The organism is Ruegeria sp. YTSA108, from assembly GCF_059610185.1.
In genome coordinates this window covers 1-56,177 of the sequence record NZ_JBXWND010000011.1, presented here as the reverse complement: position 1 = coordinate 56,177, position 56,177 = coordinate 1, and the positions used below count along the sequence as shown (strand labels likewise).

Below are 56,177 nucleotides of genomic sequence, written 5' to 3'. Positions count from 1 at the left end.
CACCTTCGATGAAGAAAAGAAATCCGGAATGGCCAGACTATATCCCGCCGGGTCCGGATAACCCTCTGGGAACACATGCTTTATATCTAAGCTGGAAATATTACCGAATTCACGGAACCCATGATACGCGCAAAATTGGGCGCCGATCTTCGAATGGGTGCATCGGTCTTTTCAACAACGATATTGCCGAACTGTTCTCAATGGCCAGGGTTGGCACGCAAGTGTTGCTAATTTGACGACATTTCCGCGCAGGTACCCGCTTGTGGCGCAACTTCCATTTGCATTCCAGTTGGATAGCTGATTAGAAAAAAACACGAGGTAAGTCTTGAGTGCATGGTTTCACTATACGGAACCGTGCGTATCCTGGAGGTTAATATGAAGAAACTCGTTCTCGCCGCTGCACTGACTGCTGCTGCTTCGACCGCTTATGCAGGCAACCTGGAAGAGCCGGTTGTTGAAGCACCTGTTGTTGTTGAAGAAACTCAGGGTTCGTCAAACGGCATCATCCTGCCGCTGATCCTGTTGGTTGTTGTTGCCGCAGCTGTTGCAGCAAGCTAATTCGACAAGCGATATCTAAAGAAAAGGCGGTGGAGCTTTCCACCGCCTTTTTTTGTGCCTAGTCGACTGGGTGGCTTAGTCCAGCCAACCCTTCAAATTATCCTCGATCACCTTGCCCAGGGCCGCTATGTGCGATTCGTCATCGTTCAGGCATGGGATATAGGTAAAGCTTTCGCCGCCCGCGTCCTCAAAACTCTCTTTGATCTCTTCGTTGATCTCTTCCAGCGTTTCGATGCAATCGGAGGAAAACGCTGGTGCGATAACGGCGATCTTCTTCTTACCCTGTTTTGCCAACTCGGCCACATGGTCGACCGTATATGGCTTGAGCCATTCTTCCGGGCCGAATCGTGACTGGAAGGTCGATACAAGCTGGTCGTCAGACCAGCCCAACCTTTCTTTCAGCAACCGAGTCGTTTTTGCGCATTGGCAGTGATAGGGGTCGCCTTGTTGCAGGTAGCGTTCCGGCATGCCGTGGTAGGAACAGACCAGTATGTCCGGTTTGTCCACCATCGCGGCATAGGCCTTTTCAACCGAGCCCGCCAATGCGTCGATATAGGCGGGTTCGTCAAAATAGGCGGGCACGGTACGGCTGGCGGGTTGCCACGTCTCATCCATCAGAGCGCGGAAAAACTGGTCATTGGCCGTGGCGGTCGTGGCGCCTGCGTATTGTGGGTACAGTGGAAAGAACAGAACCCGGTCGCAGCCTGCCGCGACCATTTCCCGGACCTTTGATTTTGTCGATGGGTTGCCGTAGCGCATGCAGAATTCCACCATGACCTTGTCGCCATAGCGTGCCTGCATCGCGTCACGCAATTTGGCGGTCTGGTCCTTGGTAATCGTCATCAGCGGGCTTTCGCCCTTGTCGTGGTTCCAGATCGACTTGTACGCCTCACCCGAGCTGAAGGGCCGTTTGGTCAGGATGATCCCCTGCAGGATTGGCTGCCATTTCCACTTGGGATAGTCGATCACGCGCTGGTCCGACAGAAACTCGTTCAAATAACGGCGCATGGGCCAATAGCTGTAATCGTCGGGGGTGCCGAGATTGGCCAGCAGGATGCCGACGCGGCCCGTTTTGACTTTGGGGTGATCCGCCGGGGCATGATCGGGGCGTGTGGCGTCAAACATGTTTCACTTCCTGAGATGTCTTTGCTTCGGGCTGAGATAACCGGAATTCCGCATTCGTCAATCGGACAGTTTGCCTTCGCTTGCGCCCAGAGCATCCGCAAGCCGCATCTGGGCCGAGCCCGGACGCAGCGGTTTTGGCTGGCTTTCATCGGGAGACCAGCCGGTTAGGCAGACCAGTTCGAATGTCGCCTTGAGGCGTTTTTGATCAGTGCTGAAATGGTTGGCATAGATGTGTTGCGCCCGGGCAAAGACCTGCCGGTTTGTGGGGTGTTTCATGCGGTTTTGCAGGCTGTTGGTTTCACCCATTGCCCGAAGGTCATGCATCAGGTGGGTCAGATCGCGATATTCCGCCGTCAATCGCGCGGTATCAGCAACCGGCAGGGCCAGTCCGGCGCGTTGCAGTAACCCGCCCAGATCGCGCAGCTCGGCCATCGGCGCGATGCGGGGGCTGAGGCCGCCCGTGACCTCAACCTCGGCCTGCCCAAGTGCGGCGCGCAGTTCCCGCAGGGTTTCACCGCCCAGACAGATCACCAGCAACAGCCCATCAGGTTGCAGCGCGCGGTGACACTGGATCAACTGCCCAACCGGATCATTGGCCCAGTGCAAAGCCATGGCATGGATCACCAGATCATGGGCACCGGGAGTCAGGTCCAGCACCTCGTTATCCGGGATGATCCGCGCCATTGGCAACACATCCTGCCAGACTTGCGCAAAAGGGGTCACGATCGCCGGGTCCGTAAAGCTTTTATTAACCAAGGCGAGCCGATCCTGAACCTCGTCAACTGCGGCGCGGTGCAAGAACAAGGCATCTTCCCGTGCGCGGGACCGACGCCGTGCAAGGATTGCGCGGTCGAACAGTGAGGGTGCGTTGGAATCAGGCAGTTTCATAGGGCGCAACTATCGCATGTGGCAGCGGATTCAAACCGCTGTCCAGATGATCTATCCCCCGCGCTGTCTGGGATGCGGTGATTTGACCGAGTCGGATTTCGGCCTCTGTGGCTCCTGTTGGCGTGAAACGCCCTTTATCGGTGGCGCTGTATGTGAAAGCTGCGGCGTGCCCTTGCCGGGTGAGGCCGATGGCCACCGAATCGAATGTGATGACTGTATGAAAACGCCGCGCCCCTGGCGCGATGGGCGGTCTGCGCTTTTGTATGATGGCAAGGCGCGATCCCTGATTCTGGCTCTGAAACATGGGGACCGGCCCGAGCTTGCACGCCCTGCGGCGCGCTGGATGGCCCTGGCGGGTCGGGATTTGTTTCGCGAGGACATGCTGATCGCGCCGGTACCGCTGCATTGGTCCCGGTTGCTGAAACGCAGGTACAACCAATCCGCCCTGTTGGCGCAGCATCTGGGGCGGCAAACCGGGTTGGAGGCCTGTCCGGACCTTTTGGTCCGACGGACAAGAACGCCGGTTTTGGATGGAAAAACAGCCGCACAGCGCATGGAAACGCTGGAGAATGCGATTGCAGCGCATCCCAGGCGGCTTCGGCAGATGCAGGGGCGCGATATTCTGCTGGTCGATGATGTCATGACATCAGGCGCAACATTGACCTCATGTGCACGTGTCTGTCGTGCATCCGGGGCAAATCATATTTTTGTGTTGACCCTAGCGCGCGTTGCCAAGGATACCTAACTCGCCCAGGATTGTGCGAAACCCAAAGGTACGGAATATGAAATCGGTAGAAATATATACCTCGCCGCTCTGTGGCTTCTGTCACGCTGCAAAACGGCTGTTGAATCAGAAGGGCGTCGAGTTTCAGGAAGTCGATGTGCTGAGGAACCCAAAACGCAAACCTGAAATGATCCAGCGCGCCGGTGGCAAGCGCACCGTACCCCAGATCTTTATCGGATCGCAGCATGTGGGTGGATGCGACGACCTGTATGAGCTGGAACGTCAGGGCAAGCTGGACGGTTTGCTGGCGGCCTGATGAAAAGCGTCCTGCTTCAGATCACCTCGTCGGATGATCCGGCTGAAAACCTGAAAATGGTGCGCGCCCTGATGTCCGAAGCGGCAGGGCAGGGTGCGCGGTTCGTTCTGACGCCCGAGGTGACGAATTGCGTGTCCACCTCGTCCACACGGCAGCGGGAAATCCTGCAATACGAAGAAGATGACCTGACACTAGCGGGGCTGCGCGAGCAGGCCGCGAGCCTGGGGATCTGGTTATTGATCGGCTCGTTGGCGATCAAAACACATGATGCGGGTGGTCGGTTTGCCAATCGGTCTTTCATGATTGATCCTCAGGGGCAGATCGTGGCGCGGTATGACAAGATCCACATGTTCGACGTGCAGGTGTCCGAGGCCGAGACGTTTCGCGAGTCCAAAAACTACCGTCCCGGCACACGAGCGGTCATAGCCGAGACAGATTTCGGCAAGGTGGGTCTGAGTATATGTTATGATATCCGCTTCCCCCAACTGTACGCATCTCTGGCGCAGGCTGGAGCGCGCATTCTGACGGTTCCAGCCGCTTTTTCACCGGTCACGGGTGAGGCCCATTGGAAGTCGCTGTTGCGGGCGCGGGCGATTGAAAACGGATGCTGGGTGTTGGCCCCGGCGCAGACCGGTGAACACCCTAAAACCAGGGGAAAGACCCGCAAAACCTACGGTCACAGCATGGTCGTTGCCCCATGGGGAGAGGTCGTCATCGACGCAGGGACCGATCAGGGCATTCACTTTTTCAATTTGGATGATAGTTCTGTTACAGAAGCACGAAGCCGCGTGCCTTCGCTGACACATGTCCGTCCCTTTGACGGCCCCTGATCCAGAATCTGGACTATGACAAACGATACCAATGCCCTCGCGGTCACGCTGTTCAGCGAGATCCTGACCGCAGACCAGTTATTGCGTAACCGGCTCAGCCGGGTGCTGCCCAGGGGCATGGAAATTTCGCATTTCTCGGTTTTGAACCATCTTGTCTTTGTCGGCAACGAACGCAGCCCGGCACAGCTAGCCGATACGTTTCACGTGACCCGAGGTGCCATGACCAATACCTTGGCCAAGCTGGAATGGGCCGGATATATCCACATCCGCCCCGACTGGGACGACGCCCGCCGCAAGATGGTCGCCATCAGCCCCGCTGGGCGGAGTGCTCGGGATCAGGCGATCTCCTCCATTGCGCCGCTGATCAACCGCGTGGTCGGAGAGCTGGGGCTGGAGCGGGTCCGCAGCACGCTGCCCGTGCTGCGGGATTTGCGATTGCAGTTGGAGGGGGAGTAGGTTCACCCCGGCTTCACGCTCGCCGTCACATAATTCACGCTTAAATCCCGGTCCGAGATCGACCAGCTCCACAGGATCGGGTTGAATACGAAACCCTTGCGGTCCACCGGGTCCAACCCGGCTTGACGCAACAGGTCGAACAACTCGTCAGGGGTGATGAACTTGTTCCACTCATGCGTGCCGCGCGGCAGCCAACGCATGATCACCTCGGCACCAAAGATGGCCATCGCATAGGATTTCGGGTTGCGGTTGATGGTCGAACAAATCTCAAGCCCACCTGGTTTCAGCAAATCCCGCGTGGCTGTCAGAAAGCTGAGCGGGTCGGCCACATGTTCGACCACCTCCATGTTCAGAATCACATCAAACTGCTCACCTGCGGCGGCCATCGCCTCGGCAGTGGTGTGGCGATAGTCGATCCCAAGCCCTGATTGCTCGGCATGGATGCGGGCGACGGGCAGGTTGCCCTCGGCGGCATCGGCGCCCACGACCTCGGCGCCAAGGCGAGCCATGGGTTCGCTCAGCAAGCCTCCTCCACATCCGATATCCAGCAGGCGCAGGCCCTCGAACGGGCGCGGGGCTTTCAGATCACGGTCAAATTCGCCTGCGATTTGCTGTGTGATATAATCCAGACGACAGGGGTTCAGCATATGCAGGGGCTTGAATTTCCCATGCGGGTCCCACCATTCGGCGGCCATCGCCTCGAATTTTGCGATCTCGGACGGGTCTACCGTGTTCGGATGCGCTTGCATTCCTGTCTCCGTATGCTCTTTTACGTTTAAGGACTATATAGGGCCATAATGGACAAGTACCCGGACCAAAAGCGCGCAGTGCAATATCTTTACCCGCCGATCGACCCGTTCGATCAGCGCATGGTCGATGTGGGCGATGGTCACCTTATCTATATGGAACAATGCGGCAATCCGGATGGCCTGCCGGTGGTCGTGTTGCACGGAGGCCCAGGTGGCGGATGCAGCCCCGCAATGCGGCGCTATTTCGATCCGGACGTCTTTCGGGTGATTCTGTTTGATCAGAGAGGCTGTGGACGCTCGCGCCCGCACGCGTCGGTCACAGACAACACAACCTGGCATCTGGTGGCCGATATCGAACGGCTGCGCACCCTGTTGAACATCAGTGACTGGGCCGTTTTCGGTGGAAGCTGGGGCGCAACCCTGGCGTTGATCTATGCGCAGGCGCATCCCGACCGGGTGAATAGGCTGATATTGCGCGGCGTGTTTCTGGCAACGCAGGCCGAGCTGGACTGGTTCTATGGTGGTGGCGCGGGCAAGTTCTGGCCCGAGCAATGGTCCAAGTTCACCGCTCTGCTCTCCGAGACTGAGCTTTCCGACACGATTGGGGCCTATAACAAACGTCTGTTCTCAGGGGATCGGGCGACTGAGGTTCTGTACGGACGGGCCTGGTCCGCCTGGGAAAATGCGCTGGCGTCAATCCATTCGAACGGATCCACCGGAGAAAGCCCGGGTGAGTATGCGCGCGCCTTTGCCCGGCTTGAGAATCACTATTTCATCAATCGGGCTTTCCTTGATCAGGACGGGCAGATTCTGGAGCAGATGGATCGGATCGCTCATATTCCCGGCCATATCGTTCAGGGCCGCTATGACATGATCTGCCCACCGCATTCTGCCTGGAACCTGGCCGAGCGCTGGCCGAATGTCGAATTGAAGATGGTCCGTCAGGCAGGCCATGCCCTGTCTGAACCCGGCATCAGTGCCGAACTGGTCCGCATTATGAACCGCGTGGCCGAGGGGGTAGCATGACCCGCATTGACCGCCGCGCGTTGTTTGCATCAGGTGCCGCTGCGGCGCTGTTGGCGGCAACAGGCGCCTCACTGGCGAATACGCCCAAGCCGGGCGGAACCCTGCGGCTTGCGGTGCCGCGTGACGACAGTCTTGAACAGGTTGCACGGGGGGCGGTGTTTGACACGCTGACCGAAATCGCACCGGACGGTACCTTGCGAGGTGAGCTGGCAACAGCATGGCAGACCGATACGGATGCCCGGATCTGGACGTTTGATCTGCGCGATGATGCGGTGTTCCACGACGGCGTAGCATTGGATATCGCTGATGTGATGGCGGTTTTGGCCGAAGTCGGGCGCGCCGAAGCGCTGGCCCCTAACCGGCTGCACCTTGAACTGGCCAAACCTAATCCCGGTCTGCCTTTCCTGCTGGCCGAAAGTCAATTTGTCATCCCGCGGGCTGGTCAGAGCGTCAAACCGCTGCAGATCGCCAATGGCACCGGATGCTACCGTGTCGAACGGGCTGAGGATGATCGCCACTTTCTGGGCCGCAAAGTTGTTGACCATTATAAGAGCACTCAGGCCGGCTGGGCGGATGCTTTTGAGATTATCGTCATTCCTGATGCCTGCGTCCGGGCCGAAGCATTGCGGGATGGCTATGTGGATATTGCTGCCCTGCCATCATCCGAAGGCTTGAATGGACTGCGCGGTCTGCGCCTTCACCCCAGCGAATCGGATATTGCGCTGGCTGCTGCTGCTCATGTTGGTATGCCCCAGCAGATCGGCGGCGCGCGCGCGCTGGACGACGGACGCATCGCTGAACGGTGGTGGTTGGCGTAAATTCCGGTCAGGGTTCCTGCCGGGGGTTGCAGACTCGGGAAACCCTGCGTATATGCAGTTGCAACAGCGGCGTGTCAGACTTCTGGTCTGGGGCTCCACCGGGAATTTCGACGGGCCGCGCGCCCGTTTTTTTGTGCCCGACTGACAGGGTAGAGTAGCTGATGACAAACGAACTGATAGCCAAAGCTGCCATTGATCGGAGACTGGCCGAGATCATCACCCCAGTGATCGAAGATCTGGGGTATGAGCTGGTCCGTATCCGCCTGATGAGCGGCAAGCAGACCACCTTGCAGATCATGGCCGACAAGCCCGATGGTGGCATCGAAGTGGATGATTGCGCCGAGATATCGAACGCAGTCAGTGCCACACTGGATGTCGAAGATCCGATCCTTGACGCCTATGCGCTGGAAGTGTCCAGCCCCGGCATCGACCGGCCTCTGACACGTCTCAAGGATTTTGAGATGTTCGAGGGCTATGAGGCAAAGATTGAAACCGCCGAACTGATCGACGGCCGTCGCCGCTTCAAAGGTGAGCTGGCCGGGATCGAAGGCGATGAGGTTTTGATCAATATCTCCGAGGGAGATGAGACAATCACCATCGGCTTGCAGTTTGACTGGCTAAGCGATGCCAAGCTGGTCCTGACCGATGATCTGATCAAAGAGATGCTGCGCCAGCGCAAGGACGCCGGTGCCCTGAACGAAAACGCTTTCGACGAGATTGAGACCGAAGGGTCCGAAGAGGAGACGAACTGATGGCAATCACCTCAGCCAACCAGCTGGAGCTGCTGCAGACCGCCGAGGCCGTGGCCCGCGAAAAGATGATCGACCCCGGTCTGGTTGTCGAAGCGATGGAAGAATCGCTCGCCCGTGCCGCCAAAAGCCGCTACGGCGCCGAGATGGATATCCGCGTCAGCATCGACCGCAAGACCGGCAAGGCGACTTTTACCCGCGTCCGCACTGTGGTTGAAGATGAGGAGCTTGAGAACTATCAGGCCGAGATGACCGTCGAGCAGGCCAAGCAATACATGGAAGCGCCGGAAGTCGGTAGCGTCTATGTCGAAGAAGTGCCTCCGGTCGAAATGGGCCGGATCGCGGCGCAATCCGCCAAGCAAGTGATTCTGCAAAAGGTTCGCGAAGCCGAGCGCGATCGCCAGTACGAAGACTTCAAGGATCGCGCAGGTACCATCATCAACGGTGCGGTCAAGCGCGAAGAGTTTGGCAATGTCATCGTCGATCTGGGCGGTGCCGAGGCTGTTCTGCGCCGCAACGACAAGATTGGCCGCGAAAGCTATCGCCCCAATGACCGTGTGCGCGCCTATATCAAGGAAGTTCGCCGCGAGGTTCGTGGCCACCAGATCTTCCTGTCGCGCACCGCGCCTGAATTCATGGCTGAACTGTTCAAGATGGAAGTGCCGGAAATCTATGACGGCATCATCGAGGTCAAAGCTGTTGCTCGTGATCCCGGATCGCGCGCCAAGATCGCTGTCATTTCCTATGACGGCTCGATCGACCCTGTCGGTGCCTGCGTTGGTATGCGCGGCAGCCGTGTGCAGGCCGTCGTGAATGAGCTGCAGGGCGAAAAGATCGACATCATTCCATGGAATGAAGATCAGCCCACCTTCCTGGTGAACGCGCTGCAGCCCGCCGAGGTGTCCAAGGTGGTTCTGGACGAAGAAGCCGGCAAGATCGAAGTTGTGGTTCCCGAGGAACAGCTGAGCCTCGCCATCGGTCGCCGTGGTCAGAACGTACGTCTGGCCAGCCAGCTGACCAACCTGGACATCGACATCATGACCGAGGCCGAAGAATCGGCGCGTCGTCAGAAAGAGTTCGAAGCCCGCACCGGCCTGTTTATGGAAAGCCTGGATCTAGACGAATTCTTTGCTCAGTTGCTGGTATCGGAAGGCTTCACCAACCTGGAAGAAGTCGCCTATGTCGAGCTTGACGAGCTGTTGGTCATTGACGGCGTCGACGAAGGCACCGCGCAGGAACTGCAGACTCGTGCGCGTGAGCACCTGGAAGCACAGGCCAAAGCGGCGCTGGATGCAGCGCGTGAGCTGGGTGTCGAGGACAGCCTTATTGAATTCGAAGGTCTGACACCCCAGATGGTAGAAGCGCTGGCCAAGGACGACGTGAAAACGTTGGAAGACTTTGCCACCTGCGCTGACTGGGAACTGGCTGGTGGTTGGACCACAGTTGATGGTGAGCGTATCAAGGATGACGGTGTTCTGGAGCCTTTTGGCATAACGCTGGAAGAGGCGCAGGATCTGGTCATGACCGCACGCATCATGCTGGGCTGGGTTGATCCTGCCGAATTGGAGCAAGCTGAAGAAGACGGCGTAGCGGCCGACGAGGAAGCCGAGGCCTGATCGCAGGCTTCGGGTGGCGCACATGGGTCGCGGTGGCGTCCATAAGGATCGGTCTGACGGACCCGAACGCAAGTGCATTGCCACTGGCGAGGTTCAGCCTAGATATGGGCTGATCCGCTTTGTGGTCGGGCCAGACGGTCAGGTCTTTCCTGATGTCGCGGCAAAACTGCCGGGGCGCGGTGTTTATGTCTCGGCCGACCGTAGCGCGTTGGATAAAGCCATCGGCAAGAAATTGTTCGCGCGGGGGTTCAAGGCGCAGGTCACTGTGTCAAAGGATCTGGCCGATGAGGTTGAAAAGCAGATTGCGCGGCGCGTGATCGAGCTTTTGAGCCTCGCGCGCAAGTCCGGTGATGCGGTTGCTGGCTATGAAAAGGTCAAGGCAATGCTGGACCGGGAAGAGGCCCAGATATTGCTTCAGGCGTCCGATGGATCGGGGCGCGGCAAGTCGAAACTCAGCACGCCGCACTTTGGGAAATACATCGGCTGGTTGACCGCAGACGAACTTGGGGCGGCATTTGGGCGCCAAACCGTGATTCATGCGGCCTTGGCCTCTGGCGGACTCGCCAAACGTGTTGTAGAGGAAGCGCAGCGCCTGCATGGCTTGCGCGAAACGGATGACGGCGGCAAGGGCCGCGCGGAAGGGTAAGAAGCTTTATGAGCGATAGTGACGGCAAAAAGACATTGGGTCTTCGTGGCGGGGCGCGCCCCGGAAATGTGAAACAAAGTTTCAGCCACGGACGTACCAAGAATGTCGTGGTGGAAACCAAACGCAAGCGCGTGGTGGTCCCCAAGCCGGGTGCGGCCAAAACCGGTGGTGGAGCTACGCCATCAGGTGATCCGTCGCGTCGTCCAGCCGGGATTTCCGACGTGGAAATGGCGCGCCGGATGAAGGCGCTGCAGGCTGCCAAGGCGCGTGAGGTCGAAGAGGCCGCCGAGCGTCAGGCCGCTGAAAAAGCGCGCGAGGAAGAGCGTGCCCGTCGCCGTGCGGAACTAGAGGCCAAAGAGCGCGAACAGCGCGAGGCCGAAGAACGCGCGCGCGCCAAGGCCGAAGAGGAAGAACGCAAGCGCAAAGAGGCTGAAGATGCCGCTAAGCGTGTCGTGGCGACCCCGACTCCAGAAGAGCCAAAAGCCGCCCGCAGCCCGGCCAGCAAGCCTGCGCCTGCAGCAACGCCACGCAAGCAGGATCGCGAGCGTGAACAGCGCGGCGCGCGCACCAAGGGCCGTGACGATAACCGCCGTTCAGGCAAGCTGACTCTGGGTCAGGCGACGGGTGGCGAAGGCAACCGTCAGCGTTCGATGGCAGCCATGAAGCGTAAGCAAGAGCGCGCGCGTCAGAAAGCCATGGGCGGCGCGGTCGAGCGGGAAAAGGTTATCCGTGACGTACAGCTGCCCGAGGCGATTGTCGTGTCCGAGCTGGCCAACCGTATGGCCGAGCGTGTCGCGGACGTTGTCAAATCGCTGATGAACATGGGCATGATGGTCACGCAGAACCAGACCATTGACGCTGATACTGCGGAACTGATCATCGAAGAATTTGGCCACAAGGTCACGCGCGTCTCGGCCTCTGACGTCGAGGACGTCATCAAAGAGATCGAAGACAGCGAAGGCGATCTGCAGTCGCGTCCGCCGGTCATTACCATCATGGGTCACGTTGACCACGGTAAGACCTCGTTGCTGGACGCGATCCGCGACGCTCGCGTTGTGGCGGGTGAGGCCGGGGGTATTACCCAGCATATTGGCGCTTATCAGGTGAAAACCGATGGCGGCACAACGCTGTCTTTCCTGGATACACCGGGCCACGCGGCCTTTACCTCGATGCGTTCGCGCGGGGCACAGGTCACGGATATCGTGGTTCTGGTTGTTGCTGCGGATGACGCGGTGATGCCGCAGACGATCGAGGCGATCAACCACGCCAAAGCGGCGGGTGTCCCGATGATCGTTGCGATCAACAAGGTCGACAAGCCGGACGCAAACCCGGACAAGGTGCGCACCGATCTGCTGCAGCACGAAGTCATCGTTGAGAAAATGTCGGGTGAGGTTCAGGACGTCGAAGTGTCCGCCATCACCGGTCAGGGTCTGGACGAGCTTCTGGAAGCCATCGCGTTGCAATCCGAAATTCTTGAGCTGAAAGCCAACCCGAATCGCGCCGCCCAGGGTGCCGTGATCGAGGCGCAGCTGGATGTGGGCCGTGGACCTGTTGCTACCGTTCTGGTTCAAACCGGTACATTGCGTCAGGGCGATATCTTTGTTGTGGGTGAGCAATACGGTAAAGTCCGTGCGCTGATCAACGACAAGGGCGAACGCGTCAAAGAGGCAGGACCCTCGGTTCCGGTTGAGGTTCTGGGTCTGAATGGCACGCCCGAGGCCGGGGACGTTCTGAACGTGACCGAGACTGAAGCGCAGGCGCGTGAAATCGCCGCCTACCGTGAACAGGCCGCCAAGGACAAACGCGCCGCCGCCGGTGCCGCAACCACCCTTGAACAGCTGATGCAGAAGGCCAAGGAAGACGAAAACGTCACCGAACTGCCAATTCTGATGAAAGCGGACGTGCAGGGTTCTGCCGAAGCCATCGTTCAGGCGATGGAGAAGATCGGCAACGACGAAGTACGTGTACGCGTGCTGCACTCGGGCGTTGGTGCAATCACCGAAACCGATGTCGGCCTGGCCGAAGCATCCGGCGCCCCGATCCTGGGCTTCAACGTGCGTGCCAATGCTTCAGCCCGGAACACCGCGAACCAAAAGGGCGTGGAAATCCGCTACTACTCGGTGATCTACGATCTGGTCGACGACGTGAAAGCCGCCGCATCAGGCCTGTTGAGCGCCGAGATCCGCGAAAAGTTCATCGGTTATGCCGAGATCCGCGAAGTCTTCAAGGTTACGGGCGTTGGCAAGGTTGCTGGCTGTCTGGTTACAGAAGGCGTGGCGCGTCGTTCCGCAGGTGTCCGCCTGCTGCGCGACAACGTCGTGATCCACGAAGGCACGCTGAAAACGCTGAAGCGCTTCAAGGACGAAGTGGCCGAGGTTCAGTCGGGTCAGGAATGCGGTATGGCATTCGAGAACTACGACGATATCCGCGCCGGCGACGTCATCGAAATCTTCGAGCGCGAAGAGGTCACCCGGACACTGGATTGATCCGGACAGAACTGAAATTCGGAAAACAGCGGCTCCAACGGGCCGCTGTTTTTCTTTTGGAGAGCTGACGTGAGCCTTTGACTTTTCGCGCGAGTTTTTCTGAGGTTAATCATCAAGTCGCACCGGGTAGCCTTGGTTCAAGAGGCAAAGTAAATCTAGGTTGCTGTCGGCTATGCGGACTTAGCGGCCAATAGGGTTCACCGACGCAGTGCCCGTAGCCAGGCTCAGGCTCGCGACCACGTGCTGTGTATATCTCTCTGCAAGTGAAGTACTTGTACGCCAAAAATAGGAAAGTGGAGGTTCCGATTTGAACTATTGGAAAAGCAAATAGTGTCCGCGACCGCTTATGCATGTTTCGCGAGATTGGTTTAACGTCAAAATCTGAGCTGGATGCTGCACAGATCGTTGACCAAGAGTCGCCCTCCCAGATCACGGTCAGTCATGAGACAAGAGTTGGCAAAGTGCGAGTTGCGATCAGACATAATCAACAGAACAGCTTGAGCTTGCGCGACTGGCACACCGATCCATCGGTTGCGGGTGTTTTGGGCATTCTGCATCGCACACAGGCAAGATGGAGGGCCTGTCAGGCATCCGCGATTATCAAATCGCTCGCCTTTTCCCCGATCATGATTGCCGGTGCGTTGGTGTTGCCACTGACGATCTCGGGCATGATCGAACAATCGGCCACGCGCAGATTTTCTAGTCCGTGAACCCTTAGTTTAGGATCGACAACAGATGCCTCAGAGCTTCCCATCGCACAGGTGCCGGTTGGGTGGTAGATCGAGGTCGAATTCGACCTGGCCCAATCCAGCGTAGCGTCATAGTCGTTGCAATTCAGATCTTCTGTTGGTCGAAACTCTTCCGAAATCTTCGAGGCCAAAGGGTTTTTCTTGGCAATTCGCCGCGCGATATTCACGCCATCGACTATGGTCCTGCAATCTGTTTCTGTGGACAAGTAGTTCGGTATGATCTTGACATGTTTGGACGGATCGGGGCCGTTCAGGCGCAACTCCCCCCTGCTTTCCGGGCGCAGCTGGCAGACCGACATTGTAAAGGCCGAGAACGGGTGTACGCCCTCGCCCGGGCTGTCAGCGGACCAGGGTTGGACATGAAACTGTATATCGGGTGTCTCTACATCCGGGCGCGTTTTCATAAAGCCGGTGGCAAGGCTGGCCGCCATTGTCATAGGCCCGGCACGGAACAGTGCATATTTCAGAGCGATGCGCGCCTGATTGAAGAGGCTGCGGACTTCATCATTCAGTGTTGGTTCATTGCACTTGAACACCAGGCGCGCCTGTAAATGATCCTGCAAGCCCTTACCAACGCCAGACAGGGCGTGAAGCGGTTCGATTCCGTTTTCTTTGAGGTGGTCCGGGTCTCCAATCCCCGACAACATCAGGATCTGGGGCGAATTGATCGCGCCACCAGACAGGATAATCTCGCGTCGAACCTTCAGAGTTTGCTCGACCCCTGACCTGTCACGGTAAACCAGCCCGGTCGCCTTTTTCCCGTCCAAAACCACGCGCGTCACAAATGCGTTGGTGATGATGTTAAGATTCTGACGACTTCGAATGGGTTTGAGATAAGCCACAGCCGCGCTGCAGCGACGACCGTTGCGTGTGGTCAATTGGAAATAACCTACGCCTTCTTGTTCGGCGCCATTGTAGTCGGGATTGAACGCGTAGCCTGCAACCTGTGCTGCGGCAACCCAGGCGTCGCAGATGGGGCGTTGAATGCGCATGTTCGAAACAGACAAAGGCCCGCCAATGCCGTGAAACTCATCTTCACCGCGTTCTTGATCTTCGCAACGTTTAAACAGGGGCAAGACATCGTCCCACCCCCATCCCTCATTGCCCATTTGCCGCCAGCGATCGTAGTCTTCTTTCTGGCCGCGGACATAAAGCAGCCCGTTCAGCGAGGATGAGCCGCCCAGCACCTTGCCTCGTGGCCAGTCTATGGATCGTCCATTAAGCCCCGGATCGGGTTCAGTGCGATAGCACCAGTCAACCGACGGGTTGTGCATTGTTTTGAAATAACCGACCGGAATGTGAATCCACGGGTTGGTGTCGCGACCGCCAGCCTCCAGCAATGCGACGGTCGTATTGGGATCAGCACTCAAACGGTTGGCAATGACACAGCCCGAAGATCCTGCTCCGACTACCGCATAATCGACTTCCATAACTGTCTCCTCCCGACGCGACTGAAAAAAACTCTATGCAAGATGCGAGAAATATACTAGCCTTTTTTGATACAAAACGTCTCATTAATTGCGATCAGGGAGGTAGGCAATGGAGATCGGTAAGAAACTAAGTGGCATTTCCCGGCGAGATTTTTTTCGTGTGGCCGGGCGGTATGGCATGAGTTCGACACTGCTGGCGGCAGGTGGGTTCGGTGGCGCGATGAGCCTGGCGAATCTGGCGCAGGCAGCCGAATCAACCTATGAAAAGCGCTTCTCGAAAGAGCCAAAGCACACGCTTAAATTTGGCGCATCGGGCTTTAACACCCGCAATCTGCTGATCGAACGCGCCGGCGCGATCGAGTTTGCACGCGATCTGGAAGAGCGCACGGACGGTGAAATTCGGATCGAGTTCATTGGCGATAACCAGATCTGCGGCCAGCTGAGCTGTGTTGAAAAAACCCAGCAGGGCATTGTTGATATTTACGCGGCCTCGACCCAGAACTCGGCTGGAGGCGCGCCGTATCTCAACGTGCTGGACTATGCTTACATGTTCCCCAGCCGGGCAGCGCAGTATCACTTCTTCTACAGCCCGGCGAGCCAGCGCATTCTGCGTGATCCGCTTGAGAAACGGCACGGCCTGAAGTTCCTGTTTACCCACTGTGAATTGCGCGGCCTGCAAATGGGTTCGACCTTTGCCGACAAGCCGACCGTCACCAAACTGGAAGAGCTGTTCGGTACAAAGAACCGTGTGACGGGTACGCAGCTGGGACGCATTGCGATGCAGCTGTTGAACCTGAATCCGGTACCGGTTGCATGGGAAGAAACTCTGGATGCGTTGAAGACTGGTCTAATCGACGGGGCTGAAACGTGGGCATCGGCCGTCGCATATGCCAACATGGCTCCAGTGGTGTCGCAGTCAGTCAACCTGAAATTCTTCTGCGGCACTGAACATACCTCAATGTCGGCCAAAGTGTTCGACAGTCTGGGCGGGGAGCTGCAGGATGCTGTGATGGAGTCTTCCTACTTTACGCAGGCTTTGATTCAAGGTGCCAATGAAGCGGCTTTGCTGAACACTGTCGGTTTCTCGGAACCGCAGCTGCCTGATACTATCTTCGCCGAAAATGGAGTACGTCCGGCATTCCTGCCAGATGATCAGATCAAACTGGCCGAAGAGATGTGCGCCCCGAACTACAACCCCGAACCTTGGGCGCAGTGGCGTGAGCGTTTGAACAAATGGGCCGGTGGCATCGATACCTATCAGGAAATCTACGACATCGCGCGTGAGATTCCGGCAGACACCCTGCCGGAAAACGTAGAACCGCGCCGTTGGTGGAAAGGCGAAGCCTGATACAAAAGACGAACCGGCCCCAAGCGGGCCGGTTCTAATACACACCGACTGGGAGGACGGGGTACATGTCGTTTTGGGCAGACACAGGCGCGATCTTCAGTGCCTTTCTCAGCCAGGATTCGTTCGAGATTCAATCAGCGCTGGAATCGGACGCCGCATGGGTGTTGGGCGCGGTTGTTTCAGCCATGGGCGGATTCGTGATCATGCTGATCTATCGGACAGTGCCGTTTATCGAGCGCCATCTGGAGCGGTCGGTGATGGTATATTCTTACCTCGCCATTGCGTTGATCATTTTCTGGGGCGTGATCGACCGATTCGTGTTCAACGATCAAGAACCGTGGTCCACCACTATCCCTCCCTTGTTGTTTATGGTGATGGCGTGGTTCGGGGCCACGTACAATGTTCGCCTGCGGACGCATCTGAGTTTCAATGAGTTCCGCACCGCAATGCCCCGAGGCGGGCAGTTGGCCTGTTTGATCCTTGATGCGGTGTTGTGGTTCATCTTTGCCGTGATCGTCATCGTGACGACCACGCGACTGGTTGCGTTATCGGCGTCAAATTTTCAGATCGTTCTCGGCACGGACAATATCATGCAGTGGTGGTTTTTGCTGGCCGCGCCTCTTTCGTTCTTTTTGATGATCGGGCGTGTGTTTCAGAACCTCGCCGACGATCTGCAAAACTGGAAAACAGGTGAGCCGCTGATCAAGCAGGCCGTGATCGGAGCAGACTGATGACAGACGGAACTTTGGTTACACTGATCTCACTTGGGGTTACCTTTCTGTTCATGCTGGGCGTGCCGGTGTTTTTGGTCATCGGCTATTGGGTGATCGGCTGCTCATTCGTCCTTGGCTTGACGCTGGACAATATGGGGGCCGAACTGTTGAACGTGTTCAACAAAGGCTTTGCCCTGCTCGCGATGCCGCTCTTTATCCTGACCGGAGACCTGATCAACAAGTCTGGTATTGCCCGAAGGCTCAGCGATTTCGCCTATGCCTGTCTGGGCTGGATACGTGGTGGGTTGGCGATGGCATCGCTTGGTGCCTGCGGGTTATTCGCGGCGATTTCGGGATCAAACTCGGCGACGACAGCCACAATTGGTTCGATGCTGCACCCCGAGATGGTCAAAGGTGGCTATGACGAACGGTTCAGCGCGGCGACCGCTGCGGCAGGGGGTACTGTAGGGATCATTATCCCGCCTTCCATTATCTTCATCGTCTATGGCTTCTTGATGAACCTTCCTATTTCCGAGTTGTTCGTGGCGGGCATTCTTCCGGGCGCGCTCATGGTCTTTGGTATGCAATTCGCGTGCTGGATCATTTGCCGCATGAACGGGTGGGGCCATCTGATCCCTTTGCAGCTCAACCGGATACTGAAAACGGCATTTGGCGCCTGGCTTGGATTTTTTGCCATTGGGCTGGTGCTGTGGGGCATCTACACAGGCAAGTTTTCCCCGACAGAAGCCGCGGGCGTGACGGTTGGCTTCTGTGTGATCGCTGGTTTGGTCAGCTATCCGATCAACCGGATTATGGGGGCCAGAAACGACATATCGCCAACCGAGAAGAGTTACGCCGAAATGTTCGTGGTCGAAGGCTTTACGATCCCCGAGATCCCCTCGATCGTCATCCGCTCGGCCCAGATCACCGGCATCCTCGCGCCTCTGATCGCGATATCAGTGGTGATGCAACAGATCTTGTCATTGCTCGGCGCGCAGCAGACAATCGGGGATTTCGTGACTTCAATGGGTGGATACTATGCGGTTCTGTTCACGTCGATGGTGATTGTTTTCTTCTCGGGTATGGTTCTGGAAAGCCTACCTGTAACCATAATTCTCGCCCCAATTCTTGCGCCAATCGCGGCCTCGGTTGGGATTGATCCAATCCATTTCTCGGTGATCTTCCTTGTGGGGGCGTCCATTGGATTCATCACACCACCTTATGGGCTGAACCTCTATGTGGCTTCAGGAGTAACAGGAGTACCTTATTTCCGGTTGCTTCGGTATACGGTACCCTATCTGGTGGCGCTTCTTTCTGTTTGGATTTTAGTGTCGCTTGTGCCCGATCTGGCCTTGATACTGCTGCCAAATAGCTAGACTGTTGCAGGATGGCCGAGACGGAAACACAAGAAAAAGAAACTCAAATACCAACCAACCTCCGCCTCTTGCTGATCCTCGAGGAGGTGGCGCGGCGTGGCGTTTCCGTAAAACCATCGGATCTGATTGAGGCATTAGGTCTGGCCAAGCCAACAATTCACCGTCTGCTGCAAACCGCAGAAGCCGAAGGGTTTCTGCAGCGGGATCTCGATGGCAGATCATATGGCCCGGGACACCGGCTGCGACTGCTATCGGTCAACACCATGTCGTCCGAGCATTTGCGCACTGCGCGACTGGCGATCTTGCGCAGTGTGGCTGAAACTGTTGGCGAGACATGTAATCTCGCCATTCCAGACCGCGAGGGCATGATCTATCTCGACCGGGTGGAAACGAAGTGGCCCCTGCGAATTCAACTGCCGGTCGGGACACAGGTGCCCTTCCATTGCACGGCCAGCGGCAAGATGTACCTGTCCACACTACGGCAAAGAAAGCTGGATGGGTTTCTTTCGGCAGGACATCTACAACCACAAACCGAACGCTCGCTGACCGATCCCAAGGCATTGCGATCTGAGATCCGACGTATCTCTGAGAATAGTTATTCCACCGATGACGAGGAATTCATGACCGGAATGACTGCCCTAGCAGTACCCGTTCAGGATGGACAAGGCCGATTGGTAGGCACGCTTTCGGTTCACGCGCCGACACAACGTCATGACGTCAACAGTCTGATGTCGTTTCTGGGCATACTTCAGAAGGGAGCGAAGCAGCTTTCGGCTCTTTTGAGCCAGTGACTAATGCTTCAGATGACAGTCAAAGCGTGATTTTTTTCACCATCTGCGAATTCGATCATCGACCGGTTTGGAGAATTCTGCACCAGAACGGATGAGAGCGCGATAAAAGTTCCGTGTACTCCGTTCGTTCAACTTTGCAGAGTCGACATTAGCGCACCGCTGCCATTCCTAGCTAGCGCAGCATCTGTCACTCTGGGCTCAAACCGGACACTTGCGGTACCGCCACAAATGCAGGGATATGGCGACTGGCTCAGTGCATGACGCAAAGGTCAGAATATTCTTTCGCCCAACGCCTATGACTACCGAGGAGCCGGCAGGAACCTGCTTGCGTGCATGATGATGTCGAAATGCTGCATCCCTTTCTGCAGATCAAAACTGACAGAATGCCCGCCTTTACGCAGCAATTCCGCATAGTCCCGGCTTTGACGAATGAATTCGGGTGTGTCGCGCTCGGCGACGGTTACATGGTAACGCGGACCGGGGGCGGGCAGGTGCAGGATGGGTGAGAGATCGTGTATCTCGACCGGGGTAAGTTGCAGCGGGTCATTCACCGGCGTCAGGCTGATCGGTTCAAGATCATAGACGCCGCTAATCAGAATCACCTCTCGTACCCGCAAGCCGGCGCGGGCTAGCGCATCGGCTGAAGTCGCCATCACCATGGCCGCCAGATGTGCCCCGGCGCTGTGCCCCGACAAGGTGATCTGCGCCGGATCGAACCCAAGGGCCGTCGCCTGTGATCCCAGCCAAAGCAGGGCATCGCGGCACTCTTTGATCATCTGATCCAGTCGGGCCTCAGGTGCGAGCGTATAGTTCAGCGTTGCAAAGGCTTGCCCGTTTTCCACCAGTGTAGGGGCCATCATCGCCGACTCACGCTGACTGAGCGCCTGCCAGTAACCTCCGTGGATAAAGACATGCAGCGGAGCGTTGGCCGTCGACGCAGGAAAGAAGTCGAGCACCTGTTCAGATGTTTCGCCGAAGGGCAGGTTTTCCCGGCATTCCATCCGGGCGCGGTTCTGCGCACTCAGCGCGGCGTAGCTTTCAAGATAGGGTGTCAGATCGCCGCCAACCATCGAACTGGGAGAATACTCCTGCTCCAGCTCAGTCTGAGTGAAACCACGATACAGCATCGCCTACTCCTGCCCGCTATACATCAATTCGGTGCGCACATCGTAGAGATCGTGAAAGAACCGCAAGTCCAGCGCTTTGCGCAGGAACGACACACCGCTAGACCCGCCTGTACCTGGCTGGTTGCCAATAACTCGCTCGACCGCGGTGACATGGTCAAACCGCCAGCGCTGGAACAGGGATTCCACGTCCATCAGCTTTTCGGCCAGCGCATAGAGGTCCCAATACTGATCGGTATTGTGAAACACCTGAGCCCAGATTTTCACCACGCGCGGGTCGCCGGAATAGGGCTGTGCAAAGTCACGGTTCAGCAGGTCATCAGGCACGTCAAACCCTTGCCGGGCCAGCATGTGCAGCACTTCGTCGTAAAGCGAAGGCTTGGTCAGTGCGGCATCCAATAATTCCATGACTTCGGGATCATGCTGGTGAACCTTCAGGGTCGAGGCATCCTTGTTGCCCAGAATGAATTCAATCTGACGATAGCCATAGCTTTGAAATCCCGAGGAGCTGCCAAGTGCTTGCCGAAAGGTCATGTAATCGGCGGGGGTCATGGTCAGAAGCGTTTCCCACGCGGAAATCAACTGCCGCTGGATTGCTTTGACCCGGTCGAGATTCTTCATTGCCGGGCCAAATTCGTCCTCTTGCAGAAAGCGGCGCACTTCGACCAGCTGGTGATGCATCAGCTTCAGCCACAGCTCGCTGACCTGATGGATGATGATGAACAGCATCTCATCTGGTTGCGCGGGATCCTGAAACGTCTTTTGCAGATTCAGTAGGGTTTTGAGCTGCAGGAAGTCGCCATAGCTCTTGCGGTGGGTTTCGGCGAAATCCGTGACCAGAGTGTCCTCGATCCCGCGTTCAAGATACCGGTTGTCCTTGTCGCTCATCTGCGCCTCCAAACACCTGAGTTCCCTCCTGTTTAGGGGGTGAAGCCGTTTAACGCCAGAGGGTTAGGTCCAATCCAGAACAACCTTGCCGGATCGACCTGATTTCATCTCGCCAAAGCCCTTGGCAAATTCATCAACCTTGAAACGGTGCGTGATCACTCGGCTGACATCCAAACCGTTCTGTAACATGGCAATCATCTTATACCAGGTCTCGAACATCTCGCGCCCATAGACACCTTTGATGGTGATGGCCTTGAATACGATGCGGGACCAGTCCACGGGGGATTTTCCAGGTGGGATGCCCAGCAGAGCGATCTTGCCGCCCATCACCAGTGCCTCGACCATCTGGTCCAGTGCAATTTGTGAACCTGACATCTCTAGCCCGACGTCAAAACCCTGCTGCATGCCCAGTTCGGCGATCACGTCCTGCAAATCTTCCTTGGTCACATCGACAGGGCGCAATGTTGGCACAACATGCGCAGCCAGCGTCAAGCGGTCCGGATTGATATCGGTGATCACCACATGCCGCGCGCCTGCATGGCGGGCCACGGCGGCGGCCATGATGCCGATGGGGCCTGCACCGGTGATCAGCACATCCTCACCCAGCAGATCAAAGCTGAGTGCAGTGTGCACAGCATTCCCCAACGGGTCGAGAATGGCTCCGATTTCGTCGGGAATGTCATCGGGCAGGGGCACCACGTTGAAGGCAGGCAGTTTCAGGTATTGCGCAAAGGCACCCTGTTCGTTGACGCCGATTCCGCGCGTGCCGGGATCCAGATGGAACTTGCCAGCGCGGCTTTGGCGGCTGTCGGTTGTGATCAGGTGCCCCTCGCCGGAGCAGCGCTGGCCGATCTCAAGCCCGGTCACGTTGCGCCCGATCTCAACGATTTCACCGGCAAATTCATGGCCGGTGATCATCGGGGTGGGCACCGTGGCGGCGGCCCAGTCGTCCCAGTTCCAGATGTGGATATCGGTGCCGCAGATGCCGGTCTTGTTGATGCGGATCAGCACTTCATCAGGGTCGATTTCGGGGACCGGGGCCTGCACCATCCACAAGCCCTCCTCGGGCTTGGATTTTTCCAGCGCTTTCATCGTATTGGGTCGCATCAGATGATCCCCAGCTCTTTGCCGACCTTGCTAAAGGCGGCCAGCGCACGGTCCAGCTCATCCTTTGTCAGCGCCGCATTCATCTGCGTTCTGATCCGTGCCTTACCGCGCGGGACGACGGGGAAGAAAAAGCCCGAAACATAAACGCCTTCGTCAAACAGCTTTGCGGCCACGTCCTGCGCCAGTTGTGCTTCGCCCAGCATAACCGGGATGATCGGGTGTTCGCCGGGTAGAAGGTCAAAACCCAACTTTTCCAACCCCGCGCGCCAATATTTGGCGTTGCTGAACAGTTGCGCGCGCAGCATGTCGCCCTCTTCGACCAGACGGATGGCTTCGATCCCGGCAGCAACGATTGAAGGCGGCAGCGAATTTGAGAACAGATAGGGCCGCGCCCGCTGCCGCAGCAGGTCGATCACCGGCTGCGGCCCGGCGATATAACCGCCGATTGCCCCCCCAAGTGCCTTGCCCAAGGTTCCCGTCAGAATATCCACAGCGACACCGAAATGATCCGGTGTACCGGCCCCGTTCGGACCCATGAATCCGGTGGCATGGCAGTCATCGACCATGACAATGGCGTCATATTTGTCCGCCAGTTCGCGGATTTTCGGCAAGTTAGCCAGATAGCCATCCATCGAAAACACACCGTCTGTCGCGATCATGATGTGACGCGCGCCGTCCTCGCGTGCCTGCTTCAGCCAGGCCTCCAGATCGTTCATGTCGTTGTTCAGATAACGATAACGTTTGGCCTTGCACAACCGTACCCCGTCGATGATTGAGGCATGGTTCAGACCGTCCGAGATTATGGCATCTTCAGGCCCTAACAAAGGCTCAAACAGCCCTCCATTGGCATCAAAACAGGCTGCAAACAGGATCGCATCGTCCTTATTCAGGAATTGTGCCAGCTTCTGTTCCAGCTCACGGTGAATGTCCTGTGTGCCACAAATAAACCGGACCGAGGCCATGCCGAACCCTTTGGGTTCCATCGCGTCTTTGGCGGCGGCGATCAGTGCCGGATGATCGGCCAGACCCAGATAATTGTTGGCGCACAGATTGATGACCTGCCTGTCGCCCACAGTAATCTCGCCGCCCTGGGGCGAGGTGATCATTCGTTCACGCTTGTACAGACCCTCCGCTTCGATCTGCACGAGGGTGTCGGTGACATGGGACAGGAATGCATCTGACATGGCGATCTCCGTTCAACTGAGTCGCATGTCTAACATAACGGATGAAATTCCCAAATAGGGGAATTACAGTATGAAGGAAAAATTTCCGTAAAGGCGGAAATGCGCCGGTGTCAGGCGTTTTTGACGATCAGGAACACCCTTGCTGGCTTCTTGGCAGTAATTGAGTGCAGAACGTCGGCCGCGTATCGCGCGGTGTCGCCCTGGTTCAGTTCGCTGACGGCACTGCCCGAGGTGACGCGCACCGCACCTTCAAGTACCGTCAACTGTTCATGCGCGCCTCGGGCGTGTGGTTGGCTGTTCAGCGCGCCATCACTGTCAAAGCGGATATCGTAGACCTCGTGGCCACCGGCCTCTTCGGGCGGGGAGAGGATACGGATGCGGCAATTCTGGCCCATATTGTCGATGCTGGGCACTTCGTCGCTGCGCAGGGTTTCAATCTGATCGGCGTTATTGGCCTCTTCCAGCAGGCCAGCGAAATCCACCTGCAGGGCGCGGGTCAGGTTCCACAGGGTCGAGATCGTCGGGCTGCTTTCACCGCGTTCGATCTGGCTGACCATGGATCGGGACACGCCGCTGAGATTGGCCACAGCTTCCAGCGACAGGCCTTTGGCGCGGCGGGCCTCTTTCAGGCGGGCGGGCAGGCGCGTCAGGATATCGTCTGAATTTTCCGTCATGACGGAATCTCATGCGCGTTTGGTGGCCTCATGTCAATTCTGCTTGTGACGGTACGTCCTATAGGACAGTTCCAATGGCTGTATGCATAGTGCCCGCAAATCCACGAGGAGAAGAGACATGAAAGATATCGTCATTCTTGATGGTGCGCGCACCGCGATTGGCACATTTGGTGGCGCCTTGGCTTCAACTGCGCCGATTGATCTGGCGACCGTTGTGACTGAAGCGGCGATGGAGCGATCTGGAGTTGCGCCCGAGCAAATCGGCAATGTGGTGTTCGGTCATGTCATTAATACCGAACCACGCGACATGTACCTGTCACGCGCCGCGGCCAAGCAGGCCGGTATCCCCGTTGAAACGCCCGCGATGAACGTAAACCGTCTGTGCGGGTCCGGTGCGCAGGCGATTGTGTCGGCGGTACAGTCCCTGATGCTGGGCGACGCCGAATTCGCTGTAGCTGGTGGCGCCGAAAGCATGTCGCGGAGTCCGTATATCGTGCCACAGGCGCGCTGGGGCGCGAAGATGGGCGATGTCACCTCAATGGATATGATGCTGGGCGCGTTGAACTGCCCGTTTGGCACTGGCCATATGGGTATTACGGCCGAAAACGTTGCTGATGAGCACCAGATCACCCGTGAGCAGATGGATGAATTCGCGATGGCCAGCCAAACCCGTGCGGCGGCTGCGCTGGAGGCGGGGTATTTCCAAAGCCAGATCACGCCGGTTCAGGTCAAGGTCAAGCGCGACATGGTCGATTTCATGGTCGACGAGCATCCCAAACAGACATCCGCCGAGGCGCTGGCCGGGCTGCGTCCTGCCTTCCGCAAGGATGGCCGGGTGACGGCAGGCAACGCGTCGGGCATCAACGATGGTGCGGCGGCGATGGTACTGGCCACGGCGGAGGCGGCCGAGAAGGCCGGCTTGAAACCCAAGGCACGCATTCTGGGCTATGGCCACGCAGGCGTACGCCCCGAGGTGATGGGCATTGGTCCGGTTCCTGCGGTGCAAAACCTGATGGCGCGGACGGGCCTGACGCTGGGTGATTTCGATGTGATCGAAAGCAACGAAGCCTTTGCCGCGCAAGCGTTGGCCGTGAACAAAGAGCTGGGCTTGGATGCCGCCAAGGTAAACCCGAATGGCGGGGCGATTGCGCTGGGCCATCCGGTGGGTGCAACCGGTGCGATTATAACGCTGAAAGCCCTGTATGAGCTGGAGCGCACGGGCGGGTCCAAGGGTTTGGTCACCATGTGCATCGGTGGCGGTCAGGGCATTGCCATTGCCTTTGAGCTGCTCTGAAACCGAACCAAGCAGGGGGGCTGTCTGGCCCCCATCGCGCCTGTGGCGCAATTCCCCCGAAGGTATTTTTGGTCGGATGAAGCGGGCGGGATTGGGTTTAGCTGAAGCTTGTCAGCAATAGGACGACGGCCGCGCCGGTAGCGGCACCAATGGTGGCGGGCAAGGCAACGGACCATAGGCGCGACCGGGTCGGCTCATCCTTTTGGGTTTGGGAAATCAATGCGTTTTCTACCAGTGCTGGAAGCCGCGGACCAAACCGGGCCAGAACCATTGCTGTTTTGCCAAGATCGCGAAGTGCGGCGCGGGGGCCGATGGATTGTTTGATATAGTCTTCGACCACGGGCCGGGCGACTTCCCAGATGTTCATTTGCGGGTCGAGTGAGCGCGCGACGCCTTCGACCACAACCATTGTACGCTGAAGCAGGATCAGCTCGGTACGGGTTTCCATGCCGAAGCGTTCAGTGACTTCGAACAGATAGCTGAGCAACCGTCCCATTGAGATATGGGTGGCGTTCATACCAAAGATCGGCTCTCCAACCGCGCGCAGGGCACGGGCAAATTCGTCGACATCCTGGTTGGCGGGGACATATCCGGCCTCGAAATGAACCTCGGCCACGCGTTTGTAGTCGCGGCGGATAAAGCCAAAGAGAATCTCGGCATAGACCCGGCGCGTGTATTCGTCGATATGGCCCATGATGCCATAGTCATAGGCAATGATATCGCTATTTGCCGCGACCTTCAGGTTACCCTGGTGCATGTCAGCGTGGAAATAGCCGTCGCGCAGAGCATGCAGCAGGAACAGGCGCAGCACGCGTTCGGCCAGATCGCGGCGGTCATGACCGGCTGCATCCAGTGCGCCATTGTCGCCCAGCGGGATGCCATCTGCCCAGCTGAGAGTCATTACCCGACGCGCCGACAGGGACCAGACCACGGGGGGCAACCAGAATCCGGCATCGTCCTTGGTGTTAGCGGCATATTCCGAGGCGGCTGAGCTTTCCAGACGCAGGTCCAGCTCACCCCGGACAACGCCGTCGAAATGTTCGATCACTTCCATCGGGCGCAGGCGGCGCGCGCTGGGGGCGAAGAGTTGCACGATGCGGGCGGCGAAATAGAATGCGTCGACATCTTTGCGGAAGGCGCGTTCGATGCCGGGGCGCAGAACTTTGACGGCCACATCCTCGCCAGTGCTGCGCAGCTTGGCCTTGTGGACCTGAGCGATTGAGGCGGCCGCAATCGGCTCGCTGAACTCATCGAATATCTCGACGACGGGTTGACCAAGCTCTTTCTCGACCTCGGCCATGGCCTCGGCCTTGGAGAACGGGGGCAGTTTGTCCTGCAGCACGCGTAGCTGTTCTGCCAGTTCGTCTCCAACCACGTCGGGCCGCGTGGACAGAACCTGACCGAATTTTATATAGGCAGGTCCCAGGGCGGTGAGGGCACGGGTGGCTGGGGGCATCGACGGATCGCCTTTGTAACCCAGCCATTGAAAGGGTTTGCCCAGGGTGTGGGCCAGAACGCGCAAGGCACGTGGTGCTTCGAACGCGTCCAGGACGACATTCATGGCACCTGTCCGTTCCAGCGTCGCGCCGGTCCGGATCAAGCGGATGATATTGTGAGGGCCGCGCATCAGATTTTCCAGCCGGAATGCAGCGCGGCAATGCCCATGGTCAGGTTACGGTATTTCGCGTTGTCGAACCCGGCGGTGCGGACCATGTTCAGGAAAGTATCCTGATCCGGGAAATTACGGATCGATTCGACCAGATACTGATAGCTGTCATAATCATTGGCGATCAGCTTCCCCATGCGCGGGATGACATTGAAACTGTAGAGGTCATAGAGTTTCTGCAGCCCGTCATTGGGCAACTGACTGAACTCCAAAACCATCAAGCGGCCACCGGGTTTCAAAACGCGGTAGGCCTCGTTCAATGCCTCTTGCGGACGGGTCACGTTTCGGATGCCGAAGGAGATCGTGTAGACGTCAAAGGTGTTATCCTCGAACGGCAGGGCCATCGCATCGCCCACCACCCAATTCAGACTGTCCGACATCTGATCCGCCTCGGCCCGCTGTCGGCCTTCGATCAGCATCGGCTCGGTCAGGTCCAAAACGGTGGCATGGCCACGGCCTGCGCGTTTCAGGAACCGGAACGAGATATCGCCGGTACCGCCCGCCACATCCAGCAGGCGCTGACCTGGGCGCGGGGCCAACCAGTCCATCATTGCGTCTTTCCAGATCCGGTGAATGCCCATCGACATGACATCGTTCATCACATCGTATTTTGAGGCGACCGAGTTGAACACGCCCTGCACGCGCCCGGCCTTGTCGGCCTCGCGCACGGTTTCGAACCCGAAATGAGTGGTCTTGTCGCTGTTGTCGGACATTTGCCTTGCCGTTTGTCGAATTTCGCCTCTGTTATAGGGCGATAAGAACCGGGCACAATGCGGCCCTTTGGAATAGGAGCCAGGAAATGCCCGAATTGCCCGAGGTCGAGACAGTAAGACGCGGCCTGTCCCCGGCGATGGAAGGTATCGTGATCGAACAGGCGGATGTAAATCGCCCCGATTTGCGCTGGCCGTTTCCTGACCGGATGGCCGAACGGCTGACCGGCCAGCGGGTCGATCGGTTGCGGCGGCGGTCCAAGTACATTCTAGCTGATCTTAGCAGTGGCGAAACGTTACTGATTCATCTGGGCATGTCCGGGCGGATAACGGTCTCGGGTGATCCGCTGGGCCAATTTGCGCATACCCATCCCATGCCCGAGAAACATGACCATGTAGTGTTCCACATGGCCAATGGTGCTCGGATCACCTTCAATGACCCACGTCGGTTTGGTGCGATGGACCTGCTACCTACGGCAACCGCCGAGCATCATAAGCTGTTATCGGTCCTGGGACCGGAGCCTTTGGGCAATGATTTTCATGAACAGCATCTGATCGAAGCGTTCAAAGGCAAGAACACACCGGTCAAATCAGCGCTGTTGGATCAGGGAATCGTTGCAGGACTGGGCAATATCTACGTCTGCGAAGCGCTGTATCGGGGTCGAGTGTCGCCACGTCGCAAAGCGGGACAGATTTCTTCTACCCGCATTGCCGCGTTGGTTCCGATCATCCGTCAAGTGCTGCAGGAGGCGATCGAGGCAGGTGGATCGTCGCTGCGGGATTTCCGGCAAGCCGATGGAGAACTTGGATATTTTCAGCACAGCTTTGATGTCTACGGGCGCGAGGGTGCGCCCTGCCGGACAGGGGGTTGCGGGGCAGAAATCAAGAGAATCACCCAGTCCGGTCGCTCATCCTTCTATTGTGTGCAATGCCAAAGATAGCTTGATCCAAGTTTTTCGCGTGGTAAGGAATCGTACCTGAACGGAACAACCGGAAGCTCTAACTCATGGCTTTTGAGACGATCATCGTCGAAATCGAAGACCACGTCGCCCTCATCAAACTCAACCGCCCCGATGCGATGAATGCGCTGAACACTCAGTTGCTGGGTGAATTGTGCACCGCGTTGGAAGAGGCGGATGGAAACGACAAGGTACGCTGCGTCGTCATCACAGGCTCGGACAAGGCCTTTGCCGCAGGTGCGGACATCAAGGAAATGTCCGAGATGAGCTTTGTTGACGTCTTCACTGTCAACCTGTTTGCCGAGGCCAACGATCGTATCTCGGCCATCCGCAAACCTATCATTGCAGCAGTTGCGGGTTATGCGCTGGGCGGTGGCTGTGAATTGGCGATGCTGTGCGATTTCATCATTGCCGCCGATACTGCCAAATTTGGCCAGCCTGAAATCAATCTGGGCGTTATTGCTGGGCTGGGCGGCAGCCAACGTCTGACCCGGTTCGTCGGCAAGTCAAAATCGATGGACATGAATCTGACCGGTCGCTTCATGGACGCGGAAGAGGCTGAACGTTCTGGTCTTGTCAGCCGGATTGTACCGGCCAAGAAGTTGATCGAAGAAGCCATTGGCGTGGCCCAGAAAATTGCCGAGAAATCGCAACTGTCGACCATGGCGGCAAAAGAGGCGGTCAACCGCAGCTATGAAGTGCCGTTGAGCGAAGGTATGTTGTTCGAGCGCCGGGTGTTCCATTCGATGTTCGCCACCGAGGACCAGAAAGAAGGCATGGCAGCCTTTCTGGAAAAACGCTCGGCTCAGTTCCGGGACAAGTAAACCGGCCACGAAATATGTATCGAACAGGCGGGCTGAGCCCGCCTTTTTCTTGCCCGCGGTTCAGCAGTACAGAATCGGCTTGGCAAAGCCTCAAAACTTGTCTATGCACCGCCGCTATACATGCGCGTGCGGCCCGCTTGGCCCGACTCACACTCGTGATTCTGATCCGGTGCGGATATCCGCGGCGCGCATTCTACATAACCGTACCGAACAAAGGTCAGAGACACATGGCAAATTCGCCCCAGGCAAAAAAACGCGCTCGTCAGAACGAAAAGCGTTTCGCCGTTAACAAAGCGCGTCGTTCGCGTATCCGCACCTATCTGCGCAAAGTAGAAGAAGCAATCGCATCCGGTGACAAGGACGCAGCAACTGCCGCTCTGCGCGCAGCTCAGCCCGAACTGATGCGCGGCGTCACCAAAGGCGTCTTCCACAAGAACACAGCCTCCCGCAAAATGTCCCGTCTGTCGGCCCGCGTCAAAGCGCTGGGCTGAGTCTTTATGTGACCTAGGGTCACGTAAGCATGGCTGAACTATTCCGAAGGGCGTCGCATATCGCGGCGCCCTTTTGCTGTTGCCAGAATACCGCGTCTTCACGTTGCCGAGAGATTCTTTCGCACAAAGACCCGAGTCAATATCAGAGTTTCGTTGCCGCAGACGTCGGCCTCTTGTTACCACTGATACAGCGATTCACTCGCTTGGGGGGACAGGCTGTTCCTGCGATTGTACTGACGGGCATCAGAGCGGTCGAGGAACGAATGTTGGCATCCGGATAAACCGGTTTGCTGATCTGCTGAGGGTCTTGGGGTAACCGAGGATCCGAGCCCTGTCTAAAGATAAGATTGCGAAGCGCAGGCCGCTTTTCGGGATATTCAGGTGCTGGATGTCACGAGTTTGGATTGTGCTGGCTTTCAGGGACAAACCCGCCAAACTTCTGCGGTTTGGCACAGGGTATCCTTTTGCGAGTGACATCGTGATCCGGGCGACCGGGGCTTAGTAATAAGGCCGACAGGCCAATAAAGAATGGGATGCGTGAGGCGCTTAATGACACAAGAGAAATGGGGACTACTGCGTAACAAACTGCTCAAGGCGATCGGAAAGAACAACTATACCACCTGGATCGAGCCTCTTGAATTCCAAGAGCTGCAGGACGGTGTAGCGGTGTTCTCGGTTCCGACGAACTTTATGGGCAATTATGTGAGCCAGAATTTTGCGGATCTTATCCTGTATGAGATGAACACCGCCGGAGAATCTGTACAGCGCCTTGCGTTCCGAGTGGCAGCGAACTCTCCGGTACGTCCTTCGAACGACGTGGCAACTGCGCCTGCCCGCGTTCAGGAGGCGCAAACGCAGACTTTATCCGCGACCGCGAATGATGCGTTGGAATCCCTGCAGGCGGCGCCGTTGGATTCTCGTTTCACGTTTGACAGCTTTGTGGTCGGCAAGCCCAACGAGCTGGCCCATGCCGCCGCGCGTCGTGTGTCCGAAGGTGGCCCCGTGACTTTTAACCCGCTGGTTCTGTATGGCGGTGTCGGCTTGGGTAAAACCCACCTGATGCATGCCATCGCCTGGGAACTAAAGACTAAACATCCCGAATTGAATGTTCTGTACCTGTCGGCGGAACAGTTCATGTACCGCTTTGTGCAGGCGCTGCGGGAACGCCGGATGATGGACTTCAAACACCTGTTCCGTTCGGTCGATGTGCTGATGGTTGATGACGTCCAGTTTATCGCTGGAAAGGATTCGACTCAGGAAGAGTTCTTTCACACGTTCAACGCGCTGGTAGACCAGAACAAACAGATCATCATCTCAGCCGACCGCGCCCCGGGCGAGATCAAGGACCTGGAGGACCGTGTGAAATCACGCCTGCAATGTGGTCTGGTCGTCGATCTGCATCCCACTGATTACGAACTGCGTCTGGGCATCTTGCAAACCAAGGTTCAGCAATACAGCCGCACCTATCCTGACGTGACTATCGTAGATGGGGTGCTGGAATTCCTGGCCCATCGCATCTCGACCAATGTGCGTGTTTTGGAAGGGGCCTTGACCCGGCTGTTTGCCTTTGCCTCGCTTGTCGGGCGCGAGATCGACATGGAGCTGACGCAGGATTGCCTGGCGGACGTGCTGCGCGCGTCAGAACGCAAGATTACCGTCGAAGAGATTCAGCGCAAAGTGTCAGAATATTACAATATCCGCCTTAGCGACATTATAGGCCCCAAGCGGTTGCGCTCCTATGCGCGCCCGCGTCAGGTGGCGATGTATCTGTGCAAACAGCTGACCAGCCGCTCTTTGCCCGAGATTGGCCGGCGGTTTGGCGGACGCGATCACACCACGGTCATGCATGGCGTCAAACGCATCGAAGAACTGAAGACAACCGATGGCCAAATCGCCGAAGACGTGGAAATGCTGCGTCGCGCGCTGGAAGCCTGAGTATCTTCTAGGCATTAAACAGGCGCCCCGGATCCTGATGGCCGGGGCGTTTTTTTGTGCGCAATAGTCCACGGTTGGCTATGAACTGTGACCGCAGGGTCACGCGCCTCTTGACCCTGCGGGCAAACCGACTCAGAAATCCATAAAAAATCCTTGTGCCTCAGGGCGGAGGCGCTAACGTGCCAGTCCCGCCCATTTTCGGCACGCAAGTCAGAGGAATTAAGGGTATGAAGATCAGCATCGAACGCGGCACCCTTCTCAAGGCCGTTTCCCAGGCCCAATCCGTCGTCGAACGACGCAACACGATCCCTATACTTGCTAATGTTCTGATCGAGGCCGAAGGCGATCAGGCCATGTTCCGCGCCACCGATCTGGATATCGAAGTGGTCGACAAGGCCCCTGCGCAGGTGGAAAAGGCCGGCGCCACCACGGTTGCCGCCACAACCCTGCACGAGATTGTGCGCAAACTGCCCGATGGCGCGTTGGTCACCCTGACCGCCGACAGTGCGGCGGGTCGCCTGACGGTTGAAGCCGGGCGATCGAACTTCTCTCTGGCGACTCTGCCGAAAGAAGATTTCCCGGTTATGGCCTCATCGGAATACCAGTCGAACTTTACGGCTTCGGCAGCATTGCTGCGCCGTTTGTTCGACAAATCGAAATTCGCCATCTCAACCGAAGAGACGCGGTACTATCTGAATGGCGTCTATATGCATGTTTCAGATGGCTCCGAAGGCGGCAAGGTGCTGCGCTGTGTGGCCACCGATGGTCACCGTCTGGCGCGCATTGACGCAGACCTTCCGGATGGGGCTGCGGATATGCCCGGCGTGATCGTGCCACGCAAAACCGTGGGTGAGATGCGCAAGCTGTTGGACGATGACGAGATGGATATCGCCGTTTCCGTCAGCGAAACCAAGGTGCGTTTCGCAACGCCGGATATCACGCTGACCTCGAAGGTGATCGACGGCACATTCCCCGACTACACACGGGTCATCCCGCAGGGCAACACACGGCAACTGGAAGTGGATGCGGCTGAGTTTGCGCAGGCCGTCGACCGGGTTGCGACGGTCTCGTCTGAACGTTCGCGCGCGGTCAAGCTGCAGCTGGATACGGATAAACTGGTTCTTTCGGTCAATGCCCCGGACAGCGGTGCCGCCGAAGAAGAGCTGGCCGTCGCTTATTCAGATGAACGGCTCGAGATCGGTTTCAACGCAAAATACCTGCTGGAGATTGCCTCTCAGGTGGATCGCGAAAACGCGGTGTTCCTGTTCAACTCCGCTGGTGATCCGACCTTGATGCGCGAAGGCAATGACCTGAGCGCGGTCTATGTGGTCATGCCGATGCGTGTCTGATCGGCTTTGGGGGCTGATCGCTGAGGAAAGAGAGGGGTCATGACCTTGGCCCTGACCGAACTGACGGTCTCGCATTTTCGCTCTCACAAACTGGCGCGCCTGTCGCTGGATGGCCGCCCGGTTGCCATTCACGGACCCAACGGCGCGGGTAAGACCAATATCCTTGAAGCTGTTTCGATGTTTTCACCCGGCCGTGGCATGCGGCGGGCCAGTGCTGCCGAGATGACGCGTCGCCCCGAGGCGCTGGGCTGGAAGCTATCCGGTCTGCTGCAAGCGCAGGGACAGCACTACGAGATCGAGACATGGTCCGAAGGCGGCGCAGCGCGGCAGGTTCGGATAGATGGCAAATCCGCCAGTCAGATCGATCTGGGCAAACTGGCGCGGGTCGTCTGGCTGATCCCGTCGATGGACCGGCTGTGGATTGAAGGCGCCGAGGGGCGGCGGCGGTTTCTGGATCGCATCGCGCTGAGCTTTGATCCCTCCCATGCCGAAGCATCGCTGATTTATGAAAAATCCATGCGCGAACGAAACCGGCTGCTGAAAGAGCAGGTGCGCGATGCCCATTGGTACGCGGCGCTGGAAGGGCAGATGGCCGAGACCGGACACCGCATTCATTTGGCACGAGTAGCCGCGCTGGATCATCTGCGTGCAGCACAGGACCAGGCCGAAACGGGTTTTCCATCGGCTGTTCTTGAACTGGTTCAAACCGAAGGCGCCATGCCGGAAACGGCGGATGATCTGCGTGAGGCGCTGAATGAAAGCCGCTTTCGCGATCTGGCGGCGGGGCGCACACTGGTCGGGCCACACCGGTCTGACCTGTACGGCGTCTTTGCCGCCAAGGGCGTTCCGGCCAAGGATTGCTCGACCGGTGAGCAAAAGGCGCTGCTGGTCTCGCTGATCCTGTCCAACGCGCGCGCTTTGGCCGGGATGATCGGGGCACCGCCGATTGTGTTGCTGGATGAGGTCGCGGCCCATCTGGATGCCGGGCGCCGCGCCGCGCTCTATGATGAGATTTGCGCGCTGGGCGCTCAGGCCTGGATGACGGGCACAGGGCCTGAGCTGTTTTCGGAATTAGGGGACCGGGCCCAGACCCTGGTTGTCACCGAAGGCGATGAGGGATCGGTCGTCGATTAGGCCGGTTCGCTGACCTTACGTTCCCACAAGAAGCCGCGCATTACTTCGTCAACTGGGGTCTGTGCCATGTGGTTGACGTAGTTCGACATGGTTTTCTGCGCCAGGCCCAGCACCACGTCCAACACGGCGCGGTGCGAATAGCCAGCGTCAAAGAAGGCTTGCAGCTGCGCCTCGGTGGGATTGCCACGGGTCTGCATCATCTGCAGCGTAAATGTCCGCAGCGCCTCGAGCTTGGCATTGGGCAGCGCGGTTTCGTTGCGCAGCGCTTCGGTGATGTCATCCGATACCTTCATCATCTTGGCGATGCCGGTATGGGCCGGCACGCAATAGTGGCACTCGTTCTCGACATTGATGGTCTGCCAGACGACGGTTTTTTCGTCATTGTCGAAATCGGTCTGCATGAAGAGACCGTGAAGAACCTGATAGCCTTCCAGATGCTGCGGGCTTTCGGCCATCACCTTATGCAGGCCGGGCAGGCGGCCAAACGCGGCCTGAGATTTTTCCAGCAAAGGTTTGGATGCTTCGGGCGCGGTGGTCAGGTCGTGGGATGGGAAATCGGCCATGTGGATGCTCCATTTTTTGATGTCTGAGTGGGAAATAGTCTTTCTTGAGTGATCACTCAAGTATATATTTGAGTGACCGTTCAAGAATTGGTGATGTCGATGCCCCGCAAACCTACCTATGACCGAGACGCGCTGATCGCCCGGGCCCGCGACATATTCTGGCGCCACGGCTGGGCCGGGACGTCGTTGAAGGATCTGGAGCGCGAGCTGAAGTTGAAACCGGGCAGCTTCTATGCGGCCTTTGGGTCGAAAGACGCGCTTTATGCGCTGGCGCTGGAACGCTACACGCAGGACGGAGTAGCGCGGCTGACAGCGCTGGCAGAAGACATCGGGCCGCTGGCCGCTTTAAAGACGCAGCCGCAGATTGTGATCGATTCCAGCCAAACGCCGGTGCAGGCCTGTATGCTCGCCAAGACCTTTGCCGAATTGCAGGCAAGGGATCACCAGCTAGCGCAGAAAGCCAGCCGGCATATGGCTGAGATGAAGCAATGTTTTGCAACGCTGTTTAGACAGGCGCAACAGGCCCGAGAGATCGGTCCTGACCACGATCCAGAGCGGCTTGCTGCGCGCTATCAATCCGACCTATTGGGCCTGCGATTGTCCGCTGAACGCAGAGACGTCGACGCCAAGGAAATCGCCGCAGATATCGCCGCAGACCTCGATCAGCTTTGATCGGCTGAAAATCCAAACTCTGGCACAAAATATTGGGGGATCGCGTGACATTCCCCACCAGAGAACGTATAAGTTACCAAAATAATATAGGTACTAACGGCATGTCCGAAGACGCACAGGCACCGCAAGAATACGGCGCGGATTCAATCAAGGTTCTCAAAGGCTTAGAGGCAGTTCGAAAGCGCCCAGGCATGTATATCGGCGACACCGATGATGGCTCGGGTCTGCACCATATGGTGTATGAGGTTGTCGACAACGGAATTGACGAAGCTCTGGCCGGTCATGCCGACCATGTGACAGTGAAAATTCACGCCGATTCCAGCGTCTCAGTCAGCGACAACGGTCGTGGAATTCCGGTGGATATCCATCACGAAGAAGGCGTGTCCGCCGCCGAGGTCATCATGACCCAGCTGCATGCGGGCGGTAAGTTCGACAGCAACTCGTACAAAGTGTCTGGTGGTCTGCACGGCGTGGGCGTTTCGGTTGTGAATGCGCTGTCCAACTGGTTGGAACTGCGCGTCTGGCGCAACGGAAAAGAACATGTCGCCCGGTTCGAAGGGGGCGAAACCGTCGAGCATCTGAAAGTGGTCGGCGAATGTGGCGACCGTACGGGGACCGAGGTGCGCTTTCTGGCCTCGACCGATACGTTCTCGAACCTCGAATACTCGTTCGAGACGCTGGAAAAGCGCCTGCGCGAGCTTGCCTTCCTGAATTCGGGTGTGCGGATCATCCTGGTCGACGAACGCCCCGCAGAACGGCTGGAAACTGAGCTGTTTTATGAGGGCGGCGTGAAGGAATTCGTCAAATACCTCGATCGATCAAAGTCGTCTGCCATGCCCGAGCCGATCTATATCAAGGGTGAGCGGGACGATATCGGTGTCGAAATCGCGATGTGGTGGAATGACAGCTATCACGAGTCAGTTCTTCCCTTTACCAACAACATCCCTCAGCGCGATGGCGGTACTCATATTGCGGGTTTCCGGGGTGCGCTGACCCGCACGATCAACAACTATGCCCAATCTAGCGGCATTGCGAAAAGGGAAAAGGTCAGCTTTACGGGCGATGACGCGCGCGAGGGCCTGACCTGCGTGTTGTCGGTCAAAGTACCGGATCCAAAGTTTTCCTCACAGACCAAAGACAAGCTGGTCAGTTCCGAGGTCCGCCCGGCGGTCGAAGGGATGGTGAACGAGAAGCTGGCTGAATGGTTTGAGGAAAACCCAAATGAAGCCAAAATCATCGTGGGCAAAATCATCGAGGCTGCTCTGGCCCGTGAAGCCGCACGAAAAGCCCGTGAACTGACCCGCCGCAAAACGGCGATGGATGTGAACTATCTGGCTGGCAAGCTGAAGGATTGTTCCGAGAAGGACCCGTCAAAGACCGAAGTTTTCCTGGTCGAGGGGGACTCGGCTGGTGGCTCGGCTCAGACGGGGCGGGATCGTTTGACACAGGCCGTGTTGCCGCTGCGTGGGAAAATCCTGAACGTGGAGCGTGCACGGTTCGACCGGATGCTGTCGAGCCAGGAAATCGGCAATCTGGTAATGGCGCTGGGCACGGGCATTGGCCGCGATGAGTTCAATATCGAAAAGCTGCGCTACCACAAGATCGTTATCATGACGGATGCGGATGTGGATGGTGCACATATCCGGACGCTGTTGTTGACCTTCTTCTTCCGGCAGATGCCAGAGCTGATCGAGGGCGGATACCTGTATATCGCGCAGCCGCCGCTTTATAAGGTCGCGCGCGGTAAGTCCGAGGTGTATCTGAAAGATCAGGCGGCATTGGATGACTACCTGATCAATCAGGGCGTCGAGGGTGCGGTGCTGAAACTGGGTTCGGGCGAGGAATTGTCCGGCCAGGACTTGGCGCGCGTGGTTGACGAAGCGCGCCAGCTGAAACGCGTTCTGGATGCATTCCCGACGCACTATCCGCGCCACATTTTGGAACAGGCCGCCGTGGCCGGTGCCTTTGTCCCCGGTGCGGTTGATGCCGATCTGCAAGGCGTGGCCGACAAGGTCGCAGCCCGTCTTGACCTGATCGCATTGGAATACGAACGTGGCTGGCAGGGTCGGATCACGCAGGATCACGGCATCCGCCTGGCTCGTATTCTGCGCGGCGTTGAAGAGGTGCGTACGCTGGACGGCCCGATGCTGCGCTCGGGCGAAGCGCGCAAGACCGGCAGCTTTACCCAAAGCCTGCAGGAGATCTATAACACATCCGCAACCCTGATCCGCCGCGACCGGTCGCAGGCCATCCACGGTCCGCTGGATCTGTTGCGTGCCATTCTGGAAGAGGGTGAAAAGGGCCTGTCCCTGCAGCGCTATAAGGGACTGGGCGAGATGAACCCAGATCAGCTGTGGGAAACCACGTTGGACCCGGATGCACGGACGCTGTTGCAGGTGCGGGTGAATGATATGCTCGAAGCTGATGACCTGTTTACTAAATTGATGGGTGATGTCGTGGAACCGCGCCGTGAATTCATACAGAAAAATGCTCTGAGCGTCGAAAATCTGGACTTCTGAATTTTTGTAGGGACGCGCACAAACCTGCACGAACCCCATAAGTTTGCATGATTTGCGCATTAGTTTGCGCGATTTCAACTCAGAAGTGCATAATGCCGACGCCATTTCTTCTATTGGGTGAGCCTTGAGTTCTAAACTTAAAGCAAGGATAGAGTTGCAGGTGTGTGCTTCCGGTGGGCTTTGCGCATTGGTGAGCGCAACAGACCACTAGGTTTATCCTACAGGTCTGTGGTCTCCTGACTTTAGAACCTGTTCCATCATGCGCATGAGAGCTTCGTGAAGACCTGATTTGAAATCGTCATCTGAGGCGTACTTCTTGTAAAGGTCGATTTCTCGCCGACGTTCGTTGCGCATTGCTTTTTCAAATAGTGCTTCACTGGCGATGCGTCGGTTTTGTTCGTCAGGGTTGGATACAACCTTGTTCTGAAATGCAGGGTCGCTCATTGCGTGGTTGAGGATGTTGATCAGCTTGATTCTTTGCTCCTCCGGTGTCGCATCCCAACCATTGAAATAGCGTTCGTTGAAGGCGGCTACGATCATGTCTAAAGGGTCTTTTTCTGGGTCATCGTGACCACCTCGGGGATTTGGATTTGGCGGAACAATCTCACTGCCAGAGTCATCCAGGCCGATAGTATGACCAATCTTCACCCGTTCCAGACCGTAGGTAGTTAGATCGACACTCTCCATGAGACCATCAATTTCATCCTGATCTTTGTCTTTGACCTTCATTTCAGGGATGAGGAACTTCAGGAACCAGTGCAACATCTCCCAGTCCGCATTTTCAAACGGGATGATGCAGGCCACCTGGGCGTAGATTTTCACGAACTGTTTGGCCTTGATCTTGATGTCGATCTTCTCGTCATCTTCAAGTTCATCAAACCGGCCAGCCGCAGTATCAAGGATCGGCGATAACTGATCCGCCTCGACACCCTCAAAGAATAATTCATTGAACTGAACGACTTCGTCCCACTCATAGATGCCCGTGTCATCAAGGTGATCCTTCAGATCATGCAGGACGTTCACGTCGGTCGGCTGGCTCAAGGCCGTTGAGGTGTAGAACGGATCGAACGCATCCTTGATGTCCTCAACCGTGTTGTGGAAATCGAGGATGAAGGTCTCTTCCTTACCCAGCTTTTTGTTGGACCGGTTGAGCCGTGACAGGGCCTGTACCGCCAATACGCCCTGCAATTTCTTGTCCACATACATGGTGGTGAGCATCGGCTCATCAAAGCCCGTCAGGAACTTGTTGGCCACGACAAGGATGCGGTACTCGTCGTCTTTGAACTTTTTGGCGATATCGTTGCCTGGGAAGCCGTTCAGGCTGTCCTCAGTGTGCTCCACGCCATCCACCAGCTTCTTGCCGGTAAAGGCCACCACGGCCTTGTAGGGGCTCCCTGCGGCATTCAGGGCCTCTCTGATCGCCAGGAAGTACCGAATGGCAGACTCGATGTTGCGGGTGACCACCATGGCCCGTGCCTTGCCCTTCAGCTTCTTGGGCCGAACCACGTTGTCGCGGAAATGGTCGAGCATAATCGCAGCTTTGGTCTTGATCGTGTCAGGATGTGCCTCGACATAGGCCCGCAGCTTCCCTTGGGCTTTCTTGGTGTTGAACTCCGGGTTGTCCTCGATGGATTTCTGAAGCTCATAGTAGCTCTTGTAGGTTGTGTAGTTCTTCAGCACATCGAGGATGAACTGTTCCTCAATTGCCTGCTTCATCGAATACAGATGGAACGGTACGAACTTTCCCTCGGCGTTCTGCCGACCAAATCGTTCCAGGGTGGTGTTCTTAGGTGTAGCCGTGAAGGCAAAAAACGAGGCATTGTTGCCCATCTTCCGGCGGGCCATGGCCACCAGGATTTTGTCTTGCAGGTCTTCTGGCTCTTCCTCGTCACCACCACCGCTGATTGCTTCGTTCATCTTGTCAGCGGCACTCCCGGATTGGGAGGAATGGGCCTCGTCGATGATCACCGCGAACTTACGGTCGGAGAGATCGGCGATGCCATCTAAAATCCAAGGGAATTTCTGGATCGTGGTGATGATCAGCTTCTTGCCGTTCTCTAGCGCTTTTTTCAACTCAGCCGAGTCGTAGGCGTGGGCGACGACGTTCTTCACCTCTGAGAACGCCCGGATGTTGTCCTTCAACTGCTTGTCCAGTACCCGCCGGTCTGTGACGACAATCACGCTATCGAAGATGTTGGCAGTGCCATCGGCATTATAGGTCTCGATCAACTGATACCCGAGCCAGGTGATGGAGTTCGACTTACCCGATCCCGCAGAGTGCTGGATCAGATACCGCTGACCAACGCCATTGGATTTCACATCGTTCAGCACCTGCCGCACCACGTCCAACTGGTGGTAACGAGGGAAGAAGAGGGTCTTGGTCTTCTTGCCGGTCTCCTTGTTCTCTTCTTCCACCATCTTAGCAAAGTGCTCGATGATGTTGGTGAGGGATCGCTTCTCCAGCACCTCTTCCCAAAGGTATGCGGTCTTGTGGCCCGTTGGGTTGATCGGGTTGCCCTTGCCGTGGCCATCACCTTTGTTGAACGGCAGGAAGAATGTGCTCTTACCTGCCAGCTTGGTGGCCATCGACACATCATGGGTATCCACGGCGAAATGCACCAGACAGCGACCAAATTCGAACAGCGGCTCACGGTGGTGATCCTCCCCTCTGAAGTGGCCCGCCGTTATGGTTAAGAAAATGGAGGAACGACATGGCGAACAAGCGACCGAAGCCGGAAGAGATTGTCTCGAAGTTGCGGCAGGTTGAGATATTGATGGGGCAAGGCATGTCCCGTCTGGATGCGATCCGGCAGATTGGTGTTGTTGAACAGACCTATTATCGCTGGAAGAAGAAGTACGGCGGAATGGGTGCGGATCAATTGAAGGAACTTAAGCGCCTTCAAAAAGAGAATGAGCGTCTTCGAAAGGCCGTCTCGGATCTTACCCTGGACAAACTGATCCTGACGGAGGCGGCCAAGGGAAACTACTGAGCCCCGCCCGTCGCCGTGCCTGCATCAACCATGTGCGCCACAAACTGCGTGTCTCAGAACGCCGGGCGTGTCGCGTCCTGAAACAGCACCGATCCACACAGCGAAAGCTGCCGAAAGGTCGAGCTGACGAGAAGCGCCTGGTGGCGGACATGATAGAATTGGCCCGCCAGTATGGCCGCTACGGTTATCGCCGGATCGCGGCTTTGCTGAGAGATGCGGGCTGGCAGGTGAATGACAAGCGCGTCGAAAGGCTTTGGCGTCGGGAGGGGCTGAAAGTGCCAATGAAACAACCAAAGAAGGGGCGGCTCTGGTTAAATGATGGATCGTGTGTTCGGCTGCGGCCGGAGCATCGAAACCACGTCTGGAGCTATGACTTCGTGCATTGTCGAACGGATGACGGAAAGGCATTCCGCACGCTCAACGTCATTGATGAGTACAGCCGGGAGTGCTTGGCGATCCGTGTGGACCGCAAGCTGAACTCCAGCGATGTCATCGACGTGCTGAGTGACCTGTTCATCATGCGCGGTGTGCCAAGCTACATTCGCTCCGACAATGGCCCTGAGTTCATTGCCGTGGCGGTGCAAGACTGGATCAATGCAGTTGGAGCAAAGACCGCATACATCGAGCCAGGCAGCCCATGGGAGAACGGTTACTGTGAAAGTTTCAATGCGCGGTTCAGAGATGAGTTCCTGAATGGAGAAGTCTTCTACTGTCTAAGAGAAGCGCAGATTTTGATCGAAGAATGGAGGAAACACTACAACACAAAACGCCCGCACAGTGCTCTGGGATATAAACCGCCGGCCCCGGAAACCATCGTTCAAATGGACCAAAGGCCGGTCATGCACTAACAATCAAATTGGACCACACAAGTGGGGCTGATCACACTGGTGATGTCGTTCAATCTCGTGGAGATTTCTTCGGTACTGTGGTCAACAAAGCGTCACGGATAACGACCGTTGGTGCGGCAGGCGAGATACTCGTGTCAGATGCGACTCGCGCCATGGTCGGAGGACGAACCGATTTCTCATTTTCTGAAATAGAGCCGAGACTCCTGAAAGGTCTACGCGGTCACCACGTCTTATATCGGCTGGAGTGGCAAGATTGAGTATTGCGGCTGCTCTAACGCCGACAAACCACACAGATACCCAGCAGAGCAAAGTCGCAAAACGTCTTTTGCTACGCAGCACGCCTCACATCGCCAGCAATTCCCGATGAATTGCGACCATCGCCCAGGTGTCGCGCGTGCAATACGCCACAAGATCAGCATATACCTTCTCGCGCGCTGGATCATCCGGTTCCGTCAGTGTTACGTCCTTCCAAAGGCGAGACGCGCTCGCCCCCTCTTTGATGTCCAGATCATCGTATGAAAGTTCTGGCAAAAACGCTGGAAGAACGGCCTTGATAGAGGCGCTTCCCTTGAACGCGGGATCGTTGATCACTTCATCCGCAAACGGCTTCATAAGATCTACAACGCGGGCGTTTAGGCCTTTCAGGAACTCTGCATGCTCTGGATAAGTTTCCGCCATTTCCGTATTGCGCGATTTCTCGAACGGAGCATACCAAACCACTACAGAGCCAACGTTTCCTATGTCCTCACGAAGCCTTTTCAGCAAGGCTGGCATTGGGTTACTGGCGTCTCGGTGGAGATACTCCCTGTGCTCAATTTCTCCGCCAGGCTCATGCTGGATATGCAAGGAATACTGGAAAGCCACTTGCTGATAGGGACGCGTTCCGTCCCAGGGTGGCAGCAAACTCTGAGATGTCTCGTAGTCAAAATAGTGAACCGGATAGACAATCTCGCTCAGAAACCTGCTTAACTCCTGATGATCGATTGTGCGTTCACCGTTCGCCACTGTTCTCAAGTAGCGCTGTGTCGACTTGCCCAACACAGATGGATCACTGATCTCGTCAATCTTTGTGATCCCATTTGCGATGAGTTCCGAGGCTTTTTCCGCATTCATGAACGGAAGGCGGTGGATACTGTCATGCGCGAGAGGTGGGTCGAATTTTTCGCGGATCTCCAGCCATTCACCATAGGATTTAAGGCGCGCACGTTCGGGGGACGGATCAGGCATCGTACCGCTGGCAACGACGCTCAATGCCTGATCGATAAGCGTGCGTGTTTTTTCGAGCTGCTCAGTCACCGCATCCGTGATGTCAGTGATGCCGACAAGCTCTTGCGGATTGATTTCGCCGTTTCTGACGTAATCACGGTTCACATGTGCAACTTCGCAGCGCGTAATGGGGAACCCGGCCGCCTCAAGCACGACACGCTGGAATGCGAGATCAAAAGTGTGCTCGGGTTTTGCAGAAGTCCCGCTCTTGATCTCTGTCAGAACGTACCCATCATCACTGCGGCTCACGATGTCGGAGATGCAAGTTATGGTTCCATCTTCATAGCGTCCCTGCGCCACTGCGTTTGCACCGTTTCTCCAAGCCTCCAAAGTACGCGCGGGCAGAGCCTGGTATTCTGAAAAATCTGAAAAACCGAGGCGAACGAGATCACCAAAAAGCTCCTCTGCATATGGTTCAAAGGCGTGCCCCTCGTCAAAGCGTGCTTGCAACGAAGGGTCAATTGGCGGCAACAGATGCCTGGCATGCTTCTTGATCCAGAGCCAGGCAGGGTGCCTGAGAAACAACATGTAGTCTGATTTGGATAGCATCGTGTAATTTGCATTCCAGAATTTGTGAAACCAGTGGAAGACCATCATGGTCAGCTATTGAGAGTAACTTTTCTTTGGTGCAGTCGGCGTTACCACTCTACCAAAGCCTCATGTAAATCGTACCGATAGCTCGGCGTCCATCACGCCACCAAAACCAGCTGACCATTCTTCACCTGGAGACACTGGCCATGCGTCTGTCAATGTGCCAGTTGTGACTAGCTCGCCTCCCTGAAGCTGGTCGTCTTTGAAAAGCAGAGACACAAGATGAGCCAGGACTTTAATTGGGCCGCCGAGCGCGTTTTCACCCTTGCCGGCCTCGATAGCCTCGGTGCCCTTGAACAACGCTAGTGGCACTTCGGCCAAGCCGGTCAAGATATCATGCGTCGCCTCGATTTTGTCGCCAAGAACAAGGCAGCCGTGCAACCCTTGTGCTGCGATTGAGTCTTCGACCGAGAATTTCCAGTTTGGATAAATCGATTGGACGATTTCAAATCCTGGAGCGACCCACTCCACGCAACCTGCCAACTGCTCATCGTTCATTTCAGCCGTCGGTGTATGTCTAAGGCCGAGTACGATTTCTGGTTCAATCCTCGGTTCTGAATACCTTGCCAAGTTTACCGGCTGATCAGTCGAAAACAGCCCATCTGCGTGGACCTCTCCCCAAATGGGTTGATCCACACCGTAAACAGGCCAAATCGTGCGGTTCGTGAAGCCGACTTTTCTGCCAACTCTTTCTTTGTCCAGAATCTCGCGGACACGACTAGCAATCGAATAAGCGTCATCCAGCGATAGCTGTCCTGCCTCTGAAGACAGTTTAGGTATCTGCTGGGCAGAGGTCAGGGCATCAGCAATTGTCTGAGCGTTAGATTCAATATCTCTTGTCATATTCGCATTATACGCTCCGACGGCTGGATTGCGATGCAAGCGAGGTTTTGAAGGGCCATCGTCGGAAACTCAAAGGCTTGCAATGAAAGTGTGGATATGCCTCATTAACCTTCTGAGAGATGACAACCTTCGGTTGATGTCTATTCTTCAACTTAACCTTGGTTGGAAACCAGCTTCCCACTCGGAAGAATTCCTCTAAGGCTTCAAGATGTGCCTGGCGCTACTGCCGCTTTCGTTTGACCGAGATAATGCATCCGGAATGCTTCGGGTGCCGTGCTGGTACATCACGAGCCATCGCATCCACATTTCCAAGGTGTCGTAGTGCCCCGCTGTTCAGCAACACGCCGCGCCCGGCATCATACCGACGTTGCCCAAATCCGCTGGCAACGCATTCCCAGTCTTCCTTGGCCGCCGCGTTGCGGAATCTCGGTAGGTCGTGCGGATCATGCCGCCCAGGTGTTGCTGCGACGTGATCGTGTTTCTTCGCATTGCTTTGGTGGGTTATATGGTGGGTCACTTGAGTTGTTCCAGGTCGCTGGACAGTACCGGTCGTCGGCCTCGGCTTGGGGCGCATGATTGTCACGACGCCTTGTGGTTTCGGATGCCCTGGGACGGCCACGTGAGTTGCCGTAGGTTTTGGTGTCAACTGTGGAACCTGGCCAGGAACCGCCGTGGGAACCTGATTGGGGGTTGCTGTTGGGACAAGCGGTGGCGTCGCTGTTGTACCGCTGGGTTGCGGAACACGGCCGGGCACTGCGACCGGAATTTGGTTTGGTGTTGCAGTCGGGACGAGCGGTGGCACAGCAGTTTGACCGGTGGGCTGAGGCGGGACCTGACCAGGAACTGCGACTGGTATTTGGTTTGGTGTCGCGGTGGGCACAAGTGGCGGCACCGCTGTTGGGCCGGTAGGTTGAGGCGGAACCTGGCCAGGGATAGCTATCGGAACTTGATTGGGAGTTGCAGTCGGAACTTGCGGCGGCACCGCGGTAGGCCCGGTAGCCAATGGCGGAACCTGATTTGGAACGGCTGTCGGAACCCGGTTTGGAGTCGCATTTGGAGTCAAAGGCGGAGCTAGGGTCGGCGCTACTACCGGCGTGGGAACCTGACCGGGAACCGCTATTGGTGTCGCGATAGGAACCTGACCGGGAATTGCGTTCGGAACCGCGCCCGGCGCAAGGACTGGAACAGTAACGGATGTGGGCGTTTGCTGGGTTCCCTTAGGCGGCAACTGATTTGCTACCGGCTGAGTTGGGCCGGTAATTTGATTACCTGTTCCTTGCCCACCGGCCTGCCCGCATCCTTGGCTTGACTGGTGAGGATTCCCCACGCCACGGCACCACCCGTACTGATTTCCGCCGGCAACGACCTGTGTAGCGGCCAGTTCTGCAATCAAACAAGCTGTTGTAAGTAACGCAATTCTGTTCAGTTTCATAACATCCTCACCAACTTGTTGTCAGAGCAAGATACGCGCCTGGGTCGCCCGAGTCGGTCAGAGGACCGTCTCTCAAAGGGACGCCAACGTATCCGGATAGGAATAAGTTTCGCTTAAACTCGATGTCCAGCCCCAACCCGGTCGATGCCAGTGTTGCACTTCCCACTTCGAAACTGGCGGGATCATTATTCGAGATGTAACCAACGTCGAAAAAAGCGAAGGGCGTCAGACGATTTACGCTCTGCGAGCTTGGGAAATAGGAGTGAGATACTTCGAAGATTGCTGAGATCCCTGAATCACCATCCACTTCGTCAAAGCGGTATCCACGCAACGCATAACGATCACCAAGGAAGTACTCTTCGACAGAGGGTAACCGGTCTGTTGTGTACTGACCCCAGATCTCTGTCCGCCAAGCTGTGTTGGGCGATAAGCCCGGTAGGGGGCTTTCATATCCGATGCCGCCCCTCAAATGCCAGAACGAAGAGTCCCCGTCATCAAAATTCGCGTCTGTCGTGTCGTTGTCATTGTCACCAAAAGATAAGGTTAGCCCCGCTTCCAGAGCTTGTCCCTTTGGATAGTTTTGCCCGTAAAGATATGTAAGGCCAACGACACTCGCGTCACTGGATAGTGGAACGCCACCACTGACTGAATCCGCTTTTGAAAGGCGATAGTCCAGCAGAAGATATCCATAACGGGCCACATCGCGGATCACGGGGTAACCCATCGCGACTGTGAAGTTCTCGCCGTCAATATCTGTTCTCGCAAAGTCCCCTGAGAGGTCACGTTTTGCGTTTATGTTCCCGTAGAAGATCTCACCGTACAGACCATTGCTGTTCAGCGGCGTGCGATAGGTAAGAGCGCCCCATAAAGAGTGCTCATCGTCTTTGTCCCAATTGTAATTGCCTGATCCCTCAAATCGCAGCATATCCCCGACGGTCAGCGTTGAATAAAACTCTTGCACGACATAGAAGCTTAGCGCTTCTCCAAGCTCACGCGGAGGGTTGTCGAGTGTCGCACTACCGGCTTGTTTTCGCAGTGGCTCTCCCAATACTCTCAGCCGAGCACCAGCCTGATCCGGGTAATCAAGTTCGGTCGACAACTCCAAGTCAGGTATGTCCTCGGCTAGCATAACCGCCCGCTCAAATCGTTTCAGCGTTATGGGATAGGAGGTGGTGAGGGGCTGAAAAATCTTCTCTAGGGTTTGGAACGTGCGCGTATCTACACCTTCAATTTCGATGGTTTGAATACGCCCTTCATCAACAATTATGCTCTGCCCATCGGGGCCGGGCCAGGCCTCAGCCAAGAAGTAACCGTCTTCTCGGTAGATCTGCGTGATCGTTGATGCGACATCCACTGCTGTGATGCGCCCTGACCGATCAAAAGCCAACTGACCGGCAAACGTTAACAGCTCATCCGTATCATATACCGTTACGCCGCTGACAGAGTGCTGTGATGCGATGTCCCAGGTTTGGGCAATGCTGTATTTTGGAACTGCAACAAAGGCCACTAAAGTGCAAATGATCGCAATTACAACCGAATTGGATACGGGCATTATCGATAACCTTAAGGTGACTGAGCATGTTGAAGCCCAACGTTATTACATGGTTCGCATGTGTGAACCTGACGCTATTCGAATATATTGATGGGTGATGTTTTTTAGAAACATATCGAACAGAGCGCAGATTTACTTAATATGCTGCACATAAGACGGCACTCATTTACACAACCCCGCTTTTCAACCACGCAGAGTAGAGAACTAGTAGGACGGTCCTCACAACTCCGGTTGCTCAAAAACATAAAGCCGCGATTTCTTGGCATCATCTGTCAGGATATAGAGAAGCCCTCTGATCTCATCGAGAGCGATCCCTTCGGGATGTTTAACTTCTTTTTGTTTTCCATCTTCTGTGAACGTCAAACTGATAGACTTTACGGACTTGGATTCTGGATTGTAGATGAAGATCTGACGGCCTTTGTCACTCACAATCCAAAGAGAACGCGAGGACCGGGACCATGCCAGGCCGCTCAAATCCAGTTCATCATCATCTACACGCTCGGAGATAAAACCTGCATCGCGGGCTAAAGGAATGATCTCAATAATTTCGTCTAGCTCTGGCGATAACACCATTAACAACCTTGGTTGTCCCTCAATGCCAACGAAGACCCGCCCGGATTCCGGGTCAACGGCGATACCTTCGGGTCCCTTATTCAAAGGGTTGCCGACGAGTAATTCAGCGGCGGTCGGGTAACCTTTAAGAGATGCGAGAGGTATTGTCGTCAGTTGAATGGGGTCAGTTGGGTGAACGACTAGGATTGATCGGTCAGTTTCTTGAAGCACCAAAACAGACCCATCTTTTCGAGGTGCAACACCCTCCAAATCTGATCCTGCCAATGCTGGCAACTTGAAAGAGTTTCCTAATACCCCGTCGACTCCGAGTAGGTGTAGTTTAGGTTCGGCATCACTTACAGACCACAAGAAGCCTTCAGTGTTAGACATTGCCAAACCGGAAGGCTCTGAAAATCCCTCTGATTTGTCTGCCACCTTGAATTTATCGACCAGAACCAAACCAGCACTTTCGGCGTAGGCAAAATCGGTCCAAGGCAAGAAGGCTGCCGCAACCAAGCTGGCCGTAAAAGCGAGTCGTCTAAGTTTGCAGAAACACCGTGAAATTGTAGGTTTTGACGGAAACACTTTGTTTTCTGCCATTCAATTTTCTCGCGCTTGGACCATATCCTTGTATCAGCGTTCGTATCACAGTCCGGACGCGATGTCCGAAGAATGCACGGTAATCTCTTTACCTGATCCCGCCTGTTGCGATTGAATTGAATAGGGCACGATGTGCCTTTGGTGAAGCGTAAGCCTTTGGCGTGAGCAGGAAGGAAGACAAGTTGAATACGACCCTCACATTTGTGACCGTGTTGTTGATGCTGCTGTTGCCAGGTGCTGCGGTGTCACAAGTCGACCCTGCGACGATGCTGGCCGGGGCTTCGGAATCGGAAATTCTCATCGAACGCCAGTGGACGCAGTTTCGTGGCAAACAGGAACTGTATTTCTTTACTCTCGATGTGATCGTCACGATCATTCTGGCTGGCTTGATCGTCTATCATCCGGTGAGACGTAAAGCCCGTAGAAGTGTCAGCGATATCGTCATGCCGCGACTGTTCTTCCTTTATGCGCTTGTCGGCATGGCGGTTGGCTTTCTGGTCGTACAGCACGGATCGATGATCGGGTTCGTGATTTTTGGAATAGGAGCTCTGTTAAGGTTCCGATCAAATATGGATGACCCGGTCGACACGGTGGAAATGATTATAGTCACCGTGCTTGGGCTGGCGGTAGGGCTGGGCTTACCCTTGATGGCCACACTGGTGGCGGTTGTATGTTGGTGTTTCATTTGGCTCGGAGGGCGAAACAAGGGCGTGGAAGTTTCGCTCAAGGCTTCGGATGAAGAACACTCATTGAAAGTCAGCCGAGACATTGAAGCCATGGCCGCAGACGCTGGCTGGAAGCTTGTCAGAAAACACCACGTCCCAGGAAAATCTCGCGTTTCGTTGCTTTTCATCACCTCGGGAGGACTTTCAGAAGCCCGGATAGAAGAGATGGTAAACGATCTGGTCCCAGAAAAAGTCGAACTGAAACTCAACCTCTAGTCATTTCACAAGGTCTAATCGTTTCAAAACAGCATTCGGAGATCTGATCTCTTTCGGGAGCGACTTGAAGTTTACCGACCTTTCGAAATCAGGCCCTCGATATACTGCTATCCCAAACTCTCCGTTCGGCTGGAACTTAACATGAGTGAAGCTGTGAGGTGATCTGGCGCTATCGCCAATAAGCCGACGCGGACCACCTCCCAAACAAGCTTGAGAGACGTAGGCCACACCGTCTTTCCAACCGGGATAGAAGGCATGATGGTGGCCTGACAGGTGCAGAACGACACCGCTTTCCAGGTAGATTTTCTCAAGTGTTGAGTCACCGATGATTTCGCGTTCGCGCTGGATCGCGAAGGGCCAAAGCGGAAGATGACTGAAAGTCACAATCGGGTCTCCATTTGCACCCAGTTCCACAAGTCGGTCCTGTTGATCACCGGATAGCGGCCCTAAGGTCGTAGCATCCAAAGATGCAAACGTTACGCCCTGCATCTCAAACGCGTAGAAGAACGGGTAGTCATCCGAAACCAGGAAGTCGACGTCTGGTTTTCTTGGTTCCCATTCTTCTGCGTATATTTTTCTTTCACGCTCGAACCCACGGTACGCAGAGGCATCATGGTTCCCAGGCGTGACCGCAAATGGAATGCCGGCAGCCTCTAAAGGGTCTGATACGGCCTCGTGAAACGCCTTCCACATCTCCCTGACCTGTTTGTCGGATAAGTTGGGGATGCGCTGTCCCGCAACCATATCTCCGGTCGAAATAACCAAATCGGGATCAATCTCGACTATCCGCTCAATCGCTTTGTCGACGCGGGCATCGTATCTTACCGAACCATAGCTTCCGTTCAGATCCGATATGACGATAACATCCAATGCCACCGCTTTGCAGGCGATCAGAGCGGTCCAAATGAACGCCGTAAAAAGGGTGGAAAGCTTACGGGGCATTACAGTCCACTGCCTCTACCTCGGTGTCGTTTCTCAAAAAGAATGCGACAGGATCCAAGTCGAACATTAAATCACCATTAGAACAATTGTCCTGGAGAATGGACGTTGCCAGCTCGGTGTTTTTCACAACTTGGGCAATCTGACTGTCTGACAACCCAAAGCTTTGCGACAACCAGCCGTAGACGGGACCTTGAGATTGAAGATCATTATTCAAAGCAACCAAGCGCCGGTAGGTGCTTGGAGAGAAGTGCCGCATTTTCTCCAGCATTTGAGTAGATTTCGCGAAGTTGGCATACTCGACCCGCCCCCCAGCATCGTTGTCGTTTAGATTGCTTCGACGGATCAAAAGCGCGTGGGCAGGAACATCTCCATCCTTTGGCTGATGGTGCTTCGCTTTCTTATGCTTCAGCTTTCCGTCTTCGACCCAATACCAATAGGGTGTGAAGTCTATGTTTCCTACGCGGTCCTGCTGGCTAAAGATGAAGTCGAGGAGAACAATTTCGGAGAGTTCTTGCATCCAAAATGCCATCTGTTGGTCGCTGACATCGGGACCGAGATCCTTGTTGATCATCCGGTCTTTTCTGCCTTCTCCGACGCCCTCTGCGATTGCCTCTGACAATGGTTTTGAAGACCGCAAAGCCAAGAAAGCGGGGGTTTCCTGAAAATCGCGGTTCTGACCTTTCCCCCAACCAGATTTACGGGTGCCGTTGATTTCCGAGCCGTATCGATGCCCAGGGCTATCAAGCAGCACACCATATATTTGCGTTCGATCTGCGGTGAACAGATCGTCGGTTGGCTGGTATGAGTTCGGGTCAGCATCCGCAGCTGCGAAGACCCGCCAGCCTTCGTGGTTCATGCGCCCGCCATGAGAGCCACCAGAAATCGCAAGGCCAGGCTCGGCGACCTCTGAAAAATGCGCCTGGGCGTCCATGCTACGCCAAACGGCGACTGGAACTTTGACAGTCGCGTCGAAATATCTGGAGAAATGATAGTAAAGCAGTGAAGACGTGGAAAACGTTCCACTGGTGCCTTTTTGGTTCATGGTGGACTTGAATTTAGCCACCCTGTCCATGGCCAGATCTTTTGCTGCCTTCCCCTCTTTGCAAGCGTTTCTCTCGAATTCAGAACGGTTCCCCATGTAAGGTCCTTCCGAAATATTGTAGACGGCCATTCCTGGGCTGGTGCTCCAGGTTTTCGGGCAAATGGCAATTTCGGAGGCATAGAAATCGATCTCGCAATAGGCAGTTTCTTCTTCAAGATCGCTGTTCTTGTACTCGCCCGTTGGAACTTTTTCGATCCGAATACAGCGTTCCATAACACCATTGGGACTATCAAATGTCGTGGCTTCACCTAGAACATCGTCGTTCGCCCACAAGACAGTGGGTGCAATGAGAGCAAGTGACCCCAGAAGATTGAACTTCATTTGGATAGTCCTCCCGGTATCATTTAGGGCAAATCGCTGCCTGTTGTTCGGTGGAGATTTTCAACTTGGGGTCAACACTAAAGTTGGAGAATTTTGAGTCGATCCACTGGTCGCACCCGCCTGAACATGGGGCCCCGTTTCGGGCATCATTCCAATATTCCTTGGCCCTTTCTTCTGTCCAACCGCAAAACTGAACGAGCGCCATCGCCGACAATGCACCTGAGGAATGAACCCCCCACATACAGTGCACCAGAACAGGGCCCTTTCCAGGGTTTTCAATCACCTCGTGTATGGACGCCATGACAGCACCGGGTCGGGAGGATCTGGCGCTTTGATAGTCAAGGGACCCGTTTCCACAACTGGTGCGACCGTATTCGGTGTTTTTGCCAAAGTCGGCATAAAAACCGGTTGAAAACCCTTCATTGCACAGAGTTTCGCGTTGACCTTCACTCAGGCCAGTTCGATCCTTGTCGCCGCCCTTGAAACCGGATCGATACAACACTCCGCTTAAGACTGGGCGAAAGAAAGCGACACCATCAACGCCTCCGTCACCCCCCTTTGAAAGCATTTGACTGTTGGTTGGACCGCCATTTCGACTGGTCACGTCAGAGTTCGCAGCGGTTGCGAGAAAACCAATGAATATGAGGGACGCAAAAAACCGCATGCCAACTCCTTTCTATTCTTGAACCTCTGATGCCCAAACCTTTGCGACCTGATAGTCTCTCGGAAAGGCTAATTCACGACGACCATATCAAGTGGGCAGTTAGCTTTCCGCTGTGGAACTTTAAATAGGCCACACCAGATTGATGATAACGACGACCACGAAGTAGGCTAGAAAAACTTTCCAATTCCATTGGTGCTTGTTTTCTTCGTTGATCACGCCAGCCGATTTCAATGCCAGGTTAGTGATGATCAAGGCGACTACGATGACCGCCGCGTGTGCCAGGTCGAAATGCAAGTTTGAGCTCCTTCTTCAAGATTTGGGATTGATGGAAATTTGTCAGCAGTCACCTGATGGCAGCATAGCTACTTCTGAGTACCTTCCCTCAGACGTCGTAATCCGAGCACATGCACCAGTATCCTTGTTAAACCAGTACGAGGTCAGACCTTCGCTTCGGATGAGTTCAAATCCGAGACTTTGGATGCCCATTTCAGCTTGGCCCGCTCTTGCCCCTTCAAATGACGAAAGATCGCTAGAGCTGCCCACAGTTGGTGCACTTGCATCCACTGATCCGCCACTGTCGTCGCATGCTGCAAGCGCGGTAGTACACGCCGTGCCGATCACCAATAGGACCTTGGGTTTCATCTGTTTTTCCCTCTCTTTTTATACTTGCGTTCCAGGGTTTCTGATTGATCACCTATTCAATTCCGAAAATGACGTTGTAGTCGACGGAAGAGTTGCTGCGATTGATAACCTCCACAACATGATCACCAGATTGCCAAAGCTGTCCTCGATACTCCTTGTCCGCCGACATCAATCCCAACAGTTCAGAACCATCGGGGTTGCGAATAACGTAGTCCAAGGAGCCATTTCGCGGAGCAACGCGAACGTAAAGGAACTGTTCGCTTTTGGCACCGAGAACATATTGCTGTGACGCTCCGGGCGCGAGTTCACCAACGAGTTCGGCGCCGGTGGAACCACCATCGAATTTGACACGTTGGCTACCGGTAGAACCGGCCGCGCCTGCCACTGCTCCACCGCCATCATCCATCGCCTCGACAACCGCCATCTCGCCGATGTTTCCATCCTTGTACGCGATGCAGCGCCAAAGTGTTCCACCTGCGTCTCGCAGCATGACGAGCGTACCCGCCTCTGAGAACTCTGAGCTTTCAATCGTTCCGGATTGACCGTCTGGTCCACCAACCTGCCGCAAGTGGTCGATACAAGCGTCATCGGCTTCTGACATTGCAAGAGCAGCTGTGCCCGAAAATACAAACATGGGTGTGAGGAGTTTTAGTAAACTGAGTTTCATCAGATGGTCCCCTGTTGGTTAATCCTTACAGTTTTGTTCCGTGCAAAGCGGAACCTCACTTCGTTTCTCGTAACTTTGACAGAAACTCGTCGCATGCCTGTGCGCTGCCGACGATCTCGCCTGTCGTTTCAATTCCTTGCAGAGATGCCATCTCGGAATTTACGCGATTGAGGATTTGATCCGCTTGCTCGGCGGTGATCAGGTTCTCGGCTTGTGCTCCTTTCAATGTGGTGCAAACACCGGCGGACAAGCCTGTCGCAACGCCGACACCTATCGCGGCACCGCCACCCATGGTCATCGCCCCAACCACGCCGAGGGCGAGCCCGATCACGATACCCAAGATCACTTTTCCCAAGTTTTCCTCCCTTTTGGTGAGAAAGAGTTCAGCCTTCACTGCTGGCGCAAACCGCGTGCCCACCTGCAAATCAAAACCAGCGCCAACAGGTTGAGCACCGGTGCAATCGCCGCGAACCATGGTTTGGCCGACTCAAAGACCAAGTCCGCTACAAGTATCCAAGGTAGTCCCAACGGCAAAAGGAACACCCCGGACAAAGGGTCTCTTTCTTGCCCCAGCCAACCAAATGTACCCGTCAAGAATGCAAACAAGGCCAGCAGGTAAAGGATGGCGAATACGATGGTGGTTATTCTACAAACCAAGTCGAACTATCCGAAGAGTGAGCCAGTGCTGCGTAGCCGTATTCAGCTACGCACCAAACAGGTCACAATGCGCCTTCGTCGCCAAGGAACTCGATACCAGCTGTCGCGCCATCACTGTAAGCAATGCAATTCCAAGGAGCACGATCCTCGCCAACGCCGACTGTGACCTGTGTTCCCGCCTCGCTAAACGCGGATGAGAGCACCACGACTTGCGAATTGTTCGTCGTGTTGGCTACATCTCGCAAACACGCCTGCTGAGCCGGCGTGAGCTCGGCGGACGCGCTTGATGTACTCGTGTCGTCGCAGGCCGCAAGCAGTGCGAAACATGTCGCGCCTGCAATCATCACCATCTTGTTAGACATTTTCTTCTCCCTCTGGTTCCCTTGAAATTAGTGAAATTGGATGGGCTTGTTTGAAGTTCTCACGTCAGAGCAGGCTATGGAACATACTTCGGCCCTGTAACTTCCCTTCCCAACAACTTGTCGCGGGGGGGGCGGAGCGATATTTCTTTGACAACCGAAACCGCCGACAGCGTGTGAAGGCTTAATGACGACACTGGCAAAAGCTCGAGCGAATTCTGGAAATAGGGCGAGTACGTTTAGTCTGAGCATCGCGTCCTCCCAGCGCTCAATCATTGTAAAGTGCCTTCCGACCGCCAGCACTCACTCCAGCAGTCGGAAGGGCTCGGCACAGCGAGCAGCAACGACAACAACCGAGGTAAAATAAAGTTGTGTCGAATTCGCATGTTTGAATCTAATTTTTAATAAATCAATATTTTTTCCGCGCGCAAAATTCACTACGCTCCCGTACGATAGGCTTCTGCTTTCAAACAAAAAGGTAAGTGGGAGTCCCCAGAGGGGAGAGTGTGTTCTCCTGAGCGGCGAAATGTTTTGAGGCCGCACAGAAACTGAGAAAGGATTGAAAGATGGGATTCGGTGAAGCCGTTAAAACGTGTTTCTCGAAATACTTCCAGTTCTCCGGGCGGGCTATACGCTCAGAATACTGGTGGTTCTTCTTGTTTGTGGTTGTCGTGAGTGCTGGTTTAGCTGTGCTGGATACGATCATATTCGGGACCAACCC

Annotated in this window: 54 protein-coding genes (1 of these 54 running past the window's edge); 30 read left to right on the top strand and 24 right to left on the bottom strand. The window is 55.9% G+C overall.

Going from position 1 to position 56,177, the window contains the following annotated elements:
- Nucleotides 1-236: the final stretch of a L,D-transpeptidase gene (locus AC2FHW_RS15175; protein WP_142638283.1), read on the top strand. The gene continues 364 nt to the left of window position 1, outside the view; 236 of the gene's 600 nt are visible here — the last part of the coding sequence; its start codon lies off the left edge, out of view; the stop codon is at nucleotides 234-236.
- A gap of 139 nt (nucleotides 237-375) precedes the next feature.
- Nucleotides 376-558: a hypothetical protein gene (locus AC2FHW_RS15170; protein ID WP_142638281.1), complete on the top strand. Its 183-nt coding sequence runs from the start codon at nucleotides 376-378 to the stop codon at nucleotides 556-558.
- Between the two features lie 75 nt (nucleotides 559-633).
- Here the strand turns inward: AC2FHW_RS15170 and hemH are convergent, their stop codons facing one another.
- Nucleotides 634-1,683, bottom strand: a complete 1,050-nt coding sequence (gene hemH, locus AC2FHW_RS15165) for a ferrochelatase (protein WP_142638279.1) — start codon at nucleotides 1,681-1,683, stop codon at nucleotides 634-636.
- Nucleotides 1,684-1,740: 57 nt separating this feature from the next.
- Complete coding sequence (locus AC2FHW_RS15160) at nucleotides 1,741-2,571, bottom strand: methyltransferase domain-containing protein (RefSeq protein ID WP_281973579.1); 831 nt, start codon at nucleotides 2,569-2,571, stop codon at nucleotides 1,741-1,743.
- 16 nt (nucleotides 2,572-2,587) lie between these two features.
- Between AC2FHW_RS15160 and AC2FHW_RS15155 the strand changes: the two genes are divergently transcribed.
- The 4 genes from AC2FHW_RS15155 to AC2FHW_RS15140 are packed head-to-tail and all read left to right on the top strand — an operon-like array spanning nucleotide 2,588 to nucleotide 4,897.
- Nucleotides 2,588-3,316: a ComF family protein gene (locus AC2FHW_RS15155; protein WP_281973580.1), complete on the top strand. Its 729-nt coding sequence runs from the start codon at nucleotides 2,588-2,590 to the stop codon at nucleotides 3,314-3,316.
- A 37-nt stretch (nucleotides 3,317-3,353) separates the two neighbouring features.
- On the top strand, nucleotides 3,354-3,611 hold the full coding sequence (grxC, locus tag AC2FHW_RS15150) for a glutaredoxin 3 (RefSeq protein WP_142638273.1): 258 nt from the start codon (nucleotides 3,354-3,356) through the stop codon (nucleotides 3,609-3,611).
- The gene (locus tag AC2FHW_RS15145) at nucleotides 3,611-4,441 is read left to right on the top strand and encodes a carbon-nitrogen hydrolase family protein (RefSeq protein ID WP_142638271.1); all 831 of its coding nucleotides are present in this window, start codon (nucleotides 3,611-3,613) and stop codon (nucleotides 4,439-4,441) included. The genes grxC and AC2FHW_RS15145 overlap by 1 nt, the downstream gene beginning before the upstream one ends.
- Nucleotides 4,442-4,456: 15 nt before the next feature.
- Nucleotides 4,457-4,897, top strand: coding sequence for a MarR family winged helix-turn-helix transcriptional regulator (locus AC2FHW_RS15140; RefSeq protein ID WP_142638269.1), 441 nt, complete (start codon nucleotides 4,457-4,459; stop codon nucleotides 4,895-4,897).
- Between the two features lie 2 nt (nucleotides 4,898-4,899).
- On the opposite strand, the gene ubiG is transcribed toward AC2FHW_RS15140, so the two are convergent.
- Nucleotides 4,900-5,646 (bottom strand): bifunctional 2-polyprenyl-6-hydroxyphenol methylase/3-demethylubiquinol 3-O-methyltransferase UbiG, encoded by a 747-nt coding sequence (ubiG, locus tag AC2FHW_RS15135; protein ID WP_142638267.1) that lies wholly within the window; start codon nucleotides 5,644-5,646, stop codon nucleotides 4,900-4,902.
- A 48-nt stretch (nucleotides 5,647-5,694) separates the two neighbouring features.
- On the opposite strand from ubiG, the gene pip reads away from it, so the two are divergent.
- From pip to infB, 6 genes are all read left to right on the top strand, one after another.
- The gene (pip, locus tag AC2FHW_RS15130) at nucleotides 5,695-6,672 is read left to right on the top strand and encodes a prolyl aminopeptidase (protein WP_142638265.1); all 978 of its coding nucleotides are present in this window, start codon (nucleotides 5,695-5,697) and stop codon (nucleotides 6,670-6,672) included.
- The gene (locus AC2FHW_RS15125) at nucleotides 6,669-7,490 is read left to right on the top strand and encodes an ABC transporter substrate-binding protein (protein WP_496710582.1); all 822 of its coding nucleotides are present in this window, start codon (nucleotides 6,669-6,671) and stop codon (nucleotides 7,488-7,490) included. Before pip ends, AC2FHW_RS15125 begins: the two co-directional genes overlap by 4 nt.
- Nucleotides 7,491-7,651: 161 nt before the next feature.
- The gene (gene rimP / locus AC2FHW_RS15120; RefSeq protein ID WP_142638261.1) at nucleotides 7,652-8,242 is read left to right on the top strand and encodes a ribosome maturation factor RimP; all 591 of its coding nucleotides are present in this window, start codon (nucleotides 7,652-7,654) and stop codon (nucleotides 8,240-8,242) included.
- Nucleotides 8,242-9,855, top strand: a complete 1,614-nt coding sequence (nusA, locus tag AC2FHW_RS15115; RefSeq protein WP_142638259.1) for a transcription termination factor NusA — start codon at nucleotides 8,242-8,244, stop codon at nucleotides 9,853-9,855. Before rimP ends, nusA begins: the two co-directional genes overlap by 1 nt.
- Nucleotides 9,856-9,877: 22 nt before the next feature.
- Nucleotides 9,878-10,501, top strand: coding sequence for an RNA-binding protein (locus tag AC2FHW_RS15110; protein WP_142638257.1), 624 nt, complete (start codon nucleotides 9,878-9,880; stop codon nucleotides 10,499-10,501).
- Nucleotides 10,502-10,509: 8 nt separating this feature from the next.
- Nucleotides 10,510-12,987 carry a translation initiation factor IF-2 gene (infB, locus tag AC2FHW_RS15105; RefSeq protein ID WP_281973586.1) on the top strand — a complete coding sequence of 826 codons (2,478 nt, stop codon included), beginning with the start codon at nucleotides 10,510-10,512 and terminating at the stop codon, nucleotides 12,985-12,987.
- 583 nt (nucleotides 12,988-13,570) lie between these two features.
- Here infB and AC2FHW_RS15100 read toward each other — a convergent pair.
- Nucleotides 13,571-15,166 (bottom strand): GMC family oxidoreductase, encoded by a 1,596-nt coding sequence (locus tag AC2FHW_RS15100; RefSeq protein ID WP_271950774.1) that lies wholly within the window; start codon nucleotides 15,164-15,166, stop codon nucleotides 13,571-13,573.
- 109 nt (nucleotides 15,167-15,275) lie between these two features.
- Between AC2FHW_RS15100 and AC2FHW_RS15095 the strand changes: the two genes are divergently transcribed.
- The 4 genes from AC2FHW_RS15095 (at nucleotide 15,276) to AC2FHW_RS15080 (ending at nucleotide 19,394) form a co-directional block, all read left to right on the top strand.
- Nucleotides 15,276-16,514 (top strand): TRAP transporter substrate-binding protein, encoded by a 1,239-nt coding sequence (locus tag AC2FHW_RS15095; protein WP_142638251.1) that lies wholly within the window; start codon nucleotides 15,276-15,278, stop codon nucleotides 16,512-16,514.
- A gap of 65 nt (nucleotides 16,515-16,579) precedes the next feature.
- Nucleotides 16,580-17,245 carry a TRAP transporter small permease gene (locus AC2FHW_RS15090; RefSeq protein ID WP_142638249.1) on the top strand — a complete coding sequence of 222 codons (666 nt, stop codon included), beginning with the start codon at nucleotides 16,580-16,582 and terminating at the stop codon, nucleotides 17,243-17,245.
- Entirely contained in the window at nucleotides 17,245-18,603 is a 1,359-nt protein-coding gene (locus AC2FHW_RS15085; protein WP_142638247.1) for a TRAP transporter large permease, read from the top strand. The genes AC2FHW_RS15090 and AC2FHW_RS15085 overlap by 1 nt, the downstream gene beginning before the upstream one ends.
- Nucleotides 18,604-18,614: 11 nt before the next feature.
- The gene (locus AC2FHW_RS15080) at nucleotides 18,615-19,394 is read left to right on the top strand and encodes an IclR family transcriptional regulator (RefSeq protein ID WP_142638245.1); all 780 of its coding nucleotides are present in this window, start codon (nucleotides 18,615-18,617) and stop codon (nucleotides 19,392-19,394) included.
- Nucleotides 19,395-19,693: 299 nt separating this feature from the next.
- On the opposite strand, the gene AC2FHW_RS15075 is transcribed toward AC2FHW_RS15080, so the two are convergent.
- The 5 genes from AC2FHW_RS15075 to AC2FHW_RS15055 form a co-directional block, all read right to left on the bottom strand.
- Nucleotides 19,694-20,521 (bottom strand): alpha/beta hydrolase, encoded by an 828-nt coding sequence (locus tag AC2FHW_RS15075; protein WP_496822159.1) that lies wholly within the window; start codon nucleotides 20,519-20,521, stop codon nucleotides 19,694-19,696.
- Nucleotides 20,522-20,524: 3 nt separating this feature from the next.
- Nucleotides 20,525-21,406 carry a tryptophan 2,3-dioxygenase gene (locus tag AC2FHW_RS15070; RefSeq protein WP_142638241.1) on the bottom strand — a complete coding sequence of 294 codons (882 nt, stop codon included), beginning with the start codon at nucleotides 21,404-21,406 and terminating at the stop codon, nucleotides 20,525-20,527.
- Nucleotides 21,407-21,469: 63 nt separating this feature from the next.
- Nucleotides 21,470-22,498 (bottom strand): L-threonine 3-dehydrogenase, encoded by a 1,029-nt coding sequence (gene tdh / locus AC2FHW_RS15065; protein ID WP_496678619.1) that lies wholly within the window; start codon nucleotides 22,496-22,498, stop codon nucleotides 21,470-21,472.
- A gap of 14 nt (nucleotides 22,499-22,512) precedes the next feature.
- Complete coding sequence (locus AC2FHW_RS15060) at nucleotides 22,513-23,697, bottom strand: glycine C-acetyltransferase (RefSeq protein ID WP_281973591.1); 1,185 nt, start codon at nucleotides 23,695-23,697, stop codon at nucleotides 22,513-22,515.
- Nucleotides 23,698-23,807: 110 nt separating this feature from the next.
- Nucleotides 23,808-24,371 carry a helix-turn-helix domain-containing protein gene (locus AC2FHW_RS15055; protein WP_271950762.1) on the bottom strand — a complete coding sequence of 188 codons (564 nt, stop codon included), beginning with the start codon at nucleotides 24,369-24,371 and terminating at the stop codon, nucleotides 23,808-23,810.
- Between the two features lie 118 nt (nucleotides 24,372-24,489).
- On the opposite strand from AC2FHW_RS15055, the gene AC2FHW_RS15050 reads away from it, so the two are divergent.
- A complete protein-coding gene (locus AC2FHW_RS15050; RefSeq protein ID WP_281973592.1) occupies nucleotides 24,490-25,665 on the top strand; it encodes an acetyl-CoA C-acyltransferase family protein in 1,176 nt (391 codons plus the stop codon).
- 97 nt (nucleotides 25,666-25,762) lie between these two features.
- Here the strand turns inward: AC2FHW_RS15050 and ubiB are convergent, their stop codons facing one another.
- Nucleotides 25,763-27,292 (bottom strand): 2-polyprenylphenol 6-hydroxylase, encoded by a 1,530-nt coding sequence (gene ubiB, locus AC2FHW_RS15045; protein ID WP_496822157.1) that lies wholly within the window; start codon nucleotides 27,290-27,292, stop codon nucleotides 25,763-25,765.
- Nucleotides 27,292-28,044, bottom strand: a complete 753-nt coding sequence (gene ubiE / locus AC2FHW_RS15040) for a bifunctional demethylmenaquinone methyltransferase/2-methoxy-6-polyprenyl-1,4-benzoquinol methylase UbiE (protein WP_142638232.1) — start codon at nucleotides 28,042-28,044, stop codon at nucleotides 27,292-27,294. The genes ubiB and ubiE overlap by 1 nt, the downstream gene beginning before the upstream one ends.
- 86 nt (nucleotides 28,045-28,130) lie before the next feature.
- Between ubiE and mutM the strand changes: the two genes are divergently transcribed.
- The 6 genes from mutM (at nucleotide 28,131) to recF (ending at nucleotide 34,733) form a co-directional block, all read left to right on the top strand.
- Entirely contained in the window at nucleotides 28,131-28,982 is an 852-nt protein-coding gene (gene mutM, locus AC2FHW_RS15035) for a bifunctional DNA-formamidopyrimidine glycosylase/DNA-(apurinic or apyrimidinic site) lyase (RefSeq protein WP_142638230.1), read from the top strand.
- 65 nt (nucleotides 28,983-29,047) lie between these two features.
- Nucleotides 29,048-29,824, top strand: a complete 777-nt coding sequence (gene acuK / locus AC2FHW_RS15030) for an acryloyl-CoA hydratase (protein WP_142638228.1) — start codon at nucleotides 29,048-29,050, stop codon at nucleotides 29,822-29,824.
- 227 nt (nucleotides 29,825-30,051) lie between these two features.
- A complete protein-coding gene (rpsT, locus tag AC2FHW_RS15025) occupies nucleotides 30,052-30,315 on the top strand; it encodes a 30S ribosomal protein S20 (protein ID WP_142638226.1) in 264 nt (87 codons plus the stop codon).
- A gap of 549 nt (nucleotides 30,316-30,864) precedes the next feature.
- Complete coding sequence (dnaA, locus tag AC2FHW_RS15020) at nucleotides 30,865-32,250, top strand: chromosomal replication initiator protein DnaA (protein ID WP_142638224.1); 1,386 nt, start codon at nucleotides 30,865-30,867, stop codon at nucleotides 32,248-32,250.
- A gap of 227 nt (nucleotides 32,251-32,477) precedes the next feature.
- Nucleotides 32,478-33,599 (top strand): DNA polymerase III subunit beta, encoded by a 1,122-nt coding sequence (gene dnaN / locus AC2FHW_RS15015; RefSeq protein ID WP_271950744.1) that lies wholly within the window; start codon nucleotides 32,478-32,480, stop codon nucleotides 33,597-33,599.
- Between the two features lie 39 nt (nucleotides 33,600-33,638).
- Nucleotides 33,639-34,733, top strand: coding sequence for a DNA replication/repair protein RecF (gene recF, locus AC2FHW_RS15010; RefSeq protein WP_496814135.1), 1,095 nt, complete (start codon nucleotides 33,639-33,641; stop codon nucleotides 34,731-34,733).
- Here the strand turns inward: recF and AC2FHW_RS15005 are convergent.
- Nucleotides 34,730-35,296 (bottom strand): carboxymuconolactone decarboxylase family protein, encoded by a 567-nt coding sequence (locus AC2FHW_RS15005; RefSeq protein WP_496678606.1) that lies wholly within the window; start codon nucleotides 35,294-35,296, stop codon nucleotides 34,730-34,732. The two genes, recF and AC2FHW_RS15005, sit on opposite strands and share 4 nt — an antisense overlap.
- 99 nt (nucleotides 35,297-35,395) lie before the next feature.
- On the opposite strand from AC2FHW_RS15005, the gene AC2FHW_RS15000 reads away from it, so the two are divergent.
- Complete coding sequence (locus AC2FHW_RS15000; protein WP_496822187.1) at nucleotides 35,396-35,968, top strand: TetR/AcrR family transcriptional regulator; 573 nt, start codon at nucleotides 35,396-35,398, stop codon at nucleotides 35,966-35,968.
- A gap of 101 nt (nucleotides 35,969-36,069) precedes the next feature.
- Entirely contained in the window at nucleotides 36,070-38,487 is a 2,418-nt protein-coding gene (gyrB, locus tag AC2FHW_RS14995; protein WP_142638216.1) for a DNA topoisomerase (ATP-hydrolyzing) subunit B, read from the top strand.
- Between the two features lie 213 nt (nucleotides 38,488-38,700).
- Here the strand turns inward: gyrB and AC2FHW_RS14990 are convergent, their stop codons facing one another.
- Nucleotides 38,701-41,073, bottom strand: coding sequence for a type I restriction endonuclease subunit R (locus tag AC2FHW_RS14990; RefSeq protein WP_496822155.1), 2,373 nt, complete (start codon nucleotides 41,071-41,073; stop codon nucleotides 38,701-38,703).
- A 125-nt stretch (nucleotides 41,074-41,198) separates the two neighbouring features.
- Here AC2FHW_RS14990 and AC2FHW_RS14985 point away from each other — a divergent pair.
- A protein-coding gene (locus AC2FHW_RS14985; RefSeq protein WP_271952870.1) for an IS3 family transposase occupies nucleotides 41,199-42,325 on the top strand; the annotation gives its coding sequence in 2 pieces (ribosomal slippage) (nucleotides 41,199-41,463 and nucleotides 41,463-42,325; 1,128 coding nt in all).
- Between the two features lie 8 nt (nucleotides 42,326-42,333).
- Nucleotides 42,334-42,582, top strand: coding sequence for an adenylate/guanylate cyclase domain-containing protein (locus tag AC2FHW_RS14980; RefSeq protein WP_496822154.1), 249 nt, complete (start codon nucleotides 42,334-42,336; stop codon nucleotides 42,580-42,582).
- An 85-nt stretch (nucleotides 42,583-42,667) separates the two neighbouring features.
- On the opposite strand, the gene AC2FHW_RS14975 is transcribed toward AC2FHW_RS14980, so the two are convergent.
- The 3 genes from AC2FHW_RS14975 to AC2FHW_RS14965 all read right to left on the bottom strand — a co-directional run bounded on the left by AC2FHW_RS14975 (nucleotide 42,668) and on the right by AC2FHW_RS14965 (nucleotide 45,542).
- Nucleotides 42,668-44,188, bottom strand: coding sequence for a DUF2779 domain-containing protein (locus AC2FHW_RS14975; RefSeq protein ID WP_496822152.1), 1,521 nt, complete (start codon nucleotides 44,186-44,188; stop codon nucleotides 42,668-42,670).
- Between the two features lie 60 nt (nucleotides 44,189-44,248).
- A complete protein-coding gene (locus AC2FHW_RS14970; protein WP_271952844.1) occupies nucleotides 44,249-45,025 on the bottom strand; it encodes a 2-keto-4-pentenoate hydratase in 777 nt (258 codons plus the stop codon).
- A gap of 220 nt (nucleotides 45,026-45,245) precedes the next feature.
- Nucleotides 45,246-45,542 carry a hypothetical protein gene (locus AC2FHW_RS14965; RefSeq protein WP_282121536.1) on the bottom strand — a complete coding sequence of 99 codons (297 nt, stop codon included), beginning with the start codon at nucleotides 45,540-45,542 and terminating at the stop codon, nucleotides 45,246-45,248.
- Between the two features lie 122 nt (nucleotides 45,543-45,664).
- On the opposite strand from AC2FHW_RS14965, the gene AC2FHW_RS14960 reads away from it, so the two are divergent.
- Nucleotides 45,665-45,934, top strand: coding sequence for a hypothetical protein (locus tag AC2FHW_RS14960; RefSeq protein ID WP_496821280.1), 270 nt, complete (start codon nucleotides 45,665-45,667; stop codon nucleotides 45,932-45,934).
- Between the two features lie 530 nt (nucleotides 45,935-46,464).
- Here AC2FHW_RS14960 and AC2FHW_RS14955 read toward each other — a convergent pair.
- Both AC2FHW_RS14955 and AC2FHW_RS14950 read right to left on the bottom strand, forming a co-directional pair.
- On the bottom strand, nucleotides 46,465-48,009 hold the full coding sequence (locus tag AC2FHW_RS14955) for a ShlB/FhaC/HecB family hemolysin secretion/activation protein (protein WP_142638997.1): 1,545 nt from the start codon (nucleotides 48,007-48,009) through the stop codon (nucleotides 46,465-46,467).
- 219 nt (nucleotides 48,010-48,228) lie between these two features.
- The gene (locus AC2FHW_RS14950) at nucleotides 48,229-49,161 is read right to left on the bottom strand and encodes an SdiA-regulated domain-containing protein (protein WP_142639638.1); all 933 of its coding nucleotides are present in this window, start codon (nucleotides 49,159-49,161) and stop codon (nucleotides 48,229-48,231) included.
- A 182-nt stretch (nucleotides 49,162-49,343) separates the two neighbouring features.
- Here AC2FHW_RS14950 and AC2FHW_RS14945 point away from each other — a divergent pair, with 182 nt between their 5' ends.
- A complete protein-coding gene (locus tag AC2FHW_RS14945) occupies nucleotides 49,344-50,102 on the top strand; it encodes a DUF4956 domain-containing protein (protein WP_271952813.1) in 759 nt (252 codons plus the stop codon).
- On the opposite strand, the gene AC2FHW_RS14940 is transcribed toward AC2FHW_RS14945, so the two are convergent.
- The 6 genes from AC2FHW_RS14940 to AC2FHW_RS14915 form a co-directional block, all read right to left on the bottom strand.
- Nucleotides 50,103-51,044, bottom strand: coding sequence for a metallophosphoesterase family protein (locus tag AC2FHW_RS14940; RefSeq protein ID WP_271952812.1), 942 nt, complete (start codon nucleotides 51,042-51,044; stop codon nucleotides 50,103-50,105). It lies immediately after the preceding gene.
- Nucleotides 51,034-52,467, bottom strand: a complete 1,434-nt coding sequence (locus AC2FHW_RS14935) for a hypothetical protein (RefSeq protein ID WP_281973660.1) — start codon at nucleotides 52,465-52,467, stop codon at nucleotides 51,034-51,036. The genes AC2FHW_RS14940 and AC2FHW_RS14935 overlap by 11 nt, the downstream gene beginning before the upstream one ends.
- A 784-nt stretch (nucleotides 52,468-53,251) precedes the next feature.
- Entirely contained in the window at nucleotides 53,252-53,425 is a 174-nt protein-coding gene (locus AC2FHW_RS14930; RefSeq protein WP_170355752.1) for a hypothetical protein, read from the bottom strand.
- Nucleotides 53,426-53,825: 400 nt separating this feature from the next.
- Complete coding sequence (locus AC2FHW_RS14925; RefSeq protein WP_271952807.1) at nucleotides 53,826-54,440, bottom strand: hypothetical protein; 615 nt, start codon at nucleotides 54,438-54,440, stop codon at nucleotides 53,826-53,828.
- A gap of 55 nt (nucleotides 54,441-54,495) precedes the next feature.
- On the bottom strand, nucleotides 54,496-54,915 hold the full coding sequence (locus AC2FHW_RS14920; RefSeq protein WP_271952805.1) for a hypothetical protein: 420 nt from the start codon (nucleotides 54,913-54,915) through the stop codon (nucleotides 54,496-54,498).
- A 244-nt stretch (nucleotides 54,916-55,159) separates the two neighbouring features.
- Nucleotides 55,160-55,459: a hypothetical protein gene (locus AC2FHW_RS14915; RefSeq protein WP_170337109.1), complete on the bottom strand. Its 300-nt coding sequence runs from the start codon at nucleotides 55,457-55,459 to the stop codon at nucleotides 55,160-55,162.
- A gap of 563 nt (nucleotides 55,460-56,022) precedes the next feature.
- Between AC2FHW_RS14915 and AC2FHW_RS14910 the strand changes: the two genes are divergently transcribed.
- Nucleotides 56,023-56,177 (top strand): DUF805 domain-containing protein (locus AC2FHW_RS14910; RefSeq protein ID WP_496822186.1); only part of this gene is annotated, 155 nt, incomplete at its 3' end.

Excerpts from the sequence above, each read along its gene's own strand:
- AC2FHW_RS15170 (WP_142638281.1), top strand. The coding sequence starts at position 376 with ATGAAGAAACTCGTTCTCGCCGCTGCACTGACTGCTGCTGCTTCGACC.
- hemH (WP_142638279.1), bottom strand. The coding sequence starts at position 1,683 with ATGTTTGACGCCACACGCCCCGATCATGCCCCGGCGGATCACCCCAAA.
- AC2FHW_RS15160 (WP_281973579.1), bottom strand. The coding sequence starts at position 2,571 with ATGAAACTGCCTGATTCCAACGCACCCTCACTGTTCGACCGCGCAATC.
- AC2FHW_RS15155 (WP_281973580.1), top strand. The coding sequence starts at position 2,588 with ATGTGGCAGCGGATTCAAACCGCTGTCCAGATGATCTATCCCCCGCGC.
- grxC (WP_142638273.1), top strand. The coding sequence starts at position 3,354 with ATGAAATCGGTAGAAATATATACCTCGCCGCTCTGTGGCTTCTGTCAC.
- AC2FHW_RS15145 (WP_142638271.1), top strand. The coding sequence starts at position 3,611 with ATGAAAAGCGTCCTGCTTCAGATCACCTCGTCGGATGATCCGGCTGAA.
- AC2FHW_RS15140 (WP_142638269.1), top strand. The coding sequence starts at position 4,457 with ATGACAAACGATACCAATGCCCTCGCGGTCACGCTGTTCAGCGAGATC.
- ubiG (WP_142638267.1), bottom strand. The coding sequence starts at position 5,646 with ATGCAAGCGCATCCGAACACGGTAGACCCGTCCGAGATCGCAAAATTC.
- pip (WP_142638265.1), top strand. The coding sequence starts at position 5,695 with ATGGACAAGTACCCGGACCAAAAGCGCGCAGTGCAATATCTTTACCCG.
- AC2FHW_RS15125 (WP_496710582.1), top strand. The coding sequence starts at position 6,669 with ATGACCCGCATTGACCGCCGCGCGTTGTTTGCATCAGGTGCCGCTGCG.
- rimP (WP_142638261.1), top strand. The coding sequence starts at position 7,652 with ATGACAAACGAACTGATAGCCAAAGCTGCCATTGATCGGAGACTGGCC.
- nusA (WP_142638259.1), top strand. The coding sequence starts at position 8,242 with ATGGCAATCACCTCAGCCAACCAGCTGGAGCTGCTGCAGACCGCCGAG.
- AC2FHW_RS15110 (WP_142638257.1), top strand. The coding sequence starts at position 9,878 with ATGGGTCGCGGTGGCGTCCATAAGGATCGGTCTGACGGACCCGAACGC.
- infB (WP_281973586.1), top strand. The coding sequence starts at position 10,510 with ATGAGCGATAGTGACGGCAAAAAGACATTGGGTCTTCGTGGCGGGGCG.
- AC2FHW_RS15100 (WP_271950774.1), bottom strand. The coding sequence starts at position 15,166 with ATGGAAGTCGATTATGCGGTAGTCGGAGCAGGATCTTCGGGCTGTGTC.
- AC2FHW_RS15095 (WP_142638251.1), top strand. The coding sequence starts at position 15,276 with ATGGAGATCGGTAAGAAACTAAGTGGCATTTCCCGGCGAGATTTTTTT.
- AC2FHW_RS15090 (WP_142638249.1), top strand. The coding sequence starts at position 16,580 with ATGTCGTTTTGGGCAGACACAGGCGCGATCTTCAGTGCCTTTCTCAGC.
- AC2FHW_RS15085 (WP_142638247.1), top strand. The coding sequence starts at position 17,245 with ATGACAGACGGAACTTTGGTTACACTGATCTCACTTGGGGTTACCTTT.
- AC2FHW_RS15080 (WP_142638245.1), top strand. The coding sequence starts at position 18,615 with ATGGCCGAGACGGAAACACAAGAAAAAGAAACTCAAATACCAACCAAC.
- AC2FHW_RS15075 (WP_496822159.1), bottom strand. The coding sequence starts at position 20,521 with ATGCTGTATCGTGGTTTCACTCAGACTGAGCTGGAGCAGGAGTATTCT.
- AC2FHW_RS15070 (WP_142638241.1), bottom strand. The coding sequence starts at position 21,406 with ATGAGCGACAAGGACAACCGGTATCTTGAACGCGGGATCGAGGACACT.
- tdh (WP_496678619.1), bottom strand. The coding sequence starts at position 22,498 with ATGAAAGCGCTGGAAAAATCCAAGCCCGAGGAGGGCTTGTGGATGGTG.
- AC2FHW_RS15060 (WP_281973591.1), bottom strand. The coding sequence starts at position 23,697 with ATGTCAGATGCATTCCTGTCCCATGTCACCGACACCCTCGTGCAGATC.
- AC2FHW_RS15055 (WP_271950762.1), bottom strand. The coding sequence starts at position 24,371 with ATGACGGAAAATTCAGACGATATCCTGACGCGCCTGCCCGCCCGCCTG.
- AC2FHW_RS15050 (WP_281973592.1), top strand. The coding sequence starts at position 24,490 with ATGAAAGATATCGTCATTCTTGATGGTGCGCGCACCGCGATTGGCACA.
- ubiB (WP_496822157.1), bottom strand. The coding sequence starts at position 27,292 with ATGCGCGGCCCTCACAATATCATCCGCTTGATCCGGACCGGCGCGACG.
- ubiE (WP_142638232.1), bottom strand. The coding sequence starts at position 28,044 with ATGTCCGACAACAGCGACAAGACCACTCATTTCGGGTTCGAAACCGTG.
- mutM (WP_142638230.1), top strand. The coding sequence starts at position 28,131 with ATGCCCGAATTGCCCGAGGTCGAGACAGTAAGACGCGGCCTGTCCCCG.
- acuK (WP_142638228.1), top strand. The coding sequence starts at position 29,048 with ATGGCTTTTGAGACGATCATCGTCGAAATCGAAGACCACGTCGCCCTC.
- rpsT (WP_142638226.1), top strand. The coding sequence starts at position 30,052 with ATGGCAAATTCGCCCCAGGCAAAAAAACGCGCTCGTCAGAACGAAAAG.
- dnaA (WP_142638224.1), top strand. The coding sequence starts at position 30,865 with ATGACACAAGAGAAATGGGGACTACTGCGTAACAAACTGCTCAAGGCG.
- dnaN (WP_271950744.1), top strand. The coding sequence starts at position 32,478 with ATGAAGATCAGCATCGAACGCGGCACCCTTCTCAAGGCCGTTTCCCAG.
- recF (WP_496814135.1), top strand. The coding sequence starts at position 33,639 with ATGACCTTGGCCCTGACCGAACTGACGGTCTCGCATTTTCGCTCTCAC.
- AC2FHW_RS15005 (WP_496678606.1), bottom strand. The coding sequence starts at position 35,296 with ATGGCCGATTTCCCATCCCACGACCTGACCACCGCGCCCGAAGCATCC.
- AC2FHW_RS15000 (WP_496822187.1), top strand. The coding sequence starts at position 35,396 with ATGCCCCGCAAACCTACCTATGACCGAGACGCGCTGATCGCCCGGGCC.
- gyrB (WP_142638216.1), top strand. The coding sequence starts at position 36,070 with ATGTCCGAAGACGCACAGGCACCGCAAGAATACGGCGCGGATTCAATC.
- AC2FHW_RS14990 (WP_496822155.1), bottom strand. The coding sequence starts at position 41,073 with ATGGCCACCAAGCTGGCAGGTAAGAGCACATTCTTCCTGCCGTTCAAC.
- AC2FHW_RS14975 (WP_496822152.1), bottom strand. The coding sequence starts at position 44,188 with ATGATGGTCTTCCACTGGTTTCACAAATTCTGGAATGCAAATTACACG.
- AC2FHW_RS14970 (WP_271952844.1), bottom strand. The coding sequence starts at position 45,025 with ATGACAAGAGATATTGAATCTAACGCTCAGACAATTGCTGATGCCCTG.
- AC2FHW_RS14955 (WP_142638997.1), bottom strand. The coding sequence starts at position 48,009 with ATGCCCGTATCCAATTCGGTTGTAATTGCGATCATTTGCACTTTAGTG.
- AC2FHW_RS14950 (WP_142639638.1), bottom strand. The coding sequence starts at position 49,161 with ATGGCAGAAAACAAAGTGTTTCCGTCAAAACCTACAATTTCACGGTGT.
- AC2FHW_RS14940 (WP_271952812.1), bottom strand. The coding sequence starts at position 51,044 with ATGCCCCGTAAGCTTTCCACCCTTTTTACGGCGTTCATTTGGACCGCT.
- AC2FHW_RS14935 (WP_281973660.1), bottom strand. The coding sequence starts at position 52,467 with ATGAAGTTCAATCTTCTGGGGTCACTTGCTCTCATTGCACCCACTGTC.
- AC2FHW_RS14925 (WP_271952807.1), bottom strand. The coding sequence starts at position 54,440 with ATGAAACTCAGTTTACTAAAACTCCTCACACCCATGTTTGTATTTTCG.
- AC2FHW_RS14920 (WP_271952805.1), bottom strand. The coding sequence starts at position 54,915 with ATGGTTCGCGGCGATTGCACCGGTGCTCAACCTGTTGGCGCTGGTTTT.
- AC2FHW_RS14915 (WP_170337109.1), bottom strand. The coding sequence starts at position 55,459 with ATGTCTAACAAGATGGTGATGATTGCAGGCGCGACATGTTTCGCACTG.